The sequence below is a fragment of the Marinobacter sp. genome (genome assembly GCF_046484525.1).
In the GTDB taxonomy this organism is placed as follows: Bacteria; Pseudomonadota; Gammaproteobacteria; order Pseudomonadales; family Oleiphilaceae; genus Marinobacter.
This window is the reverse complement of the sequence record NZ_JAWOIS010000089.1, coordinates 1-57140: the sequence shown is the minus strand read 5'-3', so window position 1 is coordinate 57140 and position 57140 is coordinate 1. Positions and strand designations below refer to the sequence as shown.

52 protein-coding genes, 3 tRNA genes and 1 pseudogene (1 of these 56 running past the window's edge) are annotated in these 57140 nt (G+C 57.6%); 41 read left to right on the top strand and 15 right to left on the bottom strand.

Translation table 11 applies throughout. The features are described 5' to 3' along the window. On the bottom strand, nucleotides 1-1416 hold the 5' portion of the coding sequence (locus tag R6W86_RS17920) for an ABC transporter permease (protein WP_410330704.1). The gene continues 273 nt to the left of window position 1, outside the view; only the first 1416 of its 1689 coding nucleotides appear in the window; it begins with the start codon at nucleotides 1414-1416; its stop codon lies off the left edge, out of view. 161 nt (nucleotides 1417-1577) lie between these two features. Further along, nucleotides 1578-2594, bottom strand: coding sequence for a Fe(3+) ABC transporter substrate-binding protein (locus R6W86_RS17915; RefSeq protein ID WP_410330703.1), 1017 nt, complete (start codon nucleotides 2592-2594; stop codon nucleotides 1578-1580). Between the two features lie 209 nt (nucleotides 2595-2803). On the opposite strand from R6W86_RS17915, the gene R6W86_RS17910 reads away from it, so the two are divergent. Then, the gene (locus R6W86_RS17910) at nucleotides 2804-3376 is read left to right on the top strand and encodes a hypothetical protein (protein WP_410330702.1); all 573 of its coding nucleotides are present in this window, start codon (nucleotides 2804-2806) and stop codon (nucleotides 3374-3376) included. Nucleotides 3377-3533: 157 nt separating this feature from the next. After that, nucleotides 3534-4847 carry an HD-GYP domain-containing protein gene (locus tag R6W86_RS17905; RefSeq protein WP_410330701.1) on the top strand — a complete coding sequence of 438 codons (1314 nt, stop codon included), beginning with the start codon at nucleotides 3534-3536 and terminating at the stop codon, nucleotides 4845-4847. On the opposite strand, the gene R6W86_RS17900 is transcribed toward R6W86_RS17905, so the two are convergent. Then, nucleotides 4837-5955: an organic solvent ABC transporter permease gene (locus R6W86_RS17900; RefSeq protein ID WP_410330700.1), complete on the bottom strand. Its 1119-nt coding sequence runs from the start codon at nucleotides 5953-5955 to the stop codon at nucleotides 4837-4839. The two genes, R6W86_RS17905 and R6W86_RS17900, sit on opposite strands and share 11 nt — an antisense overlap. A gap of 250 nt (nucleotides 5956-6205) precedes the next feature. On the opposite strand from R6W86_RS17900, the gene R6W86_RS17895 reads away from it, so the two are divergent. Genes R6W86_RS17895 through queF form a run of 3 tightly spaced genes read left to right on the top strand, consistent with a single transcriptional unit; the run spans nucleotide 6206 to nucleotide 8765 of the window. Then, nucleotides 6206-7156, top strand: coding sequence for an ABC transporter ATP-binding protein (locus R6W86_RS17895; RefSeq protein WP_410330699.1), 951 nt, complete (start codon nucleotides 6206-6208; stop codon nucleotides 7154-7156). Further along, the gene (locus tag R6W86_RS17890; RefSeq protein ID WP_410330698.1) at nucleotides 7153-7926 is read left to right on the top strand and encodes an ABC transporter permease; all 774 of its coding nucleotides are present in this window, start codon (nucleotides 7153-7155) and stop codon (nucleotides 7924-7926) included. Before R6W86_RS17895 ends, R6W86_RS17890 begins: the two co-directional genes overlap by 4 nt. A gap of 14 nt (nucleotides 7927-7940) precedes the next feature. After that, on the top strand, nucleotides 7941-8765 hold the full coding sequence (queF, locus tag R6W86_RS17885; RefSeq protein ID WP_410330697.1) for an NADPH-dependent 7-cyano-7-deazaguanine reductase QueF: 825 nt from the start codon (nucleotides 7941-7943) through the stop codon (nucleotides 8763-8765). Between the two features lie 15 nt (nucleotides 8766-8780). On the opposite strand, the gene R6W86_RS17880 is transcribed toward queF, so the two are convergent. Next, nucleotides 8781-10238, bottom strand: a complete 1458-nt coding sequence (locus tag R6W86_RS17880; protein WP_410330696.1) for an adenylate/guanylate cyclase domain-containing protein — start codon at nucleotides 10236-10238, stop codon at nucleotides 8781-8783. A gap of 1 nt (nucleotide 10239) precedes the next feature. Beyond that, nucleotides 10240-10551, bottom strand: a complete 312-nt coding sequence (locus R6W86_RS17875; RefSeq protein WP_410330695.1) for an Mpo1-like protein — start codon at nucleotides 10549-10551, stop codon at nucleotides 10240-10242. A 139-nt stretch (nucleotides 10552-10690) separates the two neighbouring features. Between R6W86_RS17875 and R6W86_RS17870 the strand changes: the two genes are divergently transcribed. The 7 genes from R6W86_RS17870 to secF all read left to right on the top strand — a co-directional run bounded on the left by R6W86_RS17870 (nucleotide 10691) and on the right by secF (nucleotide 16973). Beyond that, nucleotides 10691-11254: a nitroreductase family protein gene (locus tag R6W86_RS17870; RefSeq protein ID WP_410330694.1), complete on the top strand. Its 564-nt coding sequence runs from the start codon at nucleotides 10691-10693 to the stop codon at nucleotides 11252-11254. Between the two features lie 50 nt (nucleotides 11255-11304). Beyond that, a tRNA-Leu gene (locus R6W86_RS17865) sits at nucleotides 11305-11391 on the top strand. A 35-nt stretch (nucleotides 11392-11426) separates the two neighbouring features. After that, nucleotides 11427-12530, top strand: a complete 1104-nt coding sequence (queA, locus tag R6W86_RS17860; RefSeq protein WP_410330693.1) for a tRNA preQ1(34) S-adenosylmethionine ribosyltransferase-isomerase QueA — start codon at nucleotides 11427-11429, stop codon at nucleotides 12528-12530. Nucleotides 12531-12544: 14 nt separating this feature from the next. Further along, nucleotides 12545-13666 (top strand): tRNA guanosine(34) transglycosylase Tgt, encoded by a 1122-nt coding sequence (gene tgt / locus R6W86_RS17855; protein WP_410330711.1) that lies wholly within the window; start codon nucleotides 12545-12547, stop codon nucleotides 13664-13666. A 29-nt stretch (nucleotides 13667-13695) separates the two neighbouring features. Next, nucleotides 13696-14058, top strand: a complete 363-nt coding sequence (gene yajC / locus R6W86_RS17850; RefSeq protein ID WP_410330692.1) for a preprotein translocase subunit YajC — start codon at nucleotides 13696-13698, stop codon at nucleotides 14056-14058. 91 nt (nucleotides 14059-14149) lie between these two features. Then, the gene (gene secD / locus R6W86_RS17845; RefSeq protein WP_410330691.1) at nucleotides 14150-16027 is read left to right on the top strand and encodes a protein translocase subunit SecD; all 1878 of its coding nucleotides are present in this window, start codon (nucleotides 14150-14152) and stop codon (nucleotides 16025-16027) included. Beyond that, nucleotides 16020-16973, top strand: coding sequence for a protein translocase subunit SecF (gene secF / locus R6W86_RS17840; RefSeq protein ID WP_410330690.1), 954 nt, complete (start codon nucleotides 16020-16022; stop codon nucleotides 16971-16973). Before secD ends, secF begins: the two co-directional genes overlap by 8 nt. A 74-nt stretch (nucleotides 16974-17047) precedes the next feature. On the opposite strand, the gene R6W86_RS17835 is transcribed toward secF, so the two are convergent. Further along, on the bottom strand, nucleotides 17048-17848 hold the full coding sequence (locus tag R6W86_RS17835; protein ID WP_410330689.1) for an inositol monophosphatase family protein: 801 nt from the start codon (nucleotides 17846-17848) through the stop codon (nucleotides 17048-17050). Nucleotides 17849-18029: 181 nt separating this feature from the next. On the opposite strand from R6W86_RS17835, the gene trmJ reads away from it, so the two are divergent. From trmJ to der, 13 genes are all read left to right on the top strand, one after another. Then, nucleotides 18030-18896, top strand: coding sequence for a tRNA (cytosine(32)/uridine(32)-2'-O)-methyltransferase TrmJ (gene trmJ, locus R6W86_RS17830; RefSeq protein WP_410330688.1), 867 nt, complete (start codon nucleotides 18030-18032; stop codon nucleotides 18894-18896). Beyond that, nucleotides 18889-19662 (top strand): serine O-acetyltransferase, encoded by a 774-nt coding sequence (cysE, locus tag R6W86_RS17825; protein ID WP_410330687.1) that lies wholly within the window; start codon nucleotides 18889-18891, stop codon nucleotides 19660-19662. The genes trmJ and cysE overlap by 8 nt, the downstream gene beginning before the upstream one ends. Nucleotides 19663-19739: 77 nt before the next feature. Continuing rightward, nucleotides 19740-20237: a Fe-S cluster assembly transcriptional regulator IscR gene (iscR, locus tag R6W86_RS17820; RefSeq protein WP_410330686.1), complete on the top strand. Its 498-nt coding sequence runs from the start codon at nucleotides 19740-19742 to the stop codon at nucleotides 20235-20237. Between the two features lie 21 nt (nucleotides 20238-20258). Beyond that, nucleotides 20259-21407 (top strand): IscS subfamily cysteine desulfurase, encoded by a 1149-nt coding sequence (locus R6W86_RS17815; protein ID WP_410330685.1) that lies wholly within the window; start codon nucleotides 20259-20261, stop codon nucleotides 21405-21407. A gap of 69 nt (nucleotides 21408-21476) precedes the next feature. Then, complete coding sequence (gene ndk / locus R6W86_RS17810; protein ID WP_092002506.1) at nucleotides 21477-21905, top strand: nucleoside-diphosphate kinase; 429 nt, start codon at nucleotides 21477-21479, stop codon at nucleotides 21903-21905. Between the two features lie 60 nt (nucleotides 21906-21965). Further along, nucleotides 21966-23078 (top strand): 23S rRNA (adenine(2503)-C(2))-methyltransferase RlmN, encoded by a 1113-nt coding sequence (rlmN, locus tag R6W86_RS17805; RefSeq protein ID WP_410330684.1) that lies wholly within the window; start codon nucleotides 21966-21968, stop codon nucleotides 23076-23078. Nucleotides 23079-23154: 76 nt separating this feature from the next. Further along, on the top strand, nucleotides 23155-23916 hold the full coding sequence (gene pilW / locus R6W86_RS17800) for a type IV pilus biogenesis/stability protein PilW (protein WP_410330683.1): 762 nt from the start codon (nucleotides 23155-23157) through the stop codon (nucleotides 23914-23916). Continuing rightward, a complete protein-coding gene (locus R6W86_RS17795; protein WP_410330682.1) occupies nucleotides 23906-24901 on the top strand; it encodes a RodZ domain-containing protein in 996 nt (331 codons plus the stop codon). Before pilW ends, R6W86_RS17795 begins: the two co-directional genes overlap by 11 nt. Nucleotides 24902-24936: 35 nt before the next feature. Further along, nucleotides 24937-26055 (top strand): flavodoxin-dependent (E)-4-hydroxy-3-methylbut-2-enyl-diphosphate synthase, encoded by a 1119-nt coding sequence (gene ispG, locus R6W86_RS17790; protein ID WP_410330681.1) that lies wholly within the window; start codon nucleotides 24937-24939, stop codon nucleotides 26053-26055. 48 nt (nucleotides 26056-26103) lie between these two features. Further along, nucleotides 26104-27384, top strand: coding sequence for a histidine--tRNA ligase (hisS, locus tag R6W86_RS17785; RefSeq protein ID WP_410330680.1), 1281 nt, complete (start codon nucleotides 26104-26106; stop codon nucleotides 27382-27384). Between the two features lie 41 nt (nucleotides 27385-27425). After that, nucleotides 27426-28082 carry a YfgM family protein gene (locus R6W86_RS17780; RefSeq protein WP_410330679.1) on the top strand — a complete coding sequence of 219 codons (657 nt, stop codon included), beginning with the start codon at nucleotides 27426-27428 and terminating at the stop codon, nucleotides 28080-28082. Further along, the gene (gene bamB, locus R6W86_RS17775; protein ID WP_410330678.1) at nucleotides 28082-29254 is read left to right on the top strand and encodes an outer membrane protein assembly factor BamB; all 1173 of its coding nucleotides are present in this window, start codon (nucleotides 28082-28084) and stop codon (nucleotides 29252-29254) included. Before R6W86_RS17780 ends, bamB begins: the two co-directional genes overlap by 1 nt. A 9-nt stretch (nucleotides 29255-29263) precedes the next feature. Beyond that, nucleotides 29264-30685 carry a ribosome biogenesis GTPase Der gene (der, locus tag R6W86_RS17770; protein WP_410330677.1) on the top strand — a complete coding sequence of 474 codons (1422 nt, stop codon included), beginning with the start codon at nucleotides 29264-29266 and terminating at the stop codon, nucleotides 30683-30685. Between the two features lie 10 nt (nucleotides 30686-30695). On the opposite strand, the gene pta is transcribed toward der, so the two are convergent. The 3 genes from pta to R6W86_RS17755 are packed head-to-tail and all read right to left on the bottom strand — an operon-like array spanning nucleotide 30696 to nucleotide 36499. Beyond that, nucleotides 30696-32846: a phosphate acetyltransferase gene (gene pta / locus R6W86_RS17765; protein WP_410330676.1), complete on the bottom strand. Its 2151-nt coding sequence runs from the start codon at nucleotides 32844-32846 to the stop codon at nucleotides 30696-30698. Nucleotides 32847-32851: 5 nt separating this feature from the next. Continuing rightward, a complete protein-coding gene (locus tag R6W86_RS17760) occupies nucleotides 32852-34063 on the bottom strand; it encodes an acetate/propionate family kinase (protein WP_410330675.1) in 1212 nt (403 codons plus the stop codon). A gap of 18 nt (nucleotides 34064-34081) precedes the next feature. Then, a complete protein-coding gene (locus R6W86_RS17755) occupies nucleotides 34082-36499 on the bottom strand; it encodes an EAL domain-containing protein (protein WP_410330674.1) in 2418 nt (805 codons plus the stop codon). Between the two features lie 239 nt (nucleotides 36500-36738). On the opposite strand from R6W86_RS17755, the gene ccoM reads away from it, so the two are divergent. Continuing rightward, on the top strand, nucleotides 36739-36894 hold the full coding sequence (gene ccoM, locus R6W86_RS17750; protein WP_410330673.1) for a cytochrome c oxidase subunit CcoM: 156 nt from the start codon (nucleotides 36739-36741) through the stop codon (nucleotides 36892-36894). A 53-nt stretch (nucleotides 36895-36947) separates the two neighbouring features. On the opposite strand, the gene R6W86_RS17745 is transcribed toward ccoM, so the two are convergent. From R6W86_RS17745 to R6W86_RS17735, 3 genes are all read right to left on the bottom strand, one after another. Beyond that, nucleotides 36948-37023, bottom strand: a tRNA-Glu gene (locus R6W86_RS17745). Between the two features lie 121 nt (nucleotides 37024-37144). Then, nucleotides 37145-38053 carry a TIGR01777 family oxidoreductase gene (locus tag R6W86_RS17740; protein WP_410330672.1) on the bottom strand — a complete coding sequence of 303 codons (909 nt, stop codon included), beginning with the start codon at nucleotides 38051-38053 and terminating at the stop codon, nucleotides 37145-37147. A gap of 29 nt (nucleotides 38054-38082) precedes the next feature. Beyond that, nucleotides 38083-38469 (bottom strand): sirohydrochlorin chelatase, encoded by a 387-nt coding sequence (locus R6W86_RS17735; protein WP_410330671.1) that lies wholly within the window; start codon nucleotides 38467-38469, stop codon nucleotides 38083-38085. A gap of 99 nt (nucleotides 38470-38568) precedes the next feature. Here R6W86_RS17735 and R6W86_RS17730 point away from each other — a divergent pair, with 99 nt between their 5' ends. The 5 genes from R6W86_RS17730 to R6W86_RS17710 all read left to right on the top strand — a co-directional run bounded on the left by R6W86_RS17730 (nucleotide 38569) and on the right by R6W86_RS17710 (nucleotide 43140). After that, nucleotides 38569-39171 carry a DUF924 family protein gene (locus R6W86_RS17730; RefSeq protein ID WP_410330670.1) on the top strand — a complete coding sequence of 201 codons (603 nt, stop codon included), beginning with the start codon at nucleotides 38569-38571 and terminating at the stop codon, nucleotides 39169-39171. A 153-nt stretch (nucleotides 39172-39324) separates the two neighbouring features. Further along, nucleotides 39325-40041 carry a murein L,D-transpeptidase catalytic domain family protein gene (locus tag R6W86_RS17725; protein ID WP_410330669.1) on the top strand — a complete coding sequence of 239 codons (717 nt, stop codon included), beginning with the start codon at nucleotides 39325-39327 and terminating at the stop codon, nucleotides 40039-40041. 141 nt (nucleotides 40042-40182) lie between these two features. Then, a tRNA-Gly gene (locus tag R6W86_RS17720) sits at nucleotides 40183-40258 on the top strand. A 135-nt stretch (nucleotides 40259-40393) separates the two neighbouring features. Then, nucleotides 40394-41194, top strand: coding sequence for an MOSC domain-containing protein (locus R6W86_RS17715; protein ID WP_410330668.1), 801 nt, complete (start codon nucleotides 40394-40396; stop codon nucleotides 41192-41194). Nucleotides 41195-41196: 2 nt separating this feature from the next. Next, complete coding sequence (locus tag R6W86_RS17710; RefSeq protein ID WP_410330667.1) at nucleotides 41197-43140, top strand: ATP-binding cassette domain-containing protein; 1944 nt, start codon at nucleotides 41197-41199, stop codon at nucleotides 43138-43140. 62 nt (nucleotides 43141-43202) lie between these two features. On the opposite strand, the gene R6W86_RS17705 is transcribed toward R6W86_RS17710, so the two are convergent. Together R6W86_RS17705 and R6W86_RS17700 are read right to left on the bottom strand one after the other, a co-directional pair. Then, entirely contained in the window at nucleotides 43203-43634 is a 432-nt protein-coding gene (locus tag R6W86_RS17705) for a universal stress protein (RefSeq protein WP_410330666.1), read from the bottom strand. A gap of 150 nt (nucleotides 43635-43784) precedes the next feature. Further along, the gene (locus R6W86_RS17700; RefSeq protein ID WP_410330665.1) at nucleotides 43785-44606 is read right to left on the bottom strand and encodes a hypothetical protein; all 822 of its coding nucleotides are present in this window, start codon (nucleotides 44604-44606) and stop codon (nucleotides 43785-43787) included. Between the two features lie 315 nt (nucleotides 44607-44921). Between R6W86_RS17700 and fadB the strand changes: the two genes are divergently transcribed. The 3 genes from fadB to topA all read left to right on the top strand — a co-directional run bounded on the left by fadB (nucleotide 44922) and on the right by topA (nucleotide 51168). Continuing rightward, on the top strand, nucleotides 44922-47069 hold the full coding sequence (gene fadB, locus R6W86_RS17695) for a fatty acid oxidation complex subunit alpha FadB (RefSeq protein ID WP_410330664.1): 2148 nt from the start codon (nucleotides 44922-44924) through the stop codon (nucleotides 47067-47069). 32 nt (nucleotides 47070-47101) lie between these two features. Next, entirely contained in the window at nucleotides 47102-48277 is a 1176-nt protein-coding gene (fadA, locus tag R6W86_RS17690) for an acetyl-CoA C-acyltransferase FadA (RefSeq protein WP_410330663.1), read from the top strand. A 251-nt stretch (nucleotides 48278-48528) separates the two neighbouring features. Continuing rightward, a complete protein-coding gene (topA, locus tag R6W86_RS17685; protein WP_410330662.1) occupies nucleotides 48529-51168 on the top strand; it encodes a type I DNA topoisomerase in 2640 nt (879 codons plus the stop codon). A gap of 266 nt (nucleotides 51169-51434) precedes the next feature. Here the strand turns inward: topA and R6W86_RS17680 are convergent, their stop codons facing one another. Next, nucleotides 51435-52310 (bottom strand): NAD(P)-dependent oxidoreductase, encoded by an 876-nt coding sequence (locus tag R6W86_RS17680; protein ID WP_410330661.1) that lies wholly within the window; start codon nucleotides 52308-52310, stop codon nucleotides 51435-51437. A 230-nt stretch (nucleotides 52311-52540) separates the two neighbouring features. Here R6W86_RS17680 and R6W86_RS17675 point away from each other — a divergent pair, with 230 nt between their 5' ends. The 7 genes and pseudogenes from R6W86_RS17675 to R6W86_RS17645 all read left to right on the top strand — a co-directional run. Next, on the top strand, nucleotides 52541-53515 hold the full coding sequence (locus R6W86_RS17675; protein WP_410330660.1) for an RHS repeat domain-containing protein: 975 nt from the start codon (nucleotides 52541-52543) through the stop codon (nucleotides 53513-53515). Nucleotides 53516-53768: 253 nt separating this feature from the next. Beyond that, entirely contained in the window at nucleotides 53769-54233 is a 465-nt protein-coding gene (locus tag R6W86_RS17670) for a hypothetical protein (RefSeq protein WP_410330659.1), read from the top strand. Between the two features lie 280 nt (nucleotides 54234-54513). Further along, nucleotides 54514-54744 (top strand): hypothetical protein, encoded by a 231-nt coding sequence (locus R6W86_RS17665; RefSeq protein ID WP_410330658.1) that lies wholly within the window; start codon nucleotides 54514-54516, stop codon nucleotides 54742-54744. A gap of 39 nt (nucleotides 54745-54783) precedes the next feature. Further along, nucleotides 54784-54936, top strand: a complete 153-nt coding sequence (locus tag R6W86_RS17660; RefSeq protein ID WP_410330657.1) for a hypothetical protein — start codon at nucleotides 54784-54786, stop codon at nucleotides 54934-54936. A 48-nt stretch (nucleotides 54937-54984) separates the two neighbouring features. Then, a complete protein-coding gene (locus R6W86_RS17655) occupies nucleotides 54985-55395 on the top strand; it encodes an IS30 family transposase (RefSeq protein WP_410330656.1) in 411 nt (136 codons plus the stop codon). 108 nt (nucleotides 55396-55503) lie between these two features. Continuing rightward, entirely contained in the window at nucleotides 55504-56253 is a 750-nt protein-coding gene (locus R6W86_RS17650; protein WP_410330655.1) for a hypothetical protein, read from the top strand. Between the two features lie 240 nt (nucleotides 56254-56493). Further along, nucleotides 56494-57140, top strand: a pseudogene (locus R6W86_RS17645) (hypothetical protein); the annotation flags it as partial.

Here is a 57140-nt window from a genome sequence, read left to right as displayed (position 1 = left end):
TGGTGTGTAGCCCAGTGAGCGCGAGGCCATGTCCATGCTCGGCGTGATCTTTTGCAGGGCGCTTTCCACGCTGCCGGCGGACACCGCCAGGAAGCGGACGGTGTAGGCAAACACCAGTGCGAAGGCGGTGCCGCTGAGCAGCAGGCCGGTGCTGAAACCAAAGGTACTTCTCATTAGGCTGTCGAGCCAGTTATCGAAGCCCGCCAGGGGCACAATTACACCCACCGCCAATACCGCGCCCGGCATGGCATAGCCCAGGCTGGAAAGCCGCATCAGGATCTGCATACCCCGGGTGTTATGCAGGCGCCGACTGTAGGCCAGGATAACGCCGATCAGCAGGGTGGTCAGGGCCGCGGTGCTGGACAGGAACAGGCTGTTCAGCGTGTTCTGGATAAAGTCCGGGTTCCAGCTCTCCTCGAAGTATTCCCAGGCATACAGGCCGAGTGTTCCGGCGGGCACCACGAATCCGAGGATGAACGGGATGGCACACACGCCAACACAGATCAGTTGCCGGGGAAAGGACATGGTGAAACGGCGGATCGGATCCCGGTTGTCGCGGGCGGCATACTGCTGTTGACGACGGCGGGAGTAGCGCTCAAGGGTTACCAGAATCACCACGAAAACCAGCATGGTGGTGGCAATCTGCGCGGCACCACCCAGGTTGCCCAGGTTCATCCACGTATCAAAAAGCCCGGCCGTGAGGGTCTGAACGGCAAAAAAGTCGACGGTGCCGAAATCGTTCAGGGTTTCCATCAATACCAGGGACAGGCCGACGGCGACGGCGGGTCGGGCGATGGGTAACACAACCCGGAAGAAGGTGCTCAATGCCGAATGGCCCAGACTGCGGCTGACCGCAAACAGGGACGGCGATTGCTCCAGGAAGGCGGCCCGGGCCAGCAGGTAAACATAGGGGTAGAGCACAAGGCCAATCATCAGGGTGGCGCCTTCCAGGCTGCGAATCTCCGGGAACCAATAGTCAGAAGCATTCTGCCAGCCAAACCAGTCACGCAGGGTGCGCTGAACCGGGCCGGCGTAGTCCAGCAGGCTGGTGTAGACATAGGCAATCACGTAAGCCGGAACCGCAAAGGGCAGCAGCATTGCCCATTCGAAGAATTTGCGTCCGGGAAATTCGCACATGGTCACCGCCCAGGCCGTCGACAGGCCGATCACGAGGGTGATGGCACCAACACCAACCATCAGCTGGATGGTGGTCCACAGGTAACGCGGCAAGGTGGTATCGATCAGGTGAGGCCAGATGTTCTCCTCGGGAAAGAAGGCGAGGAAGATCACTGAAAGCACGGGCAGGGCCACAATGGCGGTAATAAGGGTGGCGGAAATGATCCAGCGACGGGAAGCGCGTTTTGCCAGCAAGGGCTGGGAAAGCCCCGGATCAGCGGCGGTTACGGCCTCGGTCATAATGCTCCCGTCTGTCAAATGGAACTGAGAAAGATTGAGGATTGTAGTCAGCAGTCAGTTGCACTGCAATGACTCGCGTCATTTTAGGAACCGGTAGGCCTGATAAAGGAAAGGGCGCCGCAGCGCCCTTTCCATGGTTCCATTGCTTTTATCCGGTGTGATTACTCGCCGTCGTAATCGACGCGATCAACCAGCTTTACCGCTGCCTCGCGGTTTTCCGCGATGGTCTGCAGGGACAGCTGGTCCGGATTGATCTCACCCCATTCGGCGACGAGGCCGGAGGGCTTCACTTCCGGGTTGGCCGGGTACTCGGTATTGGCCTCGGCGTAGATACGCTGGGCCTCCGGAGAGGACAGGAACTCCATCAACTTGACGGCGTTCTCCCGGTTCGGTGCGCTCTTGGTCATTGAGATACCGCTGATATTCACGTGGGTACCACGGCCATCGGCGTTCGGGAACACCAGGCGAACCTGCTCGGCAATCGGGCGCTGGTTCTCGTCCTGCAGCATGTTGCCGTAGTAGTAGCTATTGCCGATGGAGATGTCACACACGCCTTCGGCAATGGCCTTGATCTGGTCACGGTCGCCGCCCTGGGGCTTGCGCGCCAGATTGTCTTTTACATCCTGCAGCCACTGCTCGGTCCACTCTTCGCCGTGATGGGCGATCATTGAGGAGAACAGGGCGATGTTGTACGGATGCTTCCCGCTACGGGTGCAGATACGGTCGTTCCACTTGTCGTCGGCCAGTTCTTCATAGCTGGTGATTTCACCTTCTTCCACGCGCTCCCTGGAGGTGAAGATCAGGCGGCCGCGGGTGGTCAGGGCAAACCACTTGCCTTCCGGGTGACGCAGGTTTTCCGGGATGTTGCTGTTCAGCACATCGCTGTCCACGCCCTGCACCAGATCACGCTCGACGAGTTCGTTGATGCGGGAGATGTCCACTGTCAGGACCACGTCTGCCGGGCTGTTGCGGCCTTCGCGCTCCAGGCGCTCGGCAAGGCCCTGTTTGGCGAAAACCACGTTGGACTCGATGCCGGTTTCTTTCTCGAAAGCGTTGAGCAACGGCTCAAGCAGGTATGCCTGGCGGTAGGAGTAAATGTTGACTTCGCCCTCGGCGGATGCGGAGAGTGGCATGGCCGCCAGGGCCATTGCTGCAGTTGCTGCCAGTTTCATGCGCATGTTGGTGTTACCTCTGCCTGATATGAGTTTGTTTCGCTTGTAAGAGTCGCAAGCATGTAAAAACAGCAACCATTCTCATTTGTATTGGTGGCAGAGTCAATATCACCTTTGGAATATTTCATGCAAAATGGTGGTATTCTTCAGAACACACTAAAAAACTTGGACTTTTTCGGAATACAGGGACTTTCAGAATGGCCGGCAGAGCAGGGATGATACGCAGAGTTTTCTTTCTATTTATACCGGTGGCAGTCCTGTTACCTGGCTGCGCCAGCTATTACAGCCATTTCGCCATGTTTCCCGCAGAGAACTCACAGGGTGAGGCCCGCCAGGTGCGGGTGTCCTGGGACTCGGCGGAGTACCCGGGCTGGTGGATTCTGGATGACCGTTCGACCGCCATGAAAGTGGAAGCCCAGTGCAGCGCGAGGATATGGCGCCTGCGCGACGACTCCCATGACCGGGCGGGCGCCTGCGGCAAAGGAATCCGGGCCTGTGCCGAGTCTGGCGTGGATCGGGTGGTGGTCACCGGTGAGCATCTGGACCCGTCCGCATGTCTGGTGGTGAACCCGGATGACAGCAACGCCCGGATTGCCGACATCGAGGGCCGGCTGGCATTGCTGGTGGTCTGTGAGCCGGTGGTTCCCGAGTTCGAGGGGGAAGGTGAGGTGGTCAATATGGATTACCTTCGTGCCTCCTCTGTTCCCTACACAGTCTATACTCGAAAGGTGCCACGCGGATCCTTGAGAGCCAGCCTGCCGGCCTTTGACGAGTCCGCCTGCGAGTAACGATGGTGATCGGCGTGATGCAGATCACGGAGTTACAGTCTGTTTACCTTCGGTTACTTTCTGGATCTTTTGGGGTACGAAACTGTAATGGACTCTTGTGTATGCTGGGTCAAAATGTCAAATATCTAAAAATGAATTATTTTCAGGGGTGACTCTCGTGGGCGTCCAACAGAGAAAAGTTGCGGTTCATGACTTGGAAGTGGGCATGTTTGTGTCCGATCTGGACCGGCCCTGGCACCAGACACCGTTTCCGATCCAGGGTTTCTACATCCGCTCCGAGGACGACATCCGGGCGCTGAAATCCCACTGTCGGTGGGTGATGATCGACGTCGCTGAAATCCGGAGCACCTCGAAACTTGAGCAGGACGAGATCAAGCCAGCCTTCGGGCGTAGAATCCTCAAGCGTGGCGGTGACCGGGAAGAGCTCAAACTGCCGCCCTTGGCCATTCAGGAGCCGGTGGAATACGAGACCAGCACCACCCTGAAAAAAGAGATCAAGGTTTCGCGTCTCCTGCTTGACGATGCTGAACTTGCCCTTGAGCGCGCGTTCGAATCCCTGCAAGAGGGCGGCAGCGCCGACCTGCGCCCTGTCGCCGAGATAACCCGCAAGATGGTCGCCAGTGTTATTCGTCACCCCGACGCGCTGCTATGGCTGAGCCGGATTCGGGGCCACGATGACTATATTTATCGTCACTCGCTCAACACGGCGATCTGGGCGTTGGTGTGTGGGCGGCACCTTGGTCTGAATGAAGGCCTCCTGAATCATCTTGGCATGGGCTGCCTGTTGTCCCAGGTGGGTAAAACCGTGCTGCCCCGCGCTTTGCTGAATCAGGAGGGCCAGTTCAGCGCCGAGGATTACGCCCGTTACAGGACTTATGTCGAAAAAGGTCTCGCAATGCTTGAGGGTACCGGTGTATCCCGGGCAGTGCTCAGCGTGGTAGGCGGGCACCGGGAGCGACACAATGGCTCCGGTTTCCCCCAGGGGGTCCGCGGTACCCGGATCCCGCTGATGGCAAAAGTGGCGGGTATTGCCGAGTATTTCGAATCCCTGATCGGCCCCCGGGAAGGCGGAGACGAACCCTTGACACCGGCCAAGGCGGTGAGCCTGCTCTACGAGATGAGAAACATCGAATTCCAGGAAGACCTGGTAGAGAATTTCATCCAGGCGATCGGTGTCTATCCGACTGGGAGCCTGGTGGAACTCAGCGATGGCCAGCGTGGCATTGTGGTCTCCCATTCTCGGGAACGCCGCCTGTGGCCGAAGGTGATGGTAATGACCGACCAGGAGCACCAGCCGCTGAAGTCCGCGCACATTATTGACCTTGCCAAGTACAACGAAAGCCGGGACGTCAACGAAGCCCTGATCGTGAAGGAGTGCCTGCCGCATGGCTCCGAGGGTCTGGATCCTTCGCAGTATGATGTTACCGGTGCGGAATCCCGCTGGAGCCTCGGTCGGCTGATCAGCGGATAATCACCCGCAGGCTCTTGCGTACCCAGCGGTAGGTGTTTTCGGGGCGGAAGCTCATCACCAGCTCCGATTCACCGCCGCTGCTCCCGCTGACGAAATAATTCACCTCGGCACTCTGCCAACTCCACGCGTGTATTGTGACATCCTGCGGGCGAGTGCTGATGGCCTCGATCTCCGCGAGCGTGGTTTCGCCTCCGATTCGTTGCACCCGGACGCTCTTGATTCCGGTATCGCTGGCCGGGTGACTGGCCAAATCCTCATCGAGGTAATAGCCATTGCTGACGGCGGTGGTGATGTCTTGCAGCTCCTGGCGCAGGTAAATTCGCGCATCTTCGTTGTCAATCTCATCCATGGTCCGGATAGCGTCGAGGATACGATCCCGTTTGACCTGCAGGTCTTGCCGGTATGCCACGTCCGGGTCCCAGTCTTCCTCATTTTCCGGCCGTTCCGGGGCATTCTGGATCTGTTCAGGGGTCGGAGGTGGTTCGCAGAGCTCGTCGCCTTCAGGATGAAAGCAGATTCGGGCCAGTAGCTGATTGGCGGGTGAGGGCGTTGTGCCCCTGGCGGTGAATTCCGTGGTGGGCACGTTGAAGTCAATGGGGGCGTCCAGCAGGGGCAGCGCCGCGTTTAGCTGGCCGATCACCCTTTGGCGGATTTCGATGCCCTCGTCTTCCTGCACACCCTGGGTCCAGTCCAGCGACATCAGCAGGCGGGTCAGGTTCATCAGCGCGCCATTGTCCAGCAGATTCAGCTCCGTCCGGGTATGGGTGCGCAAGCCTTCGGCGTCGACCGTCGGCGTTTGCAGCGCACCCCGAATGTCGGGAAAGAATTCCAGCAGGGTGACGTGGGGCCGGGCCGGAACACCTTCTGCCAGAACCAGATCGCCGATCTGAAAGCTCAGGGTCTCGCCGGGATAATAGCTGAACTCACCATCGGCGTTGGTGGTGCCGCTCTGGCTTGCGGTCCGGTAGCTCAGGCCGCTGAAACCGTTGTAGTTGATCTGTCCGGTGTTCGCGGCAGTAGCGCCGCCATCATCACTGCCCAAACAGCCGGACAGGGCAAGGGTGCTCAGGAGGGTGATGAGGGGCGCAGTTCGGTGAACGGATCTCATGTTTCGGCGTACATCCCGGTCTTGATGGCCGGCAGCAGAGATTCAGGCCAGCGTTTTGTAAGTTGTTGTAACCGCATTATAGGGATGCCAGTTGGTGGATATCGCGATTCCTGTCGCAGTTTGGCGGTTTTGCCGGGGCTCCAGGCTTGCCCTTGAATTTCACGAGGTTGCCACAATGAATAGCACTTTACTTTTTGACGTGCGCGGCTGTGGTGGCTGCCATCGAAATCCATCGGATCCGGGATGAGCTATGACCAATGCACTGGAAATTGAGGGCCTAACCAAAACCTACGGTGATGGCTTCCAGGCCCTGAAGGGGATTGATCTTCAAGTCAGGGAAGGGGATTTTTTCGCGTTGCTGGGCCCCAATGGTGCCGGCAAATCCACGACCCTGGGCATTGTCTGCTCTCTGGTGAACAAATCCGCCGGAAAGGTCCGGGTGTTCGGCCATGATATCGATACCAATCTGGCGGATGCGAAGCTGAACCTCGGGGTTGTTCCCCAGGAGTTCAACTTCAACCAGTTCGAGAAAGTGTTCGACATCGTGACCACTCAGGCCGGCTATTACGGGATTCCTCTCAGTCGGGCCTCCGTGTCCGCAGAGAAATACCTCAAGAAACTGGGTCTATGGGACAAGCGCAATACCCCGGCCCGCATGCTCTCCGGTGGCATGAAGCGCCGTCTGATGATCGCACGGGCACTGGTGCACGAGCCTAAACTGTTGATTCTCGACGAGCCCACCGCGGGTGTCGATATCGAGCTGCGCCGGTCCATGTGGATCTTCCTTGAAGAAATGAACCGGGAGGGCACCACCATCATCCTGACCACCCATTACCTGGAGGAGGCGGAAGCCCTGTGCAGGAATATTGCCATCATCGATCACGGTAAGATCCTCAAGCACACGAGCAAGCGTGAGTTGTTGCAGCAACTGAGTGTGGAAACCTTCGTCCTGGATACCGAGAAAGAGCTCTCCGGTGTACCGGAGCTGGAAGGTGTCACCTGTCGCATTAATGACGAAGGTGCCCTGGAAGTGGATGTGAAAAAGGGCCAGGGCCTGAACGCGGTTTTTGCCCAACTGGACCAGCTCGATATCAAGGTGGTCAGTATGCGCACCAAGGCCAACCGACTTGAGGAGCTGTTCATCCGGATGGTGCAAGAGAATGCTGCCGAAGGCCGTAAGAGCGTGGAGGGTGCGGCATGAGACTTGATGCATTGTGGGTCGCCTTCTACACCATTGTACTTCGTGAGATTCGCCGGTTTACCCGGATCTGGCCCCAGACGTTGTTGCCGCCGGCGGTCACCATGACTCTCTACTTCATCATCTTCGGCAACCTGATCGGTTCGCGGATCGGTGAGATGGGCGGCTTCAACTACATGCAGTTCATCGTGCCCGGACTGATCATGATGGCGGTGATCACCAATTCCTACGCCAATGTGGTGTCGTCCTTCTTTTCCATGAAGTTCCAGCGCAGTATCGAGGAGCTGCTGGTTTCACCGGTGCCGAACTGGGTGATCCTTGCCGGCTATGTGACCGGCGGTATGGCGCGTGGCCTTGGGATCGGCGTCATTGTCACGGCGCTGTCCCTGGCGTTCACCCAGCTGTCCATCCACAGTCTTCCGATGGTGGTGGTGACGGTGTTCATGACTTCGGCGCTTTTTGCCCTGGGTGGGTTCATCAATGCCATGCTGGCGACCAAGTTCGATGACATCTCGATTGTGCCGACCTTCGTGCTGACACCGCTGACCTACCTGGGTGGCGTGTTCTACAGCATCGATCTGTTGCCGGGGTTCTGGCAGGGCGTGTCGATGGTGAACCCGATCCTGTACATGGTGAACGGCTTCCGCTTCGGCATACTGGGTGTTTCGGACGTTAATCCGTTCGTGTCTCTTGGTATGATTCTGGTCTTCATCGTTGTGCTGGCGTTCATTGCCCTGCGCATGCTCGAGCGCGGCAAGGGAATCCGCCACTGATTTCAGGAACCGATATGGCTTTGCATAACGCGCCGCTGGGCAAATCCAGCGAATACCCGGATTCTTACGACCCGACCCTGCTGTTCCCGGTGGCGCGGGAGGAAAACCGCCGCCGGATCGGGCTTGAGGATGGTCGCTGGCCCTGGTTCGGTGAGGACCTCTGGCAGGCCTGGGAAGTTTCCTGGCTGCGGCCCGGTGGTGTGCCGGCCGCCGCCTGGGCGGAGATCGTTGTGCCGGCGGCATCGCCATCCATCATTGAATCCAAGTCCCTCAAGCTGTATCTGAACTCCCTGAACCAGCATGTCTTCTCGACGCCGGAGCAGCTGGTGGAAACAGTGGTCAACGACCTTTCCGGCGCCTGTGGCGTGGCCGTTCGGGTCAATTTGCACAGTGTCGATGAGAGCGGGTATGCCATTGGGCGCCCCGAGGGTTACCAGTTGATTGATGACGAGCCGGTCTCGGCTGTGGTGTACCAGTATGCGCCGGAGTCCCTGGCTGCCGAACCCGGGGCAGAGGTGGTAACCGAGCGGTTGTGTTCACACCTGCTCAAGAGCAACTGCCCAGTCACCGGGCAGCCGGACTGGGGCACCCTCCTGATCAGCTACACCGGGCCGAAGATCGACCGCTCGGCTTTGCTGCGTTACATCGTCAGCTTCCGGAACAAGCAGGATTTCCATGAGCATTGTGTCGAAACGGTCTTCACTGACCTGATGGAGCATTTCCAGCCAACGGAACTGGCGGTGTGCGCCCGCTACACCCGCCGTGGTGGTCTGGACATCAATCCGTGGCGGAGCACGCAGGCAGAGGGAGATGCGGGCCCGAGGCTGATCCGGCAGTAACGGCAATGGACCGGTTCAGCCGAGTTTGCCGGACTCGGGTAGTTCTTCTTCGGAGCGCAGGCGATCCGCGGCATCCTCAAGAGCCTCCAGGATGGCCTTGCGTTCCTTCTCTGTGATCTTGTTAGAGTCCAGGTACATGGCAAAGCCGCTGTGTTCGTGTTCGAGGAAGCTGCGGTTCGGACCCATGTCCCGCCGGAAGTCCACCACTTCGTAAATCGGGACCGGCTTGGCAAAGCCCTTGACCGTGATCTCACCTTTGTCACGGCACATGATCCGGTCCTTGATCAGCGAGAAGGTTTCATAGGAAACCAGAATTTCGCCGGGCTCAGCCAGGGATTCGAGGCGGCTGGCCAGGTTCACTTCCTTGCCGATGATGGTGTAGTCCATCCGGTTTTCGGCGCCGAAGTTGCCCACTGTGGTGTAACCGGTGCTGATGCCCATGCGGATCTGCAGTGGGGTCTTGATGCCTTGGCTGCGCCACTTCTGGCGCATGATTTTCATGTGCTTGCGCATTTCGATGCCCATGGACACGCAGGCAAAGGCATCTTCCTTCTGGCCCCGGCTGGTGGGATCCCCGAAGAACACCATGATGGAATCACCCACGAACTTGTCGATGGTGCCGCCGTATTTCAGGGCCACCTCGGACATGCCGTTGAAGTAGTGGTTCAGCAGTTCGGTCAGGGCCTCCGGCTCCATTTCCTCGGATAGCTCCGTGAAGCCCTTGATGTCCGAGAAGAAGACGGCGAGTTTCTTGCGCTGGGTTTCCAGCCGGACATCCCGTTCACCGGTAAAGATCGACTGCCACACCTGGGGCGAAAGGTACTTGGACAGTTTGTGAGAGAGGGCGATGGATTGTTCCCGCTGATTCTGGATCTGGGTTTTGGCCAGCATCAGGGCCCGTGCCTGCTGGTGCGAATAGAAGGCGGTGACGCAAATATAAATGCCGGTGGCCAGGATGGCGCTGATGCTGGTGAGCAGCGGTGACCGGAAGGACTCGGCTGGCCCTGCGAGGGCGAGGCCGGCGGCAATCGCTGATGCCATGAGCGTGGTGCCCAGCAGCCATTGGCGGATGCCACCAATGATCAGGCAACTGAACATCATCATCAGGGCCACCGAAACTGCGGGAACGGCTACCAGGCCTGTGAGGCCGATAAAGGTGCCGCCAAACACACAGTCCACCAGCAACATCCTCTGGCGAATTCGCGGAGAGCGGTTCAGGAAAGTTTTTCGGGTGAGGATGTGGGCGAAGTGAGGCCAGAGCAAGGCCCCGGCAACAAGCCACAGCAGCCACTGTTCAAATGCGCTCTGCAGGACACCGATGACAATGATGATGGCAGTGACCGTGTAAGCAAGGATACGCCCGCTGTAATCCGGCATCGGGGGGGCAGCCGTTGAACCGCTGCCCTGCTCGTGGGACAGCGCGTTACCGGCGCTGCTGCTTGCATTTCGCAAGTCCACAGGGGCGCTCATCATCTCAGAAACGGATCCTGCCAATCAGCATGTCTCGGAACATCACCCAGTCTCCCATGAGGCTGTACAGTGGGTATTTGAAGGTAGCCGGGCGGTTTTTCTCAAACTTGAAATGGCCCACCCAGGCAAAGCCATATCCGATAACCGGGAGCGCCAGCAACCACAGCAGTTTACCCGAGGTGATCGCCCGGATTGCCACGATCAGGACCAGTAGGCTGCTGACGAAATGAAGGCGCCGGCACGTTACATTACTGTGCTCATCCAGATAGTAAGGATAGAATTTCGAAAAGTTGCGAAATTCGTTCTGGTCATTCATGGTGCTGCCACTTCATTTATAGTTGTTAACATGAGCCAACCAGAATTGAAGGTTACCAGTATTACGTATAAGCCACAATTCGTGTGTGGGCTTCTAACTAGGCCTTTTTGAACACATTTTTTCCTGACAGCGAGTCGATATGACGTCCGTTACCGAGTTCCTTCTCAATCGCAGTTCCGAACCGCGCCTGACCGCACCCGCCCCGGACCGGAAAACTCTCGAGCACGCCTTTGCCTGCGCCGCGCGCGCCCCGGATCATGCCCTGCTGCGGCCCTGGCGTTATCTGGTCATCGAAGGAGAGGGGCTGGAACGTTTGGGCGAGCTGTTTGCATCCACCTGTCCCAATAATGCGGACGAACAGGATATTGAGAAGCTGCTCCGTTCGCCGCTCCGGGCGCCGATGATTATTGTCGGCATCGCGTCCCCGAGCGAGCATCCCAAGGTTCCGGAAGTGGAGCAGTTGTTATCCGCGGGCGCCGGTTTGAGCTTTCTGGAGCTGGCACTTCAGGACGCCGGGTTCGGAGTCATGTGGCGTACCGGTACGATGGCTTACCACCCGGCAGTCAGTGAAGGTCTGGGTCTGTCAGAGCAGGAATCCATCATCGGCTTTCTTTATACCGGAACGGTCGCCACTGAGAAGCCCAAGGTCCGCCGGCCGGAGGTTGCCGAGTTTGTCTCGGACTGGCCGCCGGAAAGCGGGTAATGTTATTGCTTTCGAAAATAACGTCAGTATAATCCCCCACACTCTCCGATGGCGGCGTGGTGAAATTGGTAGACACGACGGATTCAAAATCCGTTGGGGTAAAACCCGTGGCGGTTCGAGTCCGCCCGCCGCTACCATCATCTTTCCTGCAGTGTCGTAACCAGTCCATCCCATGAATGTCTCCGACTTTAACTTTGATCTCCCGGACGAGTTGATTGCCCGGTATCCGCTCAAGGAACGCAGCGCCTCTCGCCTTCTGCACCTCGAGGGGCTGACCGGGAAAGTGGACCATCTCCGGTTCACGGATCTACAGGAACTGATCCAGGAAGGCGACCTGCTGGTGTTCAATGACACCCGGGTGATTCCTGCACGTTTGTTCGGCAAGAAAGAAACCGGCGGCCAGGTGGAAGTGCTCGTCGAGCGCGTTACCGGTGAACACGAGATCCTCGCCCATGTGCGTGCCTCCAAAGCCCTCAAAGCCGATCAGAAGGTTATCCTCGAGGATGGTAGTGTGCTGCGCATGGTCGAGCGCGAGGATGCGTTGTTTCGGCTGATGGCCGAAACCGCTGAGCCCGTTCTCGAACTGCTCGAGCGTATTGGCCACATGCCGCTGCCGCCCTATGTGGACCGCCCCGACGAATCCTCGGATCGGGAGCGTTACCAGACGGTCTATGCCCGGGAAGCCGGTGCGGTGGCAGCTCCGACCGCAGGATTGCATTTTGATGAGACGATGCTGGGGCAGCTCAGGGCCCGAGGTGTCGAAACCACCTTTGTGACGCTGCATGTGGGGGCAGGTACGTTCCAGCCGGTGCGCGTGGAGCGCATCGAGGACCATGTGATGCACAGTGAGGTTGCCCATGTGCCGAAGGGAACCGTCGAGGCTATCGAACGGACCCGGGCGCGCGGCGGTCGGGTCATCGCCGTGGGTACCACATCGGTGCGTTCTCTGGAGTCGGCGAGCCGGGGTGGACGTGTGCGGCCATTCCGGGGCGAGACGGCCATCTTCATCCACCCGGGGTACCGCTTCCAGACTGTTGATGCCCTGATCACTAATTTCCATCTGCCGGGATCGACCCTGATCATGCTGGTCAGTGCCTTTGCCGGTTACGACAACGTGATGGCGGCATACCGGGAAGCCGTTGCCGAGCGGTACCGTTTCTTCAGCTACGGCGATGCCATGTTCATTACCAGTCAGGAGCCCAGCCGGGGCATGCTCCTGGGTGCATTCGCCGGTGCTGCCACTACCGAATCCGACGAGTCCGGAGAATCATCGTGACCTATTCCTGCTTCATGTCCTTCGAGAAAATTACCGAAGACGGTCGTGCCCGGCGTGGCCGGCTGACGTTTCCACGGGGTGTGGTCGAAACGCCGGCATTCATGCCGGTGGGCACCTATGGAACCGTCAAGGGCATGCTGCCCCGTGATATTCATGAGATCGGTGCCCAGATTATCCTTGGCAACACTTTTCACCTTATGCTTCGCCCCGGTACCGAAGTGGTCAAGGCCCACGGTGACCTGCATGACTTTACCCAGTGGCAGGGCCCGATCCTGACCGATTCCGGCGGTTTCCAGGTGTTCAGCCTGGGCGAGATGCGCAAGATCACGGAAGAGGGCGTGACTTTCCGATCACCGGTAGATGGTTCGAAAGTGGAGCTCTCGCCGGAAATCGCGATCCGGGTTCAGCTTGACCTGGGTTCGGATATCGTCATGATCTTTGACGAGTGCACACCTTACCCGGCAACCGAGAAGCAGGCGCGGGAATCCATGCAGCTGTCACTGCGCTGGGCGGAACGGAGCAAGAACGCCCATGAAGGCAATCCGGCTGCGTTGTTCGGCATTGTCCAGGGTGGCATGTACGAAGGGCTGCGTGACCAGTCCCTGGCCGGGCTCACGGAGATTGGTTTTGACGGCTACGCCATCGGCGGGCTGTCTGTGGGGGAGCCAAAGGAAGATATGATCCGGATCCTGGATCACCTGCCGCCGCAAATGCCTGAGGACAAGCCTCGCTACCTGATGGGAGTCGGCCGCCCGGAGGATATTGTCGAGGCGGTCCGCCGGGGAGTGGACATGTTCGATTGCGTAATGCCGACGCGGAACGCCCGTAATGGCTATCTGTTTACCTCCACCGGTATCATCAAGATCCGCAACGCCCGTCATCGCCATGATACCAGTCCGCTGGACGAGCGCTGTGACTGTTATACCTGTCAGAATTTTTCGAGAAGTTATCTGCATCATCTGGATAAATGTGGAGAAATGCTCGGCGCCCAGCTCAATACGATTCACAACCTGCGGTTCTACCAGAACCTGATGGCCGGATTGCGTGAGGCCATTGAAGCAGGTACATTGTCGGACTTTATTAGCGACTTCTATGCCCTTCGCGGCGAATCGGTACCGCCGCTGGCGGGTGCCTGAACGAATTGCCAAACCAACGGAGATAATAAATGAAATCAATGAAGTTTCTTGTTGCTGGGCTGATGGCCCTGATGCCGGCACTGGCTATGGCCCAGGATCCTGCAGCCCAGGGCATGGGCGTGATGGGCCAGGTGATCTTTTTCGCCGGCTTTATCCTGATTTTCTACTTCCTGATCTGGCGCCCCCAGTCCAAGCGCGCCAAGGAGCACAAGGCCCTGATGTCCGGCCTGAACAAGGGTGATGAGGTTGTCACCTCCGGTGGTGTTGCCGGCAAGATCACCAAGGTGACTGATGACTTCATCGTGATCGAAGTAGCTGACAACGTTGAAGTCAAGGTTCAGAAGGTTGCCGTTGCCGCAGCCCTGCCGAAAGGTACCCTGAAGGATATCTGATCCAGGCTTTTCGCCTTCCCAGAACCTGCCTGTCTGATTCTTTCTGGCTGACAACCAAGGCCGGCCCCAGGGCCGGCTATTAAGGGAACCCATGCTGAATAAGTATCCGCTCTGGAAAAACCTGGTTATCCTGGTCGCGCTCGTGATCGGGTTTATCTACGCTCTGCCTAACCTTTTCCCCGATGATTTCGCCATCCAGATCACCGGCGCCCGCAGCAGCACCGAAGTAAACGAGCGTGTGCTGGAACGTGCGGTTCAGGCGCTCGAATCCGAAGGCATCACGGTAAAAAGCAGTTCCCGGCAGGATCGTGATGCCCTGATTCGCCTGACCAGCTCCGATGACCAGCTCAAGGCCCGTCCCACCGTCCAGCAGGCGCTGGGTGACGAATACCTGGTGGCGCTGAACATGGCTGCGTCCACCCCGGACTGGCTGAAGGCCGTCGGTGCCGGACCCATGAAACTGGGTCTGGATTTGCGCGGTGGTGTGCACTTCCTGTTGGAGGTGGACATGGATACAGCGGTTCAGCAGCGCCTGGAAGCCTTGTCCAGCCAGATCAAGCGGGAATTGCGAGAGGAACGGATTCGTTATCGGGGCGGCGATGTGATTGCCGGCGACCGTCAGATCGTGCTGAGTTTCCGCGACGAGAAGTCTCGTGCCGAGGCCTTTGACCTGGTTCGTGGCCAGTACAATCAGTTCCTGATGGACGAGCAGAGGCAGGGCGATGAGTTCCGGTTGGTGCTGTCCCTCTCGGAAGCGGAAGTGAAGTCGATCCAGGAGTATGCCCTCGAGCAGAACCTGACCACCATCCGTAACCGTGTCAACGAACTGGGCGTGGCCGAGCCTCTGGTCCAGCGTCAGGGCACGGACCGGATCATCGTGGAGTTGCCCGGCGTTCAGGATACCGCCCAGGCCAAGCGGGTACTGGGTGCTACTGCGAACCTGGAATTCCGCCTCGAGGCAAGGCAGGACGCAGAGGCCAACGAAACGGAGCAGTACAGTTTCCGGGATAATCCCCAGCGCACTGCGCGCCTTGAGCGTGATGTGATTGCCACCGGTAACAATGTGGCCAACGCCCAGCAAGCGTTTGACGAAAATGGCCAACCCCAGGTCAACATCACCATGGATTCCGTGGGCGGTGACCTGATGAACCGGGCGACGCGCAATGCTATTGGCCGTCGGATGGCGGTGCTGTTCATCGAATACCGTACCGAAACCGAAAGCCGGATGGTGGACGGTGAGCCGACCATGGTTGAGAAGCGGGTCGTGGAGAAGGGTATTATCAGCCTTGCGACCATTCAGTCCGCGCTCGGCAGCAGTTTCCGGATTACCGGCCTGGATTCCATTCCGGAAGCTTCCGAACTGGCTCTGTTGTTGCGTGCCGGTGCCCTGGCGGCTCCCATGTACTTCGTGCAGGAGCGGACCATCGGGCCGAGCCTGGGACAGAAAAACATCGATGCCGGCGTGATATCGGTGGCGCTCGGCTTCGCCTTGGTGCTGCTGTACATGATTGTGTATTACCGCGGTTTCGGGCTGATCGCTAACGTTTCGCTGACACTCAATCTGATGTTGCTGATTGCCTGCATGTCCATCCTGTCGGCGACGCTCACCCTTCCGGGCATTGCCGGTATCGTGCTGACCGTCGGTATGGCGGTGGATGCGAACGTGCTGATCTTCGAGCGAATACGTGAAGAGCTGAAAGCTGGGGTGGCGCCACAACTGGCCATCAATGCCGGCTATTCGCGGGCGTTCGTCTCGATCTTTGATGCCAACATTACCACGCTGTTGGTCGCGGTGATCCTGTTCGCCATGGGCTCGGGCCCGGTCAAGGGCTTCGCCGTCACCCTGTGCATCGGCATTCTCACCTCGATGTTCTCCGGGCTGATGGTCAGTCGCAGCATTGTGAACCTTGTGTATGGCGGTCGGAAGATCGAAAAGCTGTCGATTGGAGGGAAGCTGGCAAATGTCTGAGCAGGAGAAGAAACCATTTGATTTCATGGGGTTCCGGAAGGCTGCTTCCGTCCTCTCAATCGCGCTGATCATTGCCTCGATTGCCTTGCTGGCGGTTCGTGGCCTGAACCTTGGCATGGACTTTACCGGGGGCACCTCCGTCGAGTTCGAATATGCGGAAGCGCCGTCCCTGGACAATATCCGTGGTCAGCTCGATGAGGCCGGCTTCGAGCAGTTTGTGGTCCAGAATTTTGGTTCTGATACCACGATCCTGATCCGCCTTGCGGAAGCAGGTAATGATGAGCTTGCCGTCGAAGTCGCTGACGCCCTTCAGAAGGGCGGTGCGCAGTTCGAGCTGATCAGCTCCGAGTTCATTGGTTCCCAGGTGGGTGAGCAGCTGAAGGAAGACAGTGGTCTGGGCCTGCTGCTGGCGCTGGCGGTCGTGCTTATCTATGTAGGTATGCGCTTTCAGTTCAAATTCGGAATCGCCTCGGTGATTCCGCTGGCCCACGATGTGATCATCGTTCTGGGTGTGTTCGCCCTGTTCCAGTGGACGTTCGATCTGACCGTGCTGGCCGCCTTGCTGGCGGTAATCGGTTATTCCCTGAACGACACTATCGTAGTCGCGGACCGTATCCGGGAGAATTTCCGCAAGATGCGCGTCGGCGATGCCTGGGACATCATCAACACCTCGATTCATCAGACTATCAGCCGGACCATCAACACTTCCGGTACCACATTGGTGGTGCTGGTTGCGCTCTACCTGTTTGGCGGTGAGGCGATCAACAACTTCGCTCTTGCCTTGATTATCGGTGTGCTGGTGGGTACCTATTCCTCCATCTATGTCTCTGCCAACCTGTTGATTGCGCTGGGCGTGTCCCGTGAGGATATGATGCTCCCGGCCAAAGAGGGTGCGGCCGGGCAGGAAGAGGATGAAGAACCGCCTGAATGGCTCAACCGGATGTAAGTCGTCCGCAGGGCACAAAAAAACCGCCACTCCCGGGAGTTGGCGGTTTTTTTATGGCTTGCCGGACCTGTTTGTCAGCGCGGCAGGCGGCCCTGGAAGGGGTGGAGTGTTTTCAGTACTTCCCGGAACAGTTTCGGGTTGGCCACGACCAGTTGACGGGCGTTACCGGTAGACGGGTTGCCGGAGAAATCACCAGTCAGTGCACCGGATTCCATGGCAAGGGTGACTCCCAGGTCCAGATCGGTCGCTTCCGGGCGGAAGATGATGGCAGCATCGAGGCTGCCCGAGGCGACTCTGGCAATATCCAGCACCACGCAGCCGGAACTGCGGAACATGGCTGAATCGTGGGCGACAACTGCAGCCATTTCACCCCAGAGCTGTGAATTCTCGCTCTTGCGGGCCTGGTCCAGCAGGTTGGTGGCAATGGCGGCCTTATCGAAATGCCTGACTTCTGAAGTCCGTACCCGCCGGCTGTTCAGGGCTGCGCCGTGACCCCGGGAGGCGGAATACTCCTCTCCGGTAATCGGGTTCACGATCAGCAGGTTTTCAGTGCGGTTGTTCCGTTTCTGGGACAGGGCCAGAACGAAATCCGGAATCCCGCGGAGGAAGTTCTCGCGGCCCAGCACCGGAAAGATGTGCCAGCTCTTCTCGCTGGTGCCGGCGCTGGCCTCATTCAACGGAGCTATCGTGTGGTCCTTGTAGGACTTCTCGAGCTGCTCCCTGAAATTGTCATAAATGGATTGCTCAACCCGATCCAGCTGGCTACGACGTTCGCTCTCGTCCTTGCCATTGGGTTCCTGTCGCTCGAAATGGGCTTTCAGGTAGTCGGACCCCTGACGCGCAACGCGCAGGGCCATTTTGATTGCTGGTTGCATCTGAGTGTTCATTATCCAGGTGTGTGGAGGCCGCGTATGATAGCAAAAGATCACCTCCCTTGTATGTTTTTTGACTCCGGAAAACCCCGGATGGGGGCTATTCCGGAGAGGTGGAAGGGTAGCGGTTCTGCTATCATGTCGCGCTTGGTTCACTATGCAGACAGAAACAGGCTTTTCGACCATGCACAAACCCGCGCTCCCTATGGATGGCCCGGACACCTATAACGACCGGATCCGCATTGTTCTGGTGGAAACCTCCCACTCGGGAAACATTGGCGCGGTTGCCCGGGCCATGAAAAACATGGGGCTGGGGAACCTGTGGCTGGTCAATCCGAAATCCTTTCCGGACGAAGCCTCCTATGCCCGCGCTGCCGGTGCCTCGGATGTGCTCGATCGTGCACAGGTTGTTGGCTCCCTGGCAGAGGCCATTGACGATTGCGTGCTGGTGATGGGCACCAGTGCCCGTGGTCGGAAGGTGCCTTGGCCGGTGATGCCACCCCCGGAAGCAGCCGAAACCGCTTCCGAGGGGGCTGCCGGAGGCAGCGTCGCACTGGTGTTCGGGCGCGAGAGCAACGGTCTGAGTAATGACGAACTGCAGCATTGCCACCACCACATTCATATCCCGTCCAACCCGGAATACAGCTCCCTGAATCTGGCCATGGCGGTACAGGTGATGTGTTACGAATTGCGGATGCTTTATCTTCGGAGCCTTGAAGGTGGCGAAGGTAGCCCATACCTCAAGCCCATGTCGGCACCGGGCGATGCCGGTTGGGATGTGTCTCCGGCTTCGGTCAGGGATGTGGAAGGATTCTTCGGACACCTGGAACAGATGCTTGTGGACGTGGAGTTTCACCGCCGTGAAAATCCGCGCCAGCTGATGACCCGCTTGCGGAGGCTTTTCCAGCGGGCCAGACTTGATCAGATGGAAGTCAACATTCTCCGTGGCATCCTGACGGCGGCCCAGAAGGCTGCCGGCAAGGCACCAAATCAACGCCAATCCACCGATGGTGAGTCATCGGCGACGGGACAGGAAGAAGGCCATGTTTGAACAACTGAGGGAAGACATTAACAGTGTTTTTCACCGGGATCCGGCGGCACGGAACACGTTCGAGGTTCTCACCAATTACCCGGGCCTGCATGCGTTGCTGTTTCACCGGTTTGCGCACTGGCTCTGGAAGCTGGGACTGAAATGGCTGGCCCGCACGGTATCAACCCTTGCCCGCTGGTTTACCGGTATCGAGATCCATCCTGGAGCAACCATCGGTCGCCGCTTCTTTATTGATCACGGCATGGGTGTGGTGATCGGTGAGACGACGGTTATCGGTGACGATGTCACCCTCTACCAGGGTGTGACCCTCGGTGGCACCAGTTGGAACAAGGGCAAGCGCCACCCGACCATTGGCAATGGTGTGGTGGTCGGGGCCGGTGCCAAAATCCTCGGGCCATTCGAGGTGGGTGAGGGGGCCAAGGTCGGCTCCAATTCGGTGGTGACCAAGGCGGTACCGGCCGGTGCCACGGTGGTCGGTATACCGGGGCGGGTGATCGTCAAGCGCAAATCCGAAGACGATGTCCGTCGCAAGGAGATGGAAGAACGTATGGGCTTCGATGCCTACGGGGTGACCGAGGAAATGCCGGACCCGGTGGCGCGGGCCATGCGTGCTCTGCTTGATCACATGCACGCGGTCGATGACCGCATCGAGAACATGTGCAAGGCCATCCGGAAGGTTAACAGTGAATACCAGAATGGCGAACTGCCGCCGCTGGATGAAGAGGACTTTGACTGTGTCCGGGATGACACGGATACGCGGGGTTGAATACTTGACTGAAATACTGGGTCAATTCATACTCGCATCTGTTAATCGAGATTCATTCCCGTCGCGGGGCCGATGCCATGAAACTGACCACCAAAGGCCGCTATGCTGTTACGGCGATGTTGGACCTGGCTCTTCACGGGGATCAGGGGCCGGTCAGTCTGGCGGATATATCAGCCCGGCAGGAAATCTCGTTATCCTACCTGGAACAGCTGTTCTCCCGTCTGCGCCGGCAGAAACTGGTTGTCAGTATCCGTGGCCCCGGTGGTGGTTACCGCCTGAGCCGTGATGCCGACCGTGTCTACATCGCCGAGGTGGTGGATGCGGTCAGTGAGTCCCTGGATACCACCCGCTGTGGTAACAAAGGTGACTGCCAGAATGGGGAGAAGTGTCTTACCCACCATCTCTGGTCTGATCTGAGCGATCAGATTCATCAGTTCCTGAGCGAAATCAGTCTCGGGGATCTGATGAAAAAGCATGAGATCCGTCAGGTTGCGGATCGTCAGAACCGTCTCCAGGACGTCAGGGATTCCGAAGCCATCAATACCGACCGTCTGACCGACCAGGCGCCGGCCTGATACAGAACGTTCTTACATACCATGAAAAAGCCCGTATATCTGGATTACGCGGCCACGACGCCCGTTGATCCCGTCGTTGCCGACGAAATGGCCAAATACCTCACGCTTGACGGTGTGTTCGGGAACCCGGCTTCCCGTTCCCATGCCTATGGCTGGCAAGCGGAGGCGGCGGTTGAAGCTGCCCGCCGGCAGGTTGCCGAACTGATTGCCGCCGATCCCAGGGAGATTGTCTGGACCTCCGGCGCCACCGAATCCGATAACCTTGCGATCAAGGGCGCGGTGGGCGATCGCAGGGGCGTCCATGTCATTACCTCGAAAATCGAGCACAAGGCGGTTATCGATACCTGCAAATGGCTCGAAGATCGGGGCGTGGAAGTGACCTGGCTGGAGCCAGATCCGGACGGTCGGATTCCGCGGGATCGGGTCATCGGGGCACTCCGGAGCAACACCGTCCTGGTCAGCCTGATGATGGTGAACAACGAACTGGGCTGCATTACCGATATCGCTGCGATTGGCAGTGAACTTCGTGAGCGGGGTGTGCTGTTCCATGTGGATGCCGCCCAGGCTGCTGGCAAGATACCCATTGACCTGAACCAGACTCCGGTGGATCTGTTGTCTTTGTCCGGGCACAAGGTATACGGCCCCAAGGGCATTGGTGCGCTCTATGTACGCCGGTCCCCGGATGTACAGATCAAGGCCCAGATGCACGGCGGAGGCCACGAGCGGGGAATGCGTTCCGGGACCTTGCCGACTCACCAGATTGTTGGCATGGGCAAGGCCTTTGCGATTGCTGTGGATGGGCTTGAAGCGGAGATGGGAAGGCTCGAATCCCTGCGTGCCACTTTCCTGAAAGGCCTGGAGAGTCTTGAAGGCGTAACCGTGAACGGCAGCGAGTCCCATCGTGTGCCGGGCCTGGCCAATCTTTCATTTGACGGAGTGGAAGCGGAGTCACTGATGCTCGGCCTGCGGGACCTGGCTGTTTCCTCTGGCTCCGCCTGTGCGTCAGCAACCATCGAGCCTTCTTTTGTGTTGCGCGGCATCGGGCTGAGCGACGAACAGGCGCACCGGGCGCTGCGGTTTTCCATGGGGCGTTTCACCACCGAGGAAGAAGTGGCCTTTGCCAGTTCGCAAATCGTTGATGTCGTTAGGCGTCTGCGCTCAGTGCGGTAGGCAGTAGCCCCCGGACTGCGTATAATCGCAGGCCAGAATTTTTAACCCGAACCATACTGGAGACTTACCATGGCAAACGAGCGCACGCTCTCTATCATCAAACCTGACGCTGTCGCCAAAAACGTGATTGGCGAAATTTACAGCCGTTTCGAAAAGGCTGGTCTGCAGATTGTTGCCGCCAAGATGATGCACCTGACCCAGGAGCAGGCTGAAGGCTTCTACGCTGAGCACAAAGAGCGTCCGTTCTTCAACGATCTGGTCGCGTTCATGACCTCCGGTCCGGTTGTGGTTCAGGTATTGGAAGGCGAAGGCGCTATCCTCAAGAACCGTGATCTGATGGGTGCCACCAATCCGAAGGAAGCTGAAGCTGGCACCATCCGCGCAGATTTCGCATCTTCTATCGATGCCAACGCCGTTCACGGCTCTGATTCCGCGGCCTCTGCCGAGCGCGAAATCGCCTATTTCTTCAATGACAACGAGATTTGCCCGCGCGGCTGATCTGGTTGTAAGGGGCAGTCTCCGGCTGCCCCGAATTGGTTATTTGATCGAGGTTATGAAATGACAGCTGCTGCCGAAAAAACCAACCTGCTGGGGCTGCCAAAGGTCAAGCTGGAGGCCTTTTTCGAATCCCTGGGCGAGAAGCGCTTCCGTGCGCAGCAGGTACTGCAGTGGATCCACCAGCGTGGCGTGGGTGACTTCGACCAAATGACCAATATGAGTAAGGCGCTCCGGGAAAAGCTCAAGGCGGTGGCTGAAGTTCGCGGGCCAGAGGTGGTCTATGACGAAAGCTCCAAAGACGGCACCCGCAAGTGGGTCATGCGCATGGATAACGGCAACAGTGTCGAGACCGTGCTGATTCCCGATGGTGAGCGGGGCACCCTGTGCGTCTCCTCCCAGATCGGTTGCAGCCTTGATTGCACCTTCTGCTCCACCGGCAAGCGGGGGTTCAATAGAAACTTGACGGCAGCGGAGATCATCGGCCAGGTATGGGTGGCCCGAAAAGCCTTCATGCCATTCGACCCCAACGCTGACCGGCCGATTACCAACGTGGTGATGATGGGCATGGGGGAGCCGCTGCTCAACTTCGACAACGTTGTTGATGCCATGAACCTGATGATGGAGGACCTGGCTTACGGTATCTCCAAGCGTCGGGTCACATTGAGCACCTCCGGTGTGGTGCCGGCGCTGGACCGTCTGGGCGAGGTTACCGATGTTTCACTGGCCATTTCGCTCCATGCCCCCAATGATGAGTTGCGTAACCAGTTGGTACCGTTGAATAAAAAGTACCCGATAGCGGAATTGCTCGCGGCAACGCGACGGTATCTCAGCCGGCTGCCGGACAAGCGCAAGGCAACCATTGAGTACACCGTGATCGAGGGGATGAATGACCAGCCGGAACATGCCCGGCAACTGGCTGTCCTGTTGAAGGGGCTGCCCTGCAAGATCAATCTGATTCCTTTCAATCCGTTCCCGGAGAGTGATTTCCGGCGTCCGAGCATGAATGCCACCCGCCGCTTCCAGGCCGTCCTCAACGAGGCTGGGTATATCGCCACCATCCGTACTACCCGGGGTGATGATATTGATGCAGCTTGTGGGCAACTCGTTGGCCGGGTCGAGGACCGTACCCGCCGCAGTCAGCGGTACATTGAGGTACAGCAGGTTAACCCCTGATTCACAAACCAGATGCGAGGACTGCAGACCAGTGGCGACTAAACCGGTGATAAGACGTATATTCCTTGTGGCTTTGATGTCGTTGGCCACAGGGCTCGCTGGATGTGTTACCACGACTGACAGCCGGTTCTCCCGGGAAGCCGATCGCCAGAAAGCTGTTGATAACTACGTAAAACTGGCCACGGCTTACATTGGCCAGGGGAACATTGACCGCGCCCGGCATCACCTCGACAGGGCACTCAAGCTGAAACCGGAATCTCCCGCGGCACTGGCCGCGATGGGCCTGATTTATAATGCCGAAGGTGAAGCGGAGCTTGCCGAATCCAGTTTCCGCAAGGCAATCAGTGCCGATGGAGACTATACCCGGGCCAGGGTTTACTATGGCGCCTTCCTATACAGCCAGGGCCGGTTCGCGGATGCCCGTGACCAGTTCCGGGCAGCATCGCGGGACACCGAATACCAGGACCGGGGCTCGGTATTTTTCAATCTCGGCATGGCCCAGGAGCGCCTGGAGGAGACGGATAATGCCGTCACGTCCTACCGCCGGGCCGTAGAGCTGTCCCGGGGAGATGCCCGACCGCTGCTTGCCTTGTCGCGGGTACTGGTGGAGCAGGGCGAATATGAAGTAGCGTCACGCTATTATAGCCGGCTTTCCACCGCCATCGCCCGGAATCCGCGCATGACGCATTCCGCGGAAAGCCTGTATACGGGCATTCGTATTGCCCGCTATTTCAATGACAGGGACCAGGAGGCGAGCCTGGCAATGTTGCTGAAGAATGAATACCCGGAGTCAGTGGAATACCAACAATATAAGGTACTGATTTCTAATGGCCAGTGATGAAAATCCCCAACTAGTGGTAGGTGATCCTGTCGGGCAGCAACTCAAGCGCGCCCGGGAAAAACTTGGACTTGGTGCCGACGACATAGCCCGCGCGCAACACCTGAGGCCCGCGATTATTCAGGCCATCGAGAACAGTGAACACACCCGGATTGACAGCGAGCTGTTCCTCAAAGGCTATGTCCGGGCCTACGCAAGCCATGTGGGGCTCGACCCCGACAGCCTGATCATCGATCTCGATCGCGAACTGGAACCGCTTCGAATCGAGCGGGAAAAACAGCATGAGGCCAACCCCCTGGTCGACATCGAGCGCCGTCGGCGCCAGAAACGCCGCATTGCCAAGATGCTGCTCCTTATCGTAGCTATTGTTCTGGCGGGCTTTCTCGCTTACCGCTTCATCCTGCAGAATGACACTGCGCCAACTGGCACTGAGGCTCCGGAGCAAGCTTCGGAAATTCAGCCTGAATCGGATGTGGCAGAGGCTGATTCCCCGTCCGGGTCCGGTACTCAGATGACAGAGGATGTTGTTGAACGTGGGTCGGTTGAAGAGGAATCTGCTGCACCAGAGACTGAGAGCGTTGCCGGTGATGCTGTCGGAGAAGAGGCTACCGACCCCTTGGCTGGGGAAGTGGCCGTGGAGGAACCGGCACAGGAACCGGCTGTCGAACAGCCGGTTCCTGTTGTTGAGGAGCCGAAACCGCTGGTAGAGAATCCTGAAGAGCCGGTATTGGTTGCGAATACCGCCCGGCTCCAGATGACCTTCACCGCAGATTGTTGGGTGCAGGTAAGTGATGCAGACGGCAACCGCCTGGTCGCATCCCTTCAACGCCGGGGTGACAGAATAGATGTGTCAGGGGACGCGCCGCTCCGGATTGTTATCGGAGCTGTGGACGCCGTAGGTTCCGTACGATTCCAGGGCGAGCCGGTCAACCTTGGTGACTTCCGGGTTGCCAACAACCGAACCGAATTCACACTGTCCCTCTGACAGGTACAATCGATACTATTATTGGTCAGTCAGACATGAAGCACGAATCCCCGATCAAGAGACGTAAATCCCGCCAGATCATGGTTGGAAATGTACCGGTGGGTGGTGATGCGCCGATAGCGGTACAAAGCATGACCAACTCCAACACTTGCGATGTGGACGCCACCGTGGCTCAGATCCGCGCCCTGGAAGAGGCCGGTGCGGACATCGTCCGGGTCTCGGTGCCCTCCATGGAAGCGGCCGAGGCTTTTGGCAAGATCCGTGAGCAGGTGTCGGTTCCCCTGGTGTCCGACATTCACTTCGACTACAAAATCGCGCTGCGTGTTGCCGAGTTGGGTGTGGACTGCTTGCGTATCAATCCGGGCAACATCGGTCGCGAGGATCGTGTGAACGCGGTGATCAGTGCCGCCAAGGACCGGAACATTCCAATCCGGATCGGCGTCAACGCTGGATCCCTGGAAAAGAGCCTTCAGCGTAAATATGGCGAGCCTACTGCCGATGCACTGGTTGAATCCGCCATGCGCCATATCGAGATCCTGGATCGCCATGATTTCCAGGATTTCAAGGTCAGTCTCAAGGCCTCCGAAGTGTTCATGACCGTCGATGCCTACCGGAAAATCGCCAGCCAGATCGAGCAGCCGTTGCACCTTGGCATCACCGAAGCCGGTGGTTTCCGTTCGGGCACGGTCAAGTCCTCCATCGGTCTGGGCATGCTGCTGATGGACGGTATTGGCGACACCATCCGGGTGTCTCTGGCAGCTGACCCGGTTCAGGAGATCAAGGTTGGTTTCGATATTCTCAAGAGTCTTCGCCTGCGCAGCCGCGGCATCAATTTCATTGCCTGCCCGAGTTGCTCCCGTCAGAACTTTGATGTGATCCAGACCATGAACGATCTGGAGGCCCGGCTGGAGGACGTCAACACCTCCCTGGACGTCGCTATTATCGGTTGTATCGTCAACGGTCCGGGGGAAGCCAAGGAAGCTGACATCGGCCTGACTGGTGGCAGCCCCAAGAACCTGTTCTATATGGGCGGCAAGCCGAACCAGAAACTGGATAATGCCACCTTGACCGATGACCTGGAACGCTTGATCCGGGAAGAAGTGGCACGCAGGAAAGAGCAGGAAGAGGCCATCATCGCCCGGTCAGACGACTGACCAGTTTCACGTTCACCGTTAACCATCAGAAACAGTTAAGGGTTTCACTTGGCTAAAATTCAGGCAATTCGCGGGATGAACGATATCCTGCCGGAACAGACGCCGGTATGGCAGTTTGTGGAAGCGACCGTGCGGAAGGTTCTCCGACAGTATGGCTACCAGGAAATCCGGATGCCGATCGTCGAGCAGACAGACCTGTTCAAGCGCTCCATCGGTGAAGTCACCGACATTGTCGAGAAAGAGATGTATACCTTCGAGGATCGGAACGGCGACAGCCTTACCCTGCGACCCGAGGGCACTGCCGGTTGTGTGCGCGCGGCGGAGGAACATGGTCTGCTGTTCAACCAGACCCGGCGCCTGTGGTACACGGGCCCGATGTTCCGGCATGAACGGCCTCAGAAAGGTCGCTACCGCCAGTTCCATCAGATCGGGGTAGAGTGCTTTGGTATCAGCGGCCCGGACATCGATGCCGAATTGCTGATCCTGACCGCCCGCCTGTGGCAGGCGCTGGGACTCTCCGGCCATACCCGGCTGGAAATCAATTCCATCGGCACCTCCGAATCACGGAAAACCTACCGCTCCGCACTGGTGGATTACCTGAGCCAGTACAAGTCGGAACTGGATGCAGACAGCCAGCGCCGGCTGGGCACCAATCCGCTGCGCATCCTGGACAGCAAGGATGCCGGTACCCGAAAGATTCTCGAGAATGCGCCGAGCCTGGACGATTACCTGGACGATGAATCCCGGGCCCATTTCGGGCGCCTGCGGGAGTTACTGGATGCGGCAGGGATTGAATACACGATTAATCCGGCCTTGGTACGGGGGCTCGACTATTACGGAAAGACCGTTTTCGAGTGGATTACCGACAGTCTTGGGGCTCAGGGTACAGTCTGCGCCGGTGGCCGCTACGACGGGCTGGTGGAACAGCTGGGCGGCAAGCCCACATTTGCCGTCGGTTTCGCCATGGGGATAGAGCGCCTCATCCTGTTGCTGGAAACCCTGGACCTGATCCCGGATCATGTGAACAGCAACGCGGATGTCTACGTGACGGCCATGGGCGAGGGTTCCGTGGCCCCGGCCCTGGCACTGGCGGAACAGCTTCGCAACGAACTCCCGGACTATGTGGTAGTCACCCATTGTGGCGGCGGCAGTTTCAAGAGCCAGATGAAGAAAGCGGACAAGAGCGGGGCCCGTTATGCCGTTATTCTCGGCGAGAATGAAGTGGCCGGAGGTAGCGCCGGCCTGAAGCCGCTGCGCTCTGACGAGTCGCAAAGGGAAGTTCTGCAGGCAGAGCTGGCTCAGGCACTGGCGGACGTACTTTCAAACTGAAACCAACGTTATAAAAGCAATAATTTCCAACAGGAGTCATCATGGCTGAACTGCGCACCGAAGAAGAACAGGTCCAGGCGATCAAGGATTGGTGGAAGAGAAACGGCAGCTCCCTGCTGATTGGTATCGGTGCCGCACTAGCCATCGTGTTTGGCTGGCAAGCCTGGCAGAACCATCAGGCACAGCAGCGGACTGAAGCGGCAAACCAGTTTGCCAATCTGCTGAACGCATTCAGCAATCAGGCGGACGAGACTTCCGATGAGACGGTGGCCTTTGTGGCGGGAAAGCTGCGGGAAGACTACGCCGACAGTGCCTACGCGGTCTATGGCAACCTGATCCTTGCCCGGCAACAGCTGATGGAGCAGGGCGATGCCGAAGGGGCCGTCGAGTCACTCAAGTGGGCCCTGGAAAAGGCCAAGGATCACGCCGCACTGACACTGGTGGTGCAGAATCGTCTGGCCCGCGCCCAGTTTGCTGCCGGCCAGCATGACGCGGCTCTGGCCACGATCGACAGTGTCAGCAATGCGGGAACCTTTGCGCCCATCTTTTCGGAACTGAAGGGTGACATCCTGCTGGCCCAGGGGGACCGGGAAGCGGCCAAAGAATCCTACCTGGCCGCTCGTGAACAGAGCTCCCGGAGCCGTAGCGGAATTCTTGAACTGAAGCTGTCTGACCTCGGTGTCAGGGAGGACGCCTGATGTCGGGCCTTCGTGTCAGTAGCCCGACATCGCTTCTGTTGGCAGGAGTGTTTGCCTTGGTGGGACTTAGCGGATGCGGCACCACAGACACCTTTGAGCAACCCGCTCCGGTTCCGGAGATTGATCCGGCAGTAAAATTCAAGCAGGTCTGGAGCATGTCCGTAGGTGACGGTCATGATGGTGACTTCCTTTACCTGGCACCGCTGAATGCTGGCGATACCCTGTACGCAGCATCCGCGGATGGAGAGCTGGTTGCGGTAGGCGCTGAAACCGGCGAAGTGTTCTGGGAGCGGGAACTAGAGGACCGGATCTTCGCGGGCATCGGTGGCGATGCGAACCACTTGTACCTGGTGACCAGGGAAGCCGATTTGCTCGCGCTTTCCCCTGACGGCGGCGAAGAGCAATGGCGGGTGCCACTGCCGACAGAAGTCCTGGCGGCGCCCCAATCGAATGGAACCATAGTGGTCACCCAGACTACCGACGGGCGTGTGTTGGCGTTTGACGCTAGTGACGGAACCAGGCTCTGGCAGTATGAAGGCCAGGTCCCCGTACTTTCGATGCGGGCCGCGGCGGCTCCACTGGTGGGCGGCGATATCGTTATTGCTTCCTTTGCCAATGGCAAATTGATTGCGCTGTCTGGCGATTCCGGGCGTCCCCTCTGGCAGTATGAGGTCGGCCTGCCCCAGGGCCGCACCGAACTTGAGCGTCTGGTGGATATTGGCGGCCAGCCTCTGGTTCTGGATTCCGCGCTGATGGTGGTGGGTTACCAGGGCAAGCTCGCTCTCCTGGATATCCGGACCGGCCAGGAAATCTGGAGCAAGAAGGCATCCAGCCTTTACGCACCGATGATTGGCAATGGTTCGATTTATCTTGTTTCGGCCAACGGGGACATTGTCGCCCTGCGGGGTTCCGATCGCAGGGAACTGTGGGTGCAGGACCGCCTGTCCTGGCGCCAGCTGACCCAGCCGATGGTATCGGGAGATTACCTGGTGGTGGGTGACTATGAGGGTTACCTTCATGCCATATCCCAGGAAGACGGCAGTCTGCAGGGTCAGCTTGAATTCGACGATGAGGGTATCCGCGTACCGGCACAACGCCTGAGCAATGGTAGTCTGGTCGTTTTTGGCAACAGCGGTCGCCTGATGAATTTCGAACTCAGGCCAGTAGAGTAACGCAACATTATGACCCCAGTAATTGCCCTTGTCGGCCGGCCGAACGTCGGTAAGTCGACTCTGTTCAATCAGATGACCCGTTCCAGGGACGCCCTCGTGGCGGATTTCCCCGGGCTCACCCGTGACCGTAAGTACGGTGAGGGCAACTACGAGGGCCAGCGGTTTATCGTGATCGATACCGGAGGTCTGACGGGCGATGAGGTTGGCCTTGATGCCGAAATGGCCCGCCAGTCCATGCAGGCGGTCGAGGAAGCGGACATCGTGTTGTTTCTGGTGGATGGCCGTGCTGGCCTGACCGCCGGGGACGAGATGATCGCCGATCACCTGCGCCGGAGCGGCAAACAGGCGCACCTGGTGGTGAACAAGACCGACGGCCAGGATCCGGATGTCGCGGCCGCGGATTTCTATGGCCTGGGCTTTGAATCCGTGTACCTGATTGCTGCGTCCCACAACCGGGGCATCCGGTCCATGCTGGACGAGTTGCTGCCGCGTCCCGAAGATGCTGAAGAGGAAGACCGGGCTGATAAATACCCGGGAATCCGGATCGGAGTGGTTGGTCGTCCGAACGTGGGTAAATCCACCTTGGTGAACCGGATGCTCGGCGAGGATCGGGTGGTGGTGTACGACATGCCCGGAACCACGCGGGACAGTGTCTACATTCCCTACGAGCGCCAGGGCAGTCAATACACATTGATCGACACCGCCGGTGTGCGCCGCCGCAAGAATGTTCGCGAAGTGGTGGAGAAATTTTCCATCATCAAGACCCTGCAGGCCATTGATGATGCCCATGTGGTGATTCTGGTGATCGACGCCCGGGAAGGGCTGGTGGATCAGGACCTGCACCTGATCGGTTTCGTCCTGGACGCTGGTCGTTCACTGGTGATTGCCGTGAACAAGTGGGACGGCATGGATCCGGACGACCGGGCCCGGGTCAAGGAGCAGGTGCAGCGGCGCCTGGATTTCCTGGATTATGCGGACAAGCATTACATTTCCGCGCTGCACGGTTCCGGTGTGGGTGTCATGTATGAATCCGTGGAAGCCTGCTACGAATCGGCGATGGCCAAGTGGCCGACCAACCGCCTGACGGCGATCCTGCAGGATGCGGTTGCCCAGCATCAGCCGCCCATGGTCCATGGGCGCCGAATCAAGCTCAGGTACGCCCACCAGGGTGGGTCAAATCCCCCCGTCATCGTGGTACATGGCAATCAGACCGAGGCCTTGCCTGGTGCCTACAAACGGTACCTGGAGAACACCTTCCGCAGGGTGTTGAAGGTGACAGGTTCCCCGATCCGTTTCGAGTTCCGCTCCAGCGAGAACCCGTTCGCCGGAAAGGTGGATCGTCTGACGCCGCGCCAGAAGGTCAAGAAGGACAATGACCTGAAGAAGGGGCGCCGCATTCGTAAAACCCGCCAGAAAAGCATCAAGCGTTAACCGGGCAGGCTCACGCCAGCCCGGCATCCTCCACCTGTTTTGCCTGTACCGCCGTAAGGGCGATGGTGAAGACAATGTCTTCCACCAGAGCCCCTCGGGAAAGGTCATTCACGGGCTTGCGCAGGCCCTGAAGCATCGGGCCGATACTGACCACGTTGGCACTGCGTTGAACTGCCTTGTAGGTAGTGTTTCCGGTGTTCAGGTCCGGGAATACAAACACGGTGGCCCGGCCGGCCACCTTGCTGCCCGGCGCCTTGCTGCGCCCGACGCTCTCGATGGCTGCGGCATCGTATTGTAAGGGGCCGTCGATAAGCAGGTCCGGTCTCCGCTCACGGGCGATCCGGGTGGCTTCGCGGACCTTGTCCACATCTTGGCCGGTACCGGATTCACCGGTGCTGTAACTGATCATCGCCACCACGGGCTCGATGCCGAACGCTTCAGCTGATTGCGCGCTCTGAATGGCGATATCGGCCAGTTCTTCGGCGTTCGGGTCCGGATTGATCGCGCAGTCTCCGTAGACCACGACCTGTTCTGGCAGCAGCATGAAGAACACCGAGGAAACCACGCGGGCCTGATCGTGGGTCTTGATCAGCTGCAGGGCAGGGCGCACGGTATTGGCGGTGGTATGAACGGCGCCAGAGACCAGTCCGTCGGCCTCATCGAGAGCAACCATCATGGTACCGAGCACCACGTTGTCTTCCAGCATGGCTTCGGCCATCTGCGGAGTCAGTCCCTTATGTTTGCGGAGATTGACCATGGGGTCCACGTAACGGCCGCGCACCGCCGCGGGCTCAATCACCTCGATGTCATCCGGAAGGGCCAGTCCCAGTGTCGCGGCAACGCTGCCGATCTCTTTCCTGTCACCGATCAGCACGCAGCGGGCCAGCTTCCGCTCGTGGCATGTAATCGCGGCCTGAATCGTTCGGGGCTCGGTACCCTCGGGCAGGACAATGCGTTTGTCGGCGGCCCGGGCACGTTCGGACAGCTGGTAACGGAACGCCGGCGGAGACAGCCGACTCTGGCGTTCCACACGCAGATGCTCCCGTAGCCACTCCGCGTCGATTCTGGGGGCAACGGCGTCCATGGCCCGTTCAATCCGCTCAGGGTCATCCAGCGGGATGGCGGACGACAGGTTGGCAAGCATGTGGGCGCTTTCATAGGTGTTGGTGTCGGAGCCCAGTACCGGTAACCCGGTATCCAGGGCCCGCCGGCACAGGTCGATGACGGATTGCGCCGGCATCAGGCCCCCGGTCAACATCAGTCCGGCCAACGGCACCCCGTTGAGTGCTGCCAGAGCGGTCGTGACAATGATGTCCTCACGGTCACCAGGGGTAACCATCAGAGTGCCGGGTTTGAGCGTATCGGTCATGTTTCTGATGGTTCGGGCGCACACCGATACAGTTTTCACCCGGCGCTTCTCCATGTGGCCGGTATTGAGTACCTCAACACCCAGCTCCCGAACGATGTCGGAAACTCTCGGGGCCAGTAACTCCGGTTGCCAGGGCACTTCGGCCAATAAACGGAGCTGGCCTTTGCTGAATACCTGGCATTCTTTCTGGTAGTCGATTGCCGCTGCCGGCTCTTTGTCCCGGTGCAGCGTCAGGCCGGATTGTTCAGGCTCTCCCACCTTGTTGAGAATCACGGCAATAACATCGGGATCGTTGGGGTCGGCATAGAGCCGGCGGGAAAAGTCCAGTTCCTCGTCCAGCTCCTCCGGGCTGCAGCTTTTCGGGGTACTGACCAGGATAACTTCGGAGCCCAGGTTTCTTGCCACCTCGACGTTCAGGCGGGCAATGTAGGCTTCGCTCCGGTCGGGCACAAGGCCCTCGATCACCACCACATCAACCTTACTTGCCACCTTGTGGAACTCACCAACCACATTCTCCATCAGCAGATCGGACTGGTGCCGGTTGAGCAGCTGCTGCGCTTTCTTCAGCGGAATGGGTTCCGGTGTATCCAGGTGGCTGCGGTCCCGGACGAAAGCAACGGAGGAATCCTGGCCAGCGTTATGCCGGGCTTCGGCCTCGTGTACCGACTGGCTGAAAGGCTTGTAAAAGCCGACACTGACGCCCACGCGCTCAAGCGCCCGGAGCAGCCCCAGGCAGACCGAGGTGAGGCCGGCGTCCATGGAGGTGGGAGCGATAAAAAGACTTTTGGCCATAGTGATTATCCTGGCGTTTCGGATTCGTTTGAGGCGATGGCAAGACGAGCGGCTTCCCGGGCAATCACCAGTTCTTCATTGGTGGGAATCACCAATACCGGGAACTTCGATTCCGCGCTCTCGATATGGCCATCACTGTATTTGCCCTTGCAGCGGTTCAGCTGGTCATCAATGTCGAAGCCAAGGAGCTGCAGATTATCCAGGGTTTGCTCCCGCACCCGAGCGCTGTTTTCACCAATACCGCCGGTGAACACCAGGGCATCCAGGTGGCGCAGGGAGGCCATCATTGCACCAATGTACCGGGCCAGCCTGAAACAGAACACTTCGATGGCGATCAGTGATGGCTCATGCCCGTGTTCGGCCAGGTCGCACAGTGTCCGCATATCGTTGGTCTGGCCGGACAGCCCGAGCAGCCCGCTTTCATGGTTCAGCACGTGGTGCAGCTGGTCCTGGGCGATGCCCTTTGATTTCAGATAGTCAAACAGGCCGGGGTCGATATCACCACTGCGGCTGCCCATGACCAGACCTTCCAGTGGGGTAAGCCCCATGCTGGTGTCGGCACTGAGGCCGTCACGAATGGCCGCAATGCTGCAGCCGTTGCCAAGGTGGGCCGAAATGATGGAAGTGGTGGCCGGGGTCTTGCCCAGCCGTCTGGCCGCTTCTGTCAGCATGAAGCTGTGACTGATGCCGTGAAAGCCATAGCGACGCACTCCCCAGTCCCGATAATAAGAGTGGGGCACGGCGTAGAGGTAGGCTTTCGGCGGCAACGTCTGGTGGTACGCCGTATCAAACACGGCAATATTCGGAACGTTCGGGTACAGACTCAGGGTGCTTTCGATCCCCGATAGGTTAACCGGGTTGTGCAGGGGCGCCAGGCTGGCGCACTTTTTGATGGCCTGGCGGACCTCATTGTCTATCAGCACGGCTTCCCGGAAATTCTCACCACCGTGGACCACCCGGTGCCCGATGGCGGTGGGCGGGCCCGCCAGCAGTCCGGAGTCTGTAAGGGCCTTGGTCATGGCCTCCAGGGCTTGCCGATGGGTCGCACCGGCCGGTAACCGAATGTCGCCTTCGATCCCGCCGATCCGTGCCACTGCATCATCGTGGTTCAGGCGTTCCGCCAGTCCGGTGGTGGTGCATTTCAGGCTGTTTTCGTCAAACAGGGCAAGCTTGAGTGTGGAGCTGCCGCAATTGACCACCAGTATTGTGTTGTACATAAGCCGATTCCCGTAGTTTCAGACCGGTATCCGGAGATTCTCTCGTAGCCAGGCCTCAAATTCCCTGGCCGGTTGGGGCCGGCTGTAAAAATAGCCCTGGGAATAGTCGCAGTGTTCCTGCCTGAGGAACGTGGCCTGGCCTTCTTCCTCCACGCCCTCGGCAATCACCTTGAGACCCAGGCTGTGGGCCATGTTGATAATGGCACGGACAAGGGAGGCATCCTCCGGTTCCCTGATGACATCGTTGACGAATGACTTATCGATTTTGAGCACGTCAAAAGGATAGCTTTTCAGGTAGCTCAGCGCAGAATATCCGGTTCCGAAATCATCGACGGACAGTCGCACTCCCGCTTGATCCAGCTGATACAGAATGGTTGCCGTTTCAATGGAATTGTCCAAAAGCAGTCTTTCGGTAATCTCGAGTTCGAGCAGTTCGGGTTTCAGGCCGCTGCTGCGGAGGGCATCCATTACCGTCTCCAGAAAGCCGGGATCACGGAACTGGCGTGGAGATACGTTCACGGAAATACCGATGTCCTTTCCGGCCGTTTTGTGCCAACCGACAGCGGTCCGGCAGGCCTCCTGAAGAACCCACTCGCCCACGGGAGTGATCAACCCGGTTTCCTCGGCAAGCGGAATGAAGCGGTCGGGCATGACCATTCCGAGAGTCGGGTTGTTCCAGCGCAAAAGAGCTTCCGCTGCCTGCGGCTGACCGCTCTCGGTATGTACGATCGGCTGGTAGTGCAATTCGAACTCATTGAGTTCCAGGGCCCGGCGCATCAGCGATTCCATCTGGAGCCGCTCGTGGGACACTTCGCTCATTTCCGGCGAGAAGTGGGCGTAGGCGCTCTTGCCTTTGTGCTTGGCTTCGTACATGGCGGCATCGGCGTGCTGGAGCAAGGTGCCGCTGTTGTCCGAATCTGTGGGGAATATGGCGATGCCGATACTGGTTGTTACGAACACCTCCTGAGCGTTGAGGGTAAACGGCGGCGAAAAGGTCTTCAGAATCCGTTCCGCGACCTGGGAGCAGGCGTCCGGGCCGGGCAGCCCCGGCAGGACAACCAGGAATTCATCACCCCCGAGTCGGGCGACCGTACTGGTGCCCCGGAGGCAGCTCGAGATTCGTCGGGCGGCTTCGATCAGGAGATTGTCGCCGGCATCGTGGCCGAGGGTATCGTTGATGTGTTTGAAGTTGTCCAGATCAAGGAACATGACGCCCACGAGGGTGTTCTCGCGGCGGGCCTGGGCCAGGGCAAGTTTGAGGCGGTCCAGTGCGAGCATCCGGTTGGGCAGGCCGGTGAGGATGTCGTAGTTGGCCTGGCGCAGCAGTTGCTGCTCATAGCGTTTACGAATGCTGACATCCTCGCCCAGGATCAGGTAGCCGGTAATCTCGCCGTCATTGTCCTTTATCGGCGTGACCACCAGCTGCTCCCAGAAGCGATCGCCGTTCTTGCGTACGCTGTTGACCTCACCCTGCCAGACGCCAACGCGTTGTACCTGCAACCGGATGGATTGCCACAGGTGCTTGCGCTCACGATTCTGGGCTCCCTCGTTTCCCACCTCCGCTGGGTGCTTGCCAAGGATGGAGCTGCGGTCAAATCCGGTCAGTTGAGTGAACTTCTGGTTGACGTACTCAATGTGCCACTGACGGTCACAGATCAGAACCGAGGACGGGCTCTGCTCGATGGCCTTGGAAAACTTCCGGATCTCGGCGGCGTCCCGTTTCTGTCTCGCGATATCGGTGTTGAGGCGCTCCCGCATCTGATTGATGGCATCCACCACCTGTCCGAGCTCGTCCCTCCGGTTCGCCGGTGAATATGGGCGATCCAGATTAAGAGGGTGCGACAGGTTGGCAAGGGAAAAGTCCCGGGCATAAGCGGCCATGTCCGCGAGATGCCGGGTCACCAGGTGCCGGAAGATCCAGAGGATGAGGATGGAGACAAAAAATGTTTTCAGGAATTGGGTGGTAAGAATGACTCCAATCTTCTGTTTCATTTCGCGGTATACCCGGTCCAGATTGGCGGTGATGGTCAGTTCACCGATTGTGAAACTCCGGTCGCCGTTGTGCACCAGCGTGAAACTGTGGGTTTTGGTTTCCGCCTCCCGTGGAATACTGCCCATCACCAGTTCGGAGTCGGGGTCGATCCGCAGCCTGAGGTGGGTAATGTCGGGTAGGCTGAGAATGCCTTCCATCTGGGTTTGCAGGAGCTTCTGGTCCAGAGCCCAGAGGCTCCTGGCGAGACTCGAGGCGTAACCGGATTCAATGACCTTCAGGCGTTGATCGATCAGGCCTACATCCTTGCGATAGTCCGAGTAGAGTTGAATACCTGAAGCGCCCACGGTAAAGACAGAACTGAATAGCAGAATCCACGCCAGCAGCTTCAGGGACAGGGGCGAGCTTGTGCGTAATCGCTGGAAATGTTTCGAAAAATTCGGCATGTCGTGAGTACAGCCACCCTGAAGGGATAGGAAACCGTAGCCTTCGCCACAACCCCGAATATAGCAGTTGTCTTTGGTAAATTCCCTGCAAATGCAGGAAAACTGGAGAGAATTGTGCGACTAATTGGTATTTTTGCGTATCTATACGCGAAAGGGCGGTTTGACCTGGGTCAATACCCTGCATACAGGGCCGGCGTAACCTGAGCTTAATCAAGTTTGGTAAGTGAAGGAGAGCAGCTATGTATGTGGACGCCGTGGTAATGGCAGGAATAGTAACGGTACTGCTGATGGTGGGCTTTTTCGTGGGCGTGGGCGTCTTTGTAATAAAAGATCAGAAGCAACACGGACACCAGGGCAAAAAGCAGCAGGGTAAACAGGGCGGAAAGCCGGTCTGACTACTTGAGGCCATATTCAGCGGGGAAGCTGAATCATTTCAGACAAGAGAAAATGGCGTCCCCTAGGGGGTTCGAACCCCTGTTGCCGCCGTGAAAGGGCGGAGTCCTAGGCCACTAGACGAAGGGGACGCAACGTTTTCAAAAGCTTGCCTCGTCGAGGTGGCGCGTATTTTAAGTAAGCCTCGAGGTCGTGTCAACGCTTTTTATCAAAAAAATCGGGCGTCTGTGAGACGCCCGAACTTCTTTATTGCTAGCGCTTCCCGACCGAATCTTTCAGGGCCGATTCCAGATCCTCGAAGAGAAATTCAAAGCCCTCGTCCAGAAGTCTGGCCGGCCTGGCATTCTGCCCGGTCAGTAACAGCCGCGACATTTCTCCTAACGCGACCTTCAGAACCGGTCCGGGTGCGGGAAACGGGGTGGGTCGATGCAAAACCTTGCCCAGAGTCCTGGTGAATTCAGCATTGGTAACCGGGTTGGGGCTGACGACATTGTATGGGCCTTGCGCGGTTTCGGTGTCGAGCATCCAGAGCAGCGCGTTCACGACATCCGTTCGGTGCACCCAGGGCATGTATTGCTCGCCACTTCCCAGCCGACCGCCCAGTCCGAGCCTGAAGGGCAGGAGCATCCTTTGTAGGAACCCACCGCCCGGGCCAGCGACCACGCCGGTCCGGGACAGGCAAACGCGGGTGTTCTCGCCAGCAAGCGCCATGGCGGCCTTTTCCCAGTCGTTGCAAAGCCGGTGCGTGAATTCATCGCGGGGAGTGGTATCTTCGGTAACAATCGCAGGCCCCTGGTCCCCGTAAAAACCGACTGCGGAGCCGGAAACCACAACTTCCGGTGACTGCTCACAGCTTCTGATCACATCAAGAAGCCGTTCGGTCAGCTGGATTCGGCTGTCCCTCAGTGCCTGTTTGCGGCTGGCGGACCAGCGCTTGTCGGCAATGCCTTCCCCGGCCAGATTGATCACCGCATCAAAACCCGGGCCGGAGCGGAGATAGTCAAGATCGTTGACAGCCTTGACGCGGCCGCAGATTGCCTTGACGTTTTCTGGAGGTTGCCGGCTGTAGACCGAGAGTTGGTCTCCGCGTTCCAGTAAACGAGGACAGAGCTCTTTACCGATAAAACCGGTGCCGCCAGTAATGAGAATCCGTTTTGCCATAACCCTATGCCTCCCTCGGTTTTCCCTGATCAGGATGCAGAAGTCCCGGTCTGTTTCAGTTGCAGGGTAACAACGTCTTTGATGGCCTCGCCAAGTAGCGGATTTTCGCCAATTGGTGGCGCAAGATGGATTTTTACGTCATGGTCTTTCTCAAGGTCCGCGATCATCGCCGGAACATCTTTTCTCAGGTGTCGGCCAGCAGCCAGGAACAGCGGAACGACGGTATACTCGCTGATATTATCGGTCAGGCCTTCGGCAATCGTTTCCTCCAGAGAGGGTGAAGCCAGTTCCATATAGGCAATTCGGGAGCCCGATACGGCCTGGAGGGTCGGCGCTGCGAGCTGTTCAAAGGTTTCGCACCAGCGTTTGTCGCTGCTTCCGTGGGCCAAAAGAACAATGCGGTGGTTGCTGGTCATTCAAACTCCCGGGTAATCAGTTAGGGGAAACCCGTCGTAATCCTGCACAATTATGCGCCTCGGAAGAGGCTCCTTACCAAGATATCAGGGTATGGGTTAATGTTCGATTGGAAAGAGATTCTGGATTTCTGGTTCGGAGTGCTCGACGAGCAGGGGCTTCCGGACCATTTTCACCGAAACCGCTGGTTCCGGTCGGACCGCAAGTTTGATCAGGAAGTGCGCCAGCGTTTTCTCTCCATGGTACTCTTCGCTTCCGAGCAGGGCCTCGACCACTGGCGCACCGAGTCGGGCGGTGCCCTGGCGGAAATTATCCTGCTGGACCAGTTCTCCCGGAACATCTTCCGGGGCGGGGCGCTCGCCTTCGAACAGGACCCCTTGGCGCGCAAGCTGTGCCGACAGGCCATGCACAAAGGGCAGGATATGGCGCTCGTGCCGGTTCAGCGCGCTTTCCTGTATATGCCGTTGCAGCACTCCGAGCGCCTGGAGGACCAGGATCTCTCAGTGGAGTGTTACGGACAGCTCGTAGCCACGACCAGCGGCATTCTGGGTGATTTCATGGCAAGCTTTCTGGAATCGGCGGAAGAGCACAGGGCCATCATTCGAAAGTTCCGGCGGTTTCCCCACAGGAATCGGACGCTCGGGAGGACGTCCTCCCCGGAAGAGCAGAATTATCTCGAGGGAGGGAAGTCATTCGGGCAGTAACTCTCCGCTTGCATTGTTGTGGCATTTGTTACCGTTTTGTATGAAAAGCGTACGACCAGACCGATTTACCATTTGGCCCTGATAGAATGAGTTAAGATTCAGGTAATCCGGTTGTTAAATGATCCGGAATCGCCCCTCATTTTGGAACGGTGAATGAAGATTCTGAAAGGTAGTAGGCGTATTGCTTTGTCCCTGTTGGCTATAGCGAGCCTGCAGGTCCAGTCAGAAACTCTTGATGACAGTCTCCTGGAGCGGATGACCGAGTCCGCGCCGAGGCTGGATTCTCAGGTGCTCTCCATGGCGGTCAATGCATCCCGGTGCGCAATCGGAAATGGCGTGGCGATGCCTGAGCGCCTGGCGGTCATCGACTTTTCCCTGCCGTCGAGCGAAGAACGTATGTGGATTTTCGACGTTCGCACAGGCGACCTTCTGCTTCGGGATCTCGTTGCCCATGGCCGGAAATCCGGCAATTTCCGGTCTACAGCATTCTCCAATGCCGAGGGCAGCAACATGTCCAGTATCGGCCTGTTCCGCGCCAGTGAGTCCTACTACGGGAAACACGGGTACTCCTTGCGTCTGGACGGACTGGAGCCGGGTGTGAATGACTTGGCCCGTCAGCGCGCCATTGTCATTCATGGTGCGGACTACGTAAGTGACAGCTGGGTGAATCAGTACGGTCGTATCGGTCGCAGCCTGGGGTGCCCGGCAGTCGATAACCAGGTCGTAGAAGAGGTGGTCGACAACCTCAAGGGCGGTCAGCTGGTCTTCAAGTATTATCCGGATCAGGAGTGGTTGCAGAGTTCCAGTTTCCTGCACTGTGAGGACACCCAGATGGCTGCAGCTTCCGGTAATGAAGCAGGGCAGAGTTGATCTCCCTGCCTGAAAATTCAACGGATTGCATGGGATCTGAGCAATTTTTCCGGTCCTGTGAAAAAGTTGAAAAAAGAGGTTGACGGCCGGAGTCTGATCCGTAGAATACGCCTCCGTTGACGGCAATAACCGTTCAGCAATGCGGGAATAGCTCAGTTGGTAGAGCACAACCTTGCCAAGGTTGGGGTCGCGAGTTCGAATCTCGTTTCCCGCTCCAGATTTCGAAACCTGGCTTTGAAAAAAAAGCCGGGTTTTTTCGTTTCAGGGCCCCGGTCAGTCGCAGCGCCCGAACCTCCTCTCGGTTATACTCCGCAGCCATACCCAATTCTTCTCAGAGCGGGAGGCGCGTAGCATGAGAATCCATTCGCTTTATGTCTATCCGGTGAAGTCGCTGGCCGGCATCCAGGTTGACTCTTTTAATATGGATGATTTCGGGCCGACAGGGGATCGGCGATGGATGATCGTGGATGAGGAGCGTCGTTTCGTTACCCAGCGCAGTCATCCCCAGTTGGCCCGCATCAAGGCCTGGTTTTCGGGGGAGCAAGTCGAAGTGGATATTCCGGGGGAGGGTATCTTCCGTCTTCGATCAACGGATGAGATGTTCCCCGTGCTGGTCTGGCGCGACTGGGTGAAGGCCCGGTTGGGAGAAACCGGGGCCAACGAAGCACTTTCCCGTTTCTGCGGCCAGGCTTTCCGGTTTGTATACATGGCGGATGAGACCTTCCGCCGGGTAGACGAGAATCGGGTCGGTGAATATCGCCGGGTTGGATTTGCGGACGGCTTTCCATTCCTGATAACGAACCTTGCATCGCTGGAAGAACTGAACAGCCGGCTCGAGCAGCCGGTCACAATGCGCCGGTTCCGCCCCAATATCGTGGTTGAAGGGGCCGATCCCTGGGCTGAAGATGACTGGCGCGAGCTGCAAATCGGCGGCCGCCAGTTTCGGCTGGTAAAGCCCTGTTCCCGCTGTATCATGACCACCGTTGATCCAGATCGGGGCGTCAAAGAACCCTCAGCCCAGCCGCTTCGCACGCTCTCAGGGTACCGTCGTACCGGGGAAGGTGTCATCTTCGGTATGAATGCCATTCACGACCAGCCCGGCAGTATCCGTGTCGGTGACCCTGTCAGCATTATCAAAACGGAGAATTCCTGAACGTGCCTTTGTTAACTCTGGATTCGGTATCCCTTGCCTATGGTATGCATCCGCTGCTTGATCATGCCTCACTAGTGATCGAGGCCGGCGAGCGTGTGTGCCTTCTGGGTCGTAACGGTGAGGGAAAGTCCACCCTGCTGAAGATCGTCAGTGGCGAGGTAACGCCGGATGGTGGCACCGTGCGCCTCGACGACGGTGCCGTATTGGCGGTGTTACCGCAGAACCTGCCGTCTGACGACGCCCGAACCGCCTATGATGTGGTTTCCGGCGCTTTCCCGGAAACCGGGGAGTTGCTGGCGGAGTTTCACCGGCTCTCACAGCAGGCCGACGAGGCCAGCCTGGAGAAGATGACAAAGGTGCAGGAGCGTCTTGAGGCCCTGGACGGTTGGCGGCTGGACCAGAAGGTCACCACCATTCTCGGGCAATACGGCATCGATCCTGACCGGCGCCTGAACACGCTTTCCGGGGGCTGGCAGCGCCGTGTACTGTTGGCGCGGGCCCTGGTGGCCGAGCCGGACATCCTGCTCCTCGATGAGCCAACAAACCATCTGGATGTGCCCGCCATCGCCTGGCTTGAAGATGCGTTGTCCCAGTTCCGCGGTGCCATGCTGTTTGTCAGCCACGACCGCGCCTTCATCCGCCGCATGGCAACCCGGATCGTCGAGCTGGATCGCGGCAAGCTGGTCAGCTTTGCGGCTACCTACGACCGCTACCTGGAGCTCAAGGAAAAGGCTCTGGAGGAAGAAGAACGCCAGAACGCGCTGTTCGACAAGCGGCTCAAACAGGAAGAAGCGTGGATTCGCCAAGGGATCAAGGCACGCCGGACTCGCAATATGGGCCGGGTTAGGGCGCTCAAGGCCATGCGCGAGGAACACCGTCAGCGTCGGGTCCGGGGTGGAACCGCAAGCTTCGCCGTGGAGGAGGCTGATCGTTCCGGCAAGCTGGTGGTAGAAGCCCGTGATGCCGGGTTCGCCTATCCCGATGGCACCCAGGTGATTCGGAATATGGACCTGACCATCCTTCGGGGCGACAAGATCGGCCTGGTTGGTGAAAACGGTACCGGCAAGACAACCCTGGTACGTCTGTTGCTGGGTGACCTCAAACCCTCCCAGGGGGCTATCCGGTTGGGTACCAACCTGGAAGTGGCCTATTTCGATCAGTTGCGCGGCGAGCTTGATCTTGAGCGCAACGCCCTGGATAACCTCTCCGAAGGGAGGGAATTCATCGAAATCAATGGCCAGAGCAAGCACGTGCTGGGTTACCTGCAGGAATTCCTGTTTACCCCGGAGCGGGCAAGGTCGCCTGTTCGGGTGTTCTCCGGTGGTGAGCGGGCCCGTCTGCTACTCGCCAAACTGTTCAGTAAACCGGCCAATATCCTGGTGCTGGATGAGCCCACGAATGACCTGGATGTGGAAACCCTCGAGCTGCTTGAAGAACAACTGGCCGAGTTCAAGGGTACCGTCATCGTGATCAGTCACGACCGTGAGTTCCTGGATAACGTGGTGACCGAGACCATCTTCCTGGACGGCACACGCAGGGTTCGGGAATACGTGGGCGGCTATTCCGACTGGCGTCGTCAGGGTGGTCGTTTCCCCTCGGAACAGGGCGGCAACCGGCCCGACAAGCAGGATAAGCAGTCAAAGGCGGAGGTACCGGCCAGTGCGGATGCCGGGAGCGAAAAAGCTTCTGCTGGTAAGGCGGCACCCAAGGCCAAGGCCGCCAAGCTAAGTTACAAGCTCAAGCTGGAGCTGGAGCAGCTCCCCGCCAGGATTGAAAGGCTTGAACAGGAAGTGGCCGAGCTCCAGGAAACCATTTCAGGACCGGAGTTTTATTCGGGGCCGGCTGATGAAGTCGCTGCGACTCTGCAAAAACTGACAGAAGCAGAGCAAAGTCTGGAACAGACCATCGAACGGTGGATGGAACTGGAGGAGCAGGCGGGTCAGTAGGTAAAGAGGGAAGAGGGCGGCGGGCTGCATAGGCCGCCCTCCCATACCAGGCTTCTGGCGGATCAGTGAATCCGCACCGCCAGAACGTCACATTCGGTGCCGTGCAGGACGCCGTTGGCAGTCGAGCCAAGCAGCAGTTGGAAGCCCTTGCGGCCGTGGCTGCCGACAATCACGAGGTCCACATCCTGCTCTTCCGCCAGTCGATGGATCTCCGATTCCGGCCGACCCACTGTAACGACCTGGTTCTCCTTTGCCACCCCGTATTCATCCCCATATTTGCCCAGCTGCTCCTTGGCAGCCTTGTCCAGCTGATCCTGGAGTTCGGTCAGATCCATGGGAATGTCGCCGCCATAGGCATAGCCCACCGGCTCAACAACATGTACGAGCATCAGTTCGGCACCATGGGCGCTACTGATAGCCTTTGCCTTGTTGAGTACCTGCGGGGCTTCTTCCGTCAGGTCAATGGCAACAAGCATTTTCTTGTAGGCGGACATCGCATCACTCCTTCGCATCGGGCTTACATAGGAAATAGTAGTCCAAATCTATCCGAAAGAGTGTAGCGGGAAACTGACAGGTATCAATACGAAGGCAGGAAAAAATGAGGTCTGACGGGGAATTACACCCCGCCAGAGTTCCATGGCCGTTCAGGAAGCGGCAGTTTTCAGCAGGTCGATCGTGGTGGCGAGGCTGTTGAGAATGCCCTTTGAATAACGATCAATCACGAAACCGACATTATTCTCGTTGTAATTGATGTAGGAGCCCCGGATGAACTGCCATTTGGAGCTGATGTCATCCAGCAGGGTTTTGAGCTCGCCTTCGGCCGGGCCTTTTTTGATCGTTGCCAGGAGGTCGTCGAATTCCCTGGCTTGTTCGTCCAGGGAAGTTTCGGTGTCCGAGCCCTGGAAGGTCTGGGTGACCGCAGAGTTGGATCGAACGGAGTATTTGGCCTTCATCTGGGCCATTTTCACTGCTGCCATCCGGGCGGCCTCAACCCGTTGGTTGGTGTTGGTTTCATTGCTTTCCCGGGCAACAGTGTAAAGCTCTGTGGCCATGTTGTTCATGGTGAGAGCCTGGTTCGCCATGTCGGAGACCAGGCGCAGGTCCGGGTAACCACGATTGCGCACATCGTTGATATTGTCGCGCATCAGCGCCTTGAACTTGTCGAATTCCTGGTTGAGGGATTCGAGCTGATCCTCGGAGAGCACGCCGGCCGTACTTTGGCTGAGGCTGTTCATGGCATCGTTGGCAGAGTTAATGCCCACCACAATTTCGTTCAGGGTGTCCGTGGCCCCGGTCCCGCTAAAGCGATAGTAGGCATCCAGAGCCATGTAATTGCTGATCCGGAAATTGTGCAGATCAGACAGGAAGCTGTTGGAGGTTTCCTGGGCTTTCGCGCCCAGGGACGCAATCGCTAGCGCGATCAGGCCGATAGCAAGGGATACAAATCGCAAACGGGCGTCTTTCATCCGATGACTCTCCGTAATACTGTGTTGTTATAGTCGACTAAAGTCGCACTTTGAAGGTAGATTAACTGTAACGGCCAATCAAGCGCTTTTGCCGGCAACGGAGGCTGCAATTGTTAATTTGCACGCCTTCAGCAAGAAACAAATTGACAAACGCTCGGTTTTTTTTCATCGTGTGCCCTCACGATTCAAACGACTGTATGAATTTTTGAATCGGAAGATCGGGCAGTGACCGAAATCTCGCTGCACGGGCGGCCGCTGAGACGGATAAGTCCAGGTGGCTGTCAGCAGTTCCAAACACAGACTGGAGATCAGTTGATGATTTACGAAGGTAAAGCCATCACGGTTAAAGAGATCGAAGGCGGGATCGCTCAGTTGGACTTTGACTTGCAGGGCGAGTCAGTCAACAAGTTCAACCGTCTCACCATTGAAGAGCTTGGTGCCGCAGCCGAAGCACTCAAGTCCCAGAAGAATCTGAAGGGTCTGGTAGTCACCAGCTCCAAGGACAGCTTTATTGTCGGTGCGGATATCACCGAGTTCACAGAGCTGTTTGCCGGTTCCGAGGAAGACCTCGTGGCCAACAACCTCAAGGCCAACGAAGTATTCAACGCGATTGAGGACCTGTCGGTCCCGACCGTTACCGCCATCAACGGTATTGCGCTGGGTGGTGGTTTTGAGATGTGTCTGGCAACCGACTACCGGGTTATGGCCCCGAAGGCCAAGGTAGGTCTGCCGGAAGTCAAGCTGGGCATCTTCCCCGGCTTTGGTGGCACCGTGCGTTTGTCCCGTCTGGTTGGCGTGGATAATGCCGTCGAGTGGATTTCCGGTGGTACCGAGAATCGTGCCGATGCCGCTCTGAAGACCGGTGCTGTGGATGCGGTCGTTGAGGCTGATAAACTGGTTGACGCAGCCATTGCCATCATCAAGCAGTGCAACGAAGGCAAGCTGGACCACATGGCCCGTCGCGAAGAGAAGAAGGGCAAGATCAAGCTTAACGCCATGGAAAGCATGATGGCGTTCGAGATCTCCAAGGCGTTCGTGGCTGGCAAGGCTGGCAAGAACTACCCGGCGCCGGTGGAAGCCATCAAGACCATGCAGAAGCATGCCAGTCTGACCCGCGACAAGGCGATCGAAGTAGAAGCCAAGGGCTTCGCCAAGATGGCAAAGACCAACGTCGCCGCGTGTCTGGTCGGCCTGTTCCTGAACGACCAGGCCCTGAAGAAAAAAGCCAGTGCCTGGGAGAAGGAAGCCTCTGATGTCAACCTGGCCGCCGTACTGGGCGCCGGTATCATGGGTGGCGGTGTGGCATTCCAGTCCGCACTGAAAGGCACGCCGATCATCATGAAGGACATCAATCAGGACGGCATCAAGCTGGGCCTGAATGAAGCCAAGAAGCTGTTGTCCAAGCGTGTTGCCAAGGGCAAGATGAACGCCGACAAGATGGGCGACGTCCTGAACAACATCACTCCGACACTGAACTACGGTGACTTCAAGAGCGTAGACCTGGTGGTTGAAGCCGTTGTTGAAAACCCGAAGGTGAAAGATGCGGTTCTGCGCGAGACCGAAGACGCGGTTCGCGAGGACACCATCCTGACCTCCAACACCTCCACCATCTCCATCAACCTTCTGGCCAAGAACCTGAAGCGTCCGGAGAACTTCTGTGGCATGCACTTCTTCAACCCGGTGCACATGATGCCGCTGGTTGAGGTTATCCGTGGCGAGAAGACCAGTGATCGTGCCATCGCGACCACCGTTGCCTATGCCAAGGCCATGGGCAAGACGCCGATCGTCGTCAACGACTGCCCGGGCTTCCTGGTTAACCGTGTTCTGTTCCCGTACTTCGGTGGCTTTGCCGCGCTGGTACGTGACGGCGCCGACTTCCAGAAGATCGACAAGGTCATGGAGAAGTTCGGCTGGCCCATGGGCCCGGCCTACCTGCTCGACGTGGTGGGTATGGACACCGCCAGGCACGCCAACGAAGTCATGGCAGACGGCTTCCCGGATCGCATGAAGGCCGACTTCAAGTCCGCCATCGACGTGATGTTCGAGAACGATCGTTACGGCCAGAAGAACGACAAGGGCTTCTATCGCTACGAAGAAGACAAGAAGGGCAAGCCGAAGAAGGTTGTCGACGAAGAAACCTACAAGCTCATCGAGCCTGTGGTTAACGGCAGCAAGGACTTCGACGAGGAAGAGATCATCGCCCGCATGATGATCCCCTTGTGCCTGGAAACCGTTCGCTGCCTGGAAGACAACATTGTTGAAGACCCGGCCGATGCAGACATGGGCCTGATCTACGGTATCGGTTTCCCTCCGTTCCGTGGTGGTGCTCTGCGCTACATCGACGACATGGGCGTCGACAAGTTCGTTGAGCTGGCAGACAAGTACGCAGATCTTGGTCCTTTGTACGCGCCGACCGAGAAGCTGCGTGAAATGGCCAAGACTGGCAAGAAGTTCTTTGGCTAACCCTAACGAGATTTCCGAACGGAGAAAGATCTATGAGCCTTAATCCGAGAGACGTTGTCGTCGTCGATTGCGTGCGGACTCCGATGGGTCGTGCCAAAAACGGCTGTTTCCGCAACGTACGTGCCGAGACACTGTCGGCTGCGCTGATCGAAGCACTGTTTGAGCGCAACCCGAAGCTCGACCCGAAAGAAGTGGAAGATGTGATCTGGGGCTGTGTAAACCAGACCAAGGAACAGGGCTTTAACGTGGCGCGGCAGATTTCCCTGCTGACCCGTATCCCGCACGAGTCCGCGGCCCAGACCGTGAACCGTCTGTGTGGCTCCGCCATGAGCGCCATCCACACAGCCGCCCAGGCGATCCAGACTGGCAACGGTGACATGTTCATGGTAGGTGGTGTCGAGCACATGGGCCACGTCCCCATGACCGAAGGTTTCGACCACAATCCGGCTGCGTCCAAGTACTCTGCCAAGGCCTCCAACATGATGGGCCTGACTGCGGAAATGCTGGCGAAGATGCACGGTATCACCCGTGAACAGCAGGATGAGTTCGGTGCCCGTTCCCATCGTCTGGCCCACGAAGCGACCGTTGAAGGCCGCTTCAAGAATGAAATCGTGCCCATTGAGGGTCATGACGAGAACGGTTTTGTGAAGCTGATCGAGGAAGACGAGACCATTCGCCCGGAAACCACTGCGGAGTCTCTCTCCCAGCTACGCCCGGCGTTTGATCCGAAGAACGGTACCGTCACTGCTGGCACATCTTCCCAGCTGACCGATGGCGCTTCTGCCATGGTGCTGATGTCCGCTGAGCGCGCTGAGGCTCTGGGGCTGACCCCGATTGCAAAGATCCGCAGCATGGCCGTGGCTGGCTGTGATCCCGCAATCATGGGTTATGGTCCGGTACCGGCCACCAAGAAGGCACTGAAGCGTGCAGGCCTGAAAGTCGAAGATATCGACTTCTGGGAACTGAACGAAGCCTTCGCTGGTCAGTCCCTGCCAGTCCTGAAGGATCTGAAGCTGCTGGGTGTTATGGAAGAGAAGGTGAACCTGAACGGCGGCGCGATTGCCCTGGGCCATCCGCTGGGCTGCTCCGGTGCCCGCATCTCCACCACACTGCTGAATGTCATGCAGGCCAAAGGCGGTAAGCTTGGTGTTTCCACCATGTGTATCGGCCTGGGGCAGGGTATCGCCACGGTGTGGGAGCGCGTCTGATTCTGCGTGCGGGACTGATCGCTCCGTGAACAGCGAGGCCCGGCAACTGCCGGGCCTCGCTGTTTGTGAGTTGTGAAAAAAAGCCTCCAAGAAAATAAAGAATGGGTTGTCTTGCCAATCTTGACCCTGTAAAACAGTGAGCCTATACAGAATGGCGGCTCGTGTCTGTTTTCTAGCCGCTTGATTTTACAGCGAGTTTACGGCTTGCTAATTATTTGATCGATTTGTCGCCAAGGAAACAGATCTCCGATATGGGTAAAAGTCTCGTAATTGTCGAGTCGCCAGCGAAAGCGAAGACCATCAACAAGTACCTGGGCTCCGACTACATCGTGAAGTCCAGCGTGGGGCATATTCGGGACCTGCCGGTAAGCGGCAGTGGCTCCCAGGCCGACCCCAAGGAACGGGCGCGTCAGGCGGCGCTGACCCGCAAGATGAGTCCTGAAGAGAAGGCCGAGCACAAGAAACGCAAGGCCCGGGAGCAACTGGTGGCCCGCATGGGTGTCGATCCCGACCACGACTGGCAGGCCCGCTACGAGATCCTTCCCGGCAAGGAAAAGGTGGTCAGTGAACTCAAGCGCCTGGCCAAGTCCGCCGACCACATCTATCTGGCAACGGATTTGGACCGCGAAGGGGAGGCCATCGCCTGGCACCTTCAGGAAACCATTGGCGGCGATTCCGATAAATACCGGCGGGTGGTCTTCAACGAGATCACCAAGCGTGCCATTCAGGAGGCGTTCAACGATCCCGGCCATCTGGACCGGAACCGGGTGAATGCACAGCAGGCCCGCCGCTTCCTGGACCGGGTCGTGGGTTACATGGTGTCACCGCTGCTGTGGGCCAAGATTGCCCGCGGTCTGTCCGCTGGCCGGGTCCAGTCGGTGGCTGTGCGCCTGATTGTCGAGCGGGAGCGGGAAATCCGCAAGTTCATCCCGGAAGAGTTCTGGCAGTTACACGCCGATCTGGCTTCAGAAGGCGCGAAGGATCCGGTGCGCTTCGAGGTGACCCGGTACAACGATCAACCCTACCGGCCGGTCAATGAAACCCAGAGCAACGAGCACGTTGCGCGCCTGAAGGAAGGTAGCTTCAAGGTCGCCAAGCGGGAAGACAAGCCGACCCGGTCACGTCCGTCTGCTCCCTTTATTACCTCGACGCTGCAGCAGGCGGCGAGTAACCGCATGGGTTTCAGCGTCAAGAAGACCATGATGCTGGCCCAGCGCCTTTACGAGGCGGGTTTCATCACCTACATGCGTACCGACTCCACCAACCTGAGTCAGGACGCGGTTGCCAGTTGCCGGGAGTTCGTCAAGAAACAGTTCGGCGACAAGTACCTGCCCGAGAAGCCCCGGGTGTACGGTAGCAAGGAGGGCGCCCAGGAAGCCCACGAGGCGATTCGCCCCACTGAGGTGAGCCGTCGTCCGTCCGACATTACCGGCCTGGAGAAAGATGCCGAGAAGCTCTATGACCTTATCTGGCGCCAGTTCATTGCCTGCCAGATGGCCGATGCCGAGTTTCTGAGCACCTCCATTGTGGTAGCCAATGACGGTTACGAGCTCCGCACCCGTGGCCGCATCGTCAAGTTTGACGGTTTCCTTAAGGCCGCGCCCCAGTCCAGCAAGAAGGACGAGGACGTTGCGCTGCCGGATATCCAGGTCAACGAAACCCTGGACCTGAAAAAGCTCGACCCGAGCCAGCATTTTACCAAGCCGGCACCGCGTTACACCGAAGCGAGCCTGGTAAAAGAGCTGGAAAAGCAGGGTATTGGCCGGCCATCCACCTATGCCTCAATCATCTCCACCATCCAGGACCGGGGTTACGTGCGCCTGCAGAACCGCCGGTTCTACGCGGAGAAAATGGGCGAGATCGTCACCGAACGGTTATCCGAGTCCTTCCCGAATCTGATGGATTTCGATTTCACCGCCCGCATGGAGGATGAGCTGGACGAGATCGCCGAGGGCGATGAGGACTGGAAGCAGGTCCTCAATGATTTCTACGCCCGGTTCCGGCAACAGCTGGAATCCGCGGAAAAAGCCGAAGGTGGCATGCGCGCGAACACGCCCACGGAAACCGACATTCCGTGCCCGTCCTGTGGCCGCAACATGCAGATCCGGGTTGCCAGCACCGGCGTGTTCCTGGGCTGCTCCGGCTACTCACTGCCGCCCAAGGAACGCTGCAAGACCACCATCAACCTGATTCCGGGTGATGAGGTGGTCAGTGCCGATGAAGACGTGGAAGGCGAGGGCGAAACCCGTCTTCTGCGCAAGAAGCGTCGCTGCTCCAAGTGCGGTACGGCCATGGACAGCTACCTGATCGACGAGAAGCGCAAGCTGCACGTGTGTGGTAACAACCCCGACTGTTCCGGTTACGAGGTCGAGGAGGGCACCTTCCGTATCAAGGGCTACGACGGCCCGACCCTGGAGTGCGACAAGTGCGGCTCCGAGATGCAGCTCAAGACCGGCCGTTTCGGTAAATACTTCGGTTGCACCAATCCGGACTGCAAGAACACCCGGAAACTGCTCAAGAACGGCGAACCGGCACCCCCCAAGATGGACCCGGTGCCCATGCCCGAGCTGCAATGCCAGAAAGTTGACGACACCTACGTGCTGCGCGACGGTGCCTCCGGCCTGTTCCTGGCGGCCAGCAAGTTCCCCAAGAACCGGGAAACCCGCCCGCCACTGGTGAAGGAAATCAAACCGCACCGCAAGGAAATCGATCCCAAGTACGATTACCTAATGGATGCCCCGGAAACCGATCCCGAAGGCAACCCTACGGTGATCCGCTACAGCCGGAAATCGAAAGAGCAGTACGTCATGTCGGAAAAGGATGGCAAGGCGACCGGCTGGTCCGCGTGGTACGTCAACGGCAAGTGGCAGCTGCGGGAGAAGGGTAAGTAAGCCTCCAGGACGGGGTCAGATGAAGGTTTTCATCAGACCCCATTGCCAGGCCATACTCAGGGGTCTGATGAACTCGTTCATCTGACCCCAACTTAAGGTCAACCCCGGGGTCAGAAGAAAGCTTTCTTCAGACTCCAAGTTCAAGCCTCCAGCTTTCGATCCAAGACGGGGTCAGATGAAAGCTTTCATCCGACCCCAGTGCCAGGCCATACTCAGGGGTCTGATGAACTTGTTCATCTGACCCCATGTTCATTCATCCCCCACACTCACCGAAACTTCCTTAACCGCTGAATCAACGAGGAAGTATCCCAGCGACTCCCTCCCATCGCCTGAACATCTGCATAAAACTGATCCACCAGTGCCGTCACCGGCAGCGTCGCGTTGATCTTGTTCGCTTCCTCCAGACAAATCCCCAGATCCTTGCGCATCCAGTCCACCGCAAAGCCGTGGTTGAACTCGCCCTCGATCATGGTCCCGGAGCGATTCTCCATCTGCCAGGACTGCGCTGCGCCCTTGGAGATCACGTCCACCACCCTGGCCACATCCAGGTTCGCCTGCTCGGCAAAGTGCAGCGCCTCGGACAGCCCCTGAACCAGGCCGGCGATGGCAATCTGGTTAACCATCTTTGTCTTCTGCCCGCTGCCGGCAGGTCCCATCAGATTGACCGCCCGACCGTAGTGGTCCATCACCGGCTTCGCCTTGGCGAAAGCCTCTTCGGGCCCGCCACACATAACGGTCAACTTGCCGTTCTCCGCCCCCTGCTGGCCGCCGGAAACCGGCGCATCGATAAAGGCCTGATTCCGCTTTGCCGCGGCCGCCGCCAAACGCTCAGCCACCCCCGCCGATGCCGTCGTGTGATCTATCAGGATGGCACCCTCGGGCGCATTGGCAATGATCCCGTTCTCGCCCTCGAACACCTCGATCAGGTCCCTGTCGGCGCCAACACAGGCCATCACGAAATTGGCACCCTCAACCGCTTGGGCAATGGTCGTACAGGCTTTGCCGGAATACTCGCTGATCCATTGCTCGGCCTTGGCCGCTGTCCGGTTCCAGACGCGGACTTCAAGGCCGGCTCTGGCAAGGTGCCCGGCCATCGGGTAGCCCATTACACCAAGTCCGATGAAGGTTGCAGTGGTTGTCATAGTGTTCTCCAAACTCTATAAGTTGTTGATTGTTTGAATGGATCTATAGAAATGACTTAGAAACACGTCCTATCGAGGATAGCGCAGATCGTGTTCTTTTTGGACTGGTCGCAAACCTACAAGTGACACCAGGGTGAGTTTTTGGGGCTACCCGGCATCGTCCTTTCGGAAAACTCACTCTGAACATGGCTTACAGCACCATCCACAACATCACCAAAAAACTCCGGTAGATGGGGTACGCCAGCCCTTGGGCTTGTAAGTGCCCAAAAAACACCTCCGCCAGCACCCCGGGGTTTTCTCCAAACAGGTCGCCCAATCCGAAACGCAAAGGGTGGATCGCGTTCCAAAAAGACCAGTACACCTACCACCCGGACCACCTGGGCACCAGTGCCTACATCACCCACACCAACGGGCAGGTGTACCAGCATCTGGAGTATTTCCCGTTCGGGGAAACGTGGGTGGAGGAGCACTCAAACAAGCAACGGACGCCGTATCTGTTCACCGCGAAGGAGCTGGATGAGGAATCGCAGCTGTATTACTTCGGGGCGCGGTATTACGATCCTAGGACGAGTGTTTGGCAGTCGGCGGATCCGATTCTGGCTGATTATTTGGGCTCAAACGAAAGCAAACTCACCAATGGGGGTGTGTTTGAGAGCCGGAACTTGGGACTGTTCACATACAGCTTCAATAGCCCGGTCGTGATGTATGACCCGGACGGCAACTTTACAGTTGTTGCTCAAAGGAAAAGGGACGGTATCACGGGCAAGGAATCCTGGTCGTTCCAGTTCGAATCGGACGGTGTTCAGAAAGGAGTTATCAAGTCAGCCATGGCCAAGACAAATAAAATAGGGAAGAAAGTGGATAAAACCGGGAAGCTCGGCGACTTCCTGGTGGGAAAACCGGTCGGTTACAAGCATGATGGATTGGTAGATAGAATCGGTAAATTCTTCCGAGAAAATGATGTTGATGCCGAGGTTTTTTCAGGTAAAGAAGAGCTTCTTGGCGGCCTAGTATCTCAGGAGGACGCAGAAAACTTTATAGAAAACATGAACCCCGAATTAAAAGAAGAGTGGGGGTATGGCGATATATTGGACCGAGCCAAAGATGCTTCAGAGGACGCCGTTATGGGTACATCTGGGGGGTTGTTCGATAAGTTCCTAGATACTAAGCAGAAGCAATGGGAGAACAATCCCGATGCGATGTAAACTAATTCTCCTATTGACGACTCTTTTGTTATCGTCTTGCGAAAAATACTGCTTCCAAGTCATTGACGGGAAGAATGCCACCGTTAAGGAAATAAAGGAGTTTGTTGACTCAGATCAGGAGTGTCGGAAACCGTCGGTGTTGTCGGTATTAGCTCGAGCCGGTAACAGAGAAGGGGTTGATTACCTGTTGAGTCGCGGCTACGTCGTTGAAAGGAATAGCTATTCTCAATTGATTAGACACGGGTGGTGGGACTTGATGCCACCCGACATCGACTGGGAGTATCCCAATGGCGACATCAATAGTCCTTACTCAGGACTATGTGGGGTTGAGTCCCAGTCAGTATTCAGGAGATATATTACGAATGTTTCTGATGCTGGCATGAAGATTGGTAGTGGGTTTACCTGCTTACACTTCCGCCTCAGTGAAATGCATGATAAGTCGGACCCGGACTTGGCCCTATGGCGCGAGAACATTAAAGCAATTATTGAGAAAGGGGGGGATCTATCTGCTGAAACAGAAAGCGGGAGAACGCCGATAGATTCCTTCGTCCAAGAGTGCGCGTCATATGTGGATGACTATGAACCATGCATCAAGGCAAAAGCGATAACGCTGGAGCTTGCCGAAGAACATGGCGTCAAATTGTCACCTCCGGTCAGACAATGGCTTGAGAACGGCGCAAAAGGTGCTGTCCCGTCCGCACGTTCGGCGGGACAATGATGGGTAATCACTGATAGCTACAATCTAAAACCAGCTCTTTAAAAATTTGGCTTATCCGGCGATCCGCACAACGGCGCCAACCGCCTCATCAAGGTCAGCGACCAGGCCGGCTGGGAAACCCGCCAGTACGGCCCGCTGGGCGAACTGACCCGGAGCACCCAAAGCCCGAACCGAAATAGCCGGCTGGTAAAGACCGCTTTGTTGTCGGTGAGAATGATGTGCGGCTTACCGAACTGATCGATGGCGTCCAAAAAAGGACGAAAAGTGGAGCCTTAGCCTTATGACTGAAATAGTGCGTAAGTTACGTGGTTATGAAAAGCACGGCGACAGTTTGATGATGGAAATAACTCTGTCGGCTATCGAGCTCTACCAGCTTCAGAAGCAATTTGGTCTCGTTGAGTCGGACCCAATGTACGATGCATATGAGGTTACGAAAGATCAGAGAAATTTCCTTCAAAGGTATCTAAAGGAAACTATCAAGTGGGAGAAGTATGACTGGTTTATTGAATGAATCCGAGGGCAAAGCAAGGGCAGTTACGACTACCCCTACATGCAGCGCATGGATTACGACAAGTTCGGCCAGCGCCGCTACGTGCTGCACGGCAACAACACCGTCAGCCGCATCACCGGCCTGGCCAACCGAGCAATCAACACCAGCCCGAGCCAGATAATAACCGGGACAGAATTATTTTGGGATGCCTAGACCTGTTTTCAGTCACAGGAGCCACTATCGTTGTTGGTCGGCGGGTTGGTGACATTGGTGGAGCGTCGCTGCGGTTACTTGCTCGCGGGCCGCCTAAAGCGATTTACGGCCAACCAGACAATGCGCACCCTGATCAGGCTCTTAAAGCCAATCCGGGGTGCTGCAAAAACGCTGACTCTGGACAACGGCAGCGAGTTTGCGGAACACGAGCACATGGCCAAAGTGTTGGACCTGGCGACCTATTATTTTTGTGACCCATACTGCTCTGGCCAGCTCGGCACCAACGAAAACACAAACGGCTTGCTGCGCCAGTACTATCCGAAAGGGACGAACTTCGCCAAGCTGTCTCAAACACACATCAACCGCGTGGTTGAGCAGTTGAATAACCGGCCCAGAAAACGTCTGGGCTACCTAACACCGGCAGGGTTATTCTGGGGTGAATATTCCGGAGCACTATAAATGAGCGGTGCTGCGGTTATTGGTTGAATCCACGGAGTAAAGAAACCTCCAAAGCCAAGTCGAGATCCGTCTCCCGTGCCTGCACAGTGACTCAGGGTTGGGTTTTTTATGACAATAAGTAGCAGAGTAGAAAAACTAGTAAATAGTCTTTTTTGTAAAGATGAATGTTTTGGGAATATATTGTATCCCGAATCATATTCATTCTTTTTAGATTTAAATAATCTATTATATATGATTGATTTATGCGATGAGACTCGAAAGAAAGGGGGGGTGACATTGCCTCCTGACTTGAAGTCTAGAGAAGAGAAAGATTATATAGCTCAGGGTTTTGATATCGAAACCCATAAACGCGAAACTATCGAGCACTTAGCTAGATTAGTGGATAAACCAAGCAAAGAACAGCATTCTCCAAGCGATAGAATTTCCAATAATCGTCATTCATTTGCTATAGAAGGACTGTACAGGAATGTTTTCTATGGCTGTATTGTCCCTATTAGAGAATATTTTGAGCCGGCAAAAAGAAGGGGAGGAAAAATCTCTAAAGGACTTATCTCAAAAGTTATTGAGGAAGGTAAGCTGAATAATAGATTCTCTGTTATGTTAGGAACAAAAGCGGATTGTAGAGTTTCGGCGATTGATAGTACCTTCGTTAAGTCTATCGAAATGACTTTGACTAACTGGGGTCGCCATTTAGACGTAAGGGTCAACTTTAGAAATTGTGAAGCCGTACCTCTGTCCGAATTTTTCGGAGTATCCTCAGATATTTATATTCACGATGAGAATGAAAGGAAGGAGGCTATTCTTACTGTTCTTCAGATAGTACTTTGCATAAATGAATTAATGGGTGCTGATGGTTAAATTTGAATAATTTGAAGGTCTCTCGATCTGCTGGATCAGGTCTTGTGTTTTGCCTCCCGAATGGAGGGGAAATAGGACAGATCTATTTTTCGCCTTTTAAATTGGTGCGGGCCCGGTAGTACTGTAACAGTGGTTAGGTGATACCCGCTCTACTGCGCCACGCTCGCCCCATCGCTCTTTAACAAACCGGGCCGCGATCCAGCACTAATATCCGGAGCCCCGACTGAACCGATCGAGACCGTGCTGATCACCGCCGTGAAGGAATACAACCAGGGCGGCAACGAGATCCTCTGGACCAGCTACCGGTACGATCCGCTCAAGCAGATCACCGACGTGTTCGACGCCCAAAACAACCACACCACCGCCGAGTATGACCTGCTGGGCCGGCGCACCGTGCTGGCCAACCCGGACACCGGCAAGGTGGTGATGGAGTTCGATCTGGCGGGCAACCTGACCCACAAGGAAACCCCGAACCTGCGGGCGCTGGGTGAGACCATCACCTACCGCTACGACTACAACCGGCTGACCGCGATTGAGTACCCGCAGTACCCGGACACCAACGTCAGCTACGAATACGGTGCGCCCAACGCGCCGAACAACAGCGCCAACCGCATCATCCGGGTGACCGACCAGGGCGGCTGGGAAACCCGCAAGTACGGCCCCCTGGGCGAACTGACCCAGAGCACCCGCTACCTGCAATGGAGCGCCGGCCCGGGCGAGCAGTACACCACCCAATACACCTACGACACCTGGAACCGCCTGCAGCAGCTGGTGTACCCGGAGGGCGAGGTGCTGACCTACGACTACGACGTCGGCGGCCAGATGCACGCAGTCCGCGGCCGCAAGGGCAGCTACGACTACCCCTACGTCCAGCGCCTGGACTACGA

Bases quoted from the DNA above. Each gene is read 5' to 3' on its own strand.
- R6W86_RS17715 (WP_410330668.1), top strand. From the start codon at position 40,394: ATGAGAATCCATTCGCTTTATGTCTATCCGGTGAAGTCGCTGGCCGGC.
- R6W86_RS17895 (WP_410330699.1), top strand. From the start codon at position 6,206: ATGACCAATGCACTGGAAATTGAGGGCCTAACCAAAACCTACGGTGAT.
- R6W86_RS17900 (WP_410330700.1), bottom strand. From the start codon at position 5,955: ATGAGATCCGTTCACCGAACTGCGCCCCTCATCACCCTCCTGAGCACC.
- R6W86_RS17880 (WP_410330696.1), bottom strand. From the start codon at position 10,238: ATGATGAGCGCCCCTGTGGACTTGCGAAATGCAAGCAGCAGCGCCGGT.
- secF (WP_410330690.1), top strand. From the start codon at position 16,020: ATGTCTGAGCAGGAGAAGAAACCATTTGATTTCATGGGGTTCCGGAAG.
- topA (WP_410330662.1), top strand. From the start codon at position 48,529: ATGGGTAAAAGTCTCGTAATTGTCGAGTCGCCAGCGAAAGCGAAGACC.
- yajC (WP_410330692.1), top strand. From the start codon at position 13,696: ATGAAATCAATGAAGTTTCTTGTTGCTGGGCTGATGGCCCTGATGCCG.
- R6W86_RS17915 (WP_410330703.1), bottom strand. From the start codon at position 2,594: ATGCGCATGAAACTGGCAGCAACTGCAGCAATGGCCCTGGCGGCCATG.
- R6W86_RS17735 (WP_410330671.1), bottom strand. From the start codon at position 38,469: ATGACCAGCAACCACCGCATTGTTCTTTTGGCCCACGGAAGCAGCGAC.
- trmJ (WP_410330688.1), top strand. From the start codon at position 18,030: ATGCACAAACCCGCGCTCCCTATGGATGGCCCGGACACCTATAACGAC.
- fadB (WP_410330664.1), top strand. From the start codon at position 44,922: ATGATTTACGAAGGTAAAGCCATCACGGTTAAAGAGATCGAAGGCGGG.
- R6W86_RS17890 (WP_410330698.1), top strand. From the start codon at position 7,153: ATGAGACTTGATGCATTGTGGGTCGCCTTCTACACCATTGTACTTCGT.
- R6W86_RS17675 (WP_410330660.1), top strand. From the start codon at position 52,541: ATGGGGTACGCCAGCCCTTGGGCTTGTAAGTGCCCAAAAAACACCTCC.
- R6W86_RS17705 (WP_410330666.1), bottom strand. From the start codon at position 43,634: ATGTCCGCCTACAAGAAAATGCTTGTTGCCATTGACCTGACGGAAGAA.
- R6W86_RS17795 (WP_410330682.1), top strand. From the start codon at position 23,906: ATGGCCAGTGATGAAAATCCCCAACTAGTGGTAGGTGATCCTGTCGGG.
- rlmN (WP_410330684.1), top strand. From the start codon at position 21,966: ATGACAGCTGCTGCCGAAAAAACCAACCTGCTGGGGCTGCCAAAGGTC.
- R6W86_RS17725 (WP_410330669.1), top strand. From the start codon at position 39,325: ATGAAGATTCTGAAAGGTAGTAGGCGTATTGCTTTGTCCCTGTTGGCT.
- ispG (WP_410330681.1), top strand. From the start codon at position 24,937: ATGAAGCACGAATCCCCGATCAAGAGACGTAAATCCCGCCAGATCATG.
- fadA (WP_410330663.1), top strand. From the start codon at position 47,102: ATGAGCCTTAATCCGAGAGACGTTGTCGTCGTCGATTGCGTGCGGACT.
- R6W86_RS17755 (WP_410330674.1), bottom strand. From the start codon at position 36,499: ATGCCGAATTTTTCGAAACATTTCCAGCGATTACGCACAAGCTCGCCC.
- R6W86_RS17780 (WP_410330679.1), top strand. From the start codon at position 27,426: ATGGCTGAACTGCGCACCGAAGAAGAACAGGTCCAGGCGATCAAGGAT.
- pta (WP_410330676.1), bottom strand. From the start codon at position 32,846: ATGGCCAAAAGTCTTTTTATCGCTCCCACCTCCATGGACGCCGGCCTC.
- R6W86_RS17910 (WP_410330702.1), top strand. From the start codon at position 2,804: ATGATACGCAGAGTTTTCTTTCTATTTATACCGGTGGCAGTCCTGTTA.
- R6W86_RS17740 (WP_410330672.1), bottom strand. From the start codon at position 38,053: ATGGCAAAACGGATTCTCATTACTGGCGGCACCGGTTTTATCGGTAAA.
- iscR (WP_410330686.1), top strand. From the start codon at position 19,740: ATGAAACTGACCACCAAAGGCCGCTATGCTGTTACGGCGATGTTGGAC.
- tgt (WP_410330711.1), top strand. From the start codon at position 12,545: ATGTCCTTCGAGAAAATTACCGAAGACGGTCGTGCCCGGCGTGGCCGG.
- R6W86_RS17835 (WP_410330689.1), bottom strand. From the start codon at position 17,848: ATGCAACCAGCAATCAAAATGGCCCTGCGCGTTGCGCGTCAGGGGTCC.
- secD (WP_410330691.1), top strand. From the start codon at position 14,150: ATGCTGAATAAGTATCCGCTCTGGAAAAACCTGGTTATCCTGGTCGCG.
- R6W86_RS17870 (WP_410330694.1), top strand. From the start codon at position 10,691: ATGACGTCCGTTACCGAGTTCCTTCTCAATCGCAGTTCCGAACCGCGC.
- ccoM (WP_410330673.1), top strand. From the start codon at position 36,739: ATGTATGTGGACGCCGTGGTAATGGCAGGAATAGTAACGGTACTGCTG.
- R6W86_RS17650 (WP_410330655.1), top strand. From the start codon at position 55,504: ATGACAATAAGTAGCAGAGTAGAAAAACTAGTAAATAGTCTTTTTTGT.
- bamB (WP_410330678.1), top strand. From the start codon at position 28,082: ATGTCGGGCCTTCGTGTCAGTAGCCCGACATCGCTTCTGTTGGCAGGA.
- R6W86_RS17660 (WP_410330657.1), top strand. From the start codon at position 54,784: ATGCAGCGCATGGATTACGACAAGTTCGGCCAGCGCCGCTACGTGCTG.
- R6W86_RS17665 (WP_410330658.1), top strand. From the start codon at position 54,514: ATGACTGAAATAGTGCGTAAGTTACGTGGTTATGAAAAGCACGGCGAC.
- pilW (WP_410330683.1), top strand. From the start codon at position 23,155: ATGTCGTTGGCCACAGGGCTCGCTGGATGTGTTACCACGACTGACAGC.
- queA (WP_410330693.1), top strand. From the start codon at position 11,427: ATGAATGTCTCCGACTTTAACTTTGATCTCCCGGACGAGTTGATTGCC.
- R6W86_RS17760 (WP_410330675.1), bottom strand. From the start codon at position 34,063: ATGTACAACACAATACTGGTGGTCAATTGCGGCAGCTCCACACTCAAG.
- R6W86_RS17875 (WP_410330695.1), bottom strand. From the start codon at position 10,551: ATGAATGACCAGAACGAATTTCGCAACTTTTCGAAATTCTATCCTTAC.
- R6W86_RS17680 (WP_410330661.1), bottom strand. From the start codon at position 52,310: ATGACAACCACTGCAACCTTCATCGGACTTGGTGTAATGGGCTACCCG.
- queF (WP_410330697.1), top strand. From the start codon at position 7,941: ATGGCTTTGCATAACGCGCCGCTGGGCAAATCCAGCGAATACCCGGAT.
- der (WP_410330677.1), top strand. From the start codon at position 29,264: ATGACCCCAGTAATTGCCCTTGTCGGCCGGCCGAACGTCGGTAAGTCG.
- cysE (WP_410330687.1), top strand. From the start codon at position 18,889: ATGTTTGAACAACTGAGGGAAGACATTAACAGTGTTTTTCACCGGGAT.
- R6W86_RS17815 (WP_410330685.1), top strand. From the start codon at position 20,259: ATGAAAAAGCCCGTATATCTGGATTACGCGGCCACGACGCCCGTTGAT.
- R6W86_RS17730 (WP_410330670.1), top strand. From the start codon at position 38,569: ATGTTCGATTGGAAAGAGATTCTGGATTTCTGGTTCGGAGTGCTCGAC.
- R6W86_RS17700 (WP_410330665.1), bottom strand. From the start codon at position 44,606: ATGAAAGACGCCCGTTTGCGATTTGTATCCCTTGCTATCGGCCTGATC.
- ndk (WP_092002506.1), top strand. From the start codon at position 21,477: ATGGCAAACGAGCGCACGCTCTCTATCATCAAACCTGACGCTGTCGCC.